Origin of the sequence: Peribacillus muralis (assembly GCF_001439925.1) — a bacterium.
GTDB lineage: Bacteria > Bacillota > Bacilli > Bacillales > DSM-1321 > Peribacillus > Peribacillus muralis.
In genome coordinates, this window is record NZ_LMBV01000022.1 from 1 (window position 1) to 57,671 (window position 57,671).

49 protein-coding genes, 1 other RNA gene, 1 pseudogene, 1 riboswitch and 1 other annotated feature (1 of these 53 running past the window's edge) are annotated in these 57,671 nt (G+C 40.9%); of the genes and pseudogenes, 42 read left to right on the forward strand and 9 right to left on the reverse strand.

The window, feature by feature from the left end; all coding sequences use genetic code 11:
- Positions 1-392: 392 nt before the first annotated feature.
- Both ASU00_RS19425 and recU read right to left on the reverse strand, forming a co-directional pair.
- A complete protein-coding gene (locus ASU00_RS19425) occupies positions 393-3,134 on the reverse strand; it encodes a PBP1A family penicillin-binding protein (protein WP_082630495.1) in 2,742 nt (913 codons plus the stop codon).
- A gap of 28 nt (positions 3,135-3,162) precedes the next feature.
- Positions 3,163-3,774 carry a Holliday junction resolvase RecU gene (gene recU / locus ASU00_RS19430; RefSeq protein ID WP_082630497.1) on the reverse strand — a complete coding sequence of 204 codons (612 nt, stop codon included), beginning with the start codon at positions 3,772-3,774 and terminating at the stop codon, positions 3,163-3,165.
- A 144-nt stretch (positions 3,775-3,918) separates the two neighbouring features.
- Between recU and ASU00_RS19435 the strand changes: the two genes are divergently transcribed.
- The 4 genes from ASU00_RS19435 to ASU00_RS19450 all read left to right on the forward strand — a co-directional run bounded on the left by ASU00_RS19435 (position 3,919) and on the right by ASU00_RS19450 (position 6,720).
- A complete protein-coding gene (locus tag ASU00_RS19435) occupies positions 3,919-4,866 on the forward strand; it encodes a DUF2515 family protein (protein WP_057915129.1) in 948 nt (315 codons plus the stop codon).
- Positions 4,867-5,223: 357 nt separating this feature from the next.
- Positions 5,224-5,496 (forward strand): hypothetical protein, encoded by a 273-nt coding sequence (locus tag ASU00_RS19440; RefSeq protein WP_057915130.1) that lies wholly within the window; start codon positions 5,224-5,226, stop codon positions 5,494-5,496.
- A 70-nt stretch (positions 5,497-5,566) separates the two neighbouring features.
- A complete protein-coding gene (locus tag ASU00_RS19445; RefSeq protein WP_057915131.1) occupies positions 5,567-5,935 on the forward strand; it encodes a YppE family protein in 369 nt (122 codons plus the stop codon).
- An 80-nt stretch (positions 5,936-6,015) separates the two neighbouring features.
- Positions 6,016-6,720 (forward strand): YppG family protein, encoded by a 705-nt coding sequence (locus ASU00_RS19450; RefSeq protein WP_057915132.1) that lies wholly within the window; start codon positions 6,016-6,018, stop codon positions 6,718-6,720.
- A gap of 68 nt (positions 6,721-6,788) precedes the next feature.
- Here the strand turns inward: ASU00_RS19450 and ASU00_RS19455 are convergent, their stop codons facing one another.
- Complete coding sequence (locus tag ASU00_RS19455; protein ID WP_057915133.1) at positions 6,789-7,250, reverse strand: Hsp20/alpha crystallin family protein; 462 nt, start codon at positions 7,248-7,250, stop codon at positions 6,789-6,791.
- 141 nt (positions 7,251-7,391) lie between these two features.
- Here ASU00_RS19455 and ASU00_RS19460 point away from each other — a divergent pair, with 141 nt between their 5' ends.
- From ASU00_RS19460 to ASU00_RS19515, 13 genes are all read left to right on the forward strand, one after another.
- Positions 7,392-8,156 carry an alpha/beta fold hydrolase gene (locus tag ASU00_RS19460; protein WP_057915134.1) on the forward strand — a complete coding sequence of 255 codons (765 nt, stop codon included), beginning with the start codon at positions 7,392-7,394 and terminating at the stop codon, positions 8,154-8,156.
- 124 nt (positions 8,157-8,280) lie between these two features.
- Positions 8,281-10,560, forward strand: a complete 2,280-nt coding sequence (locus ASU00_RS19465; protein WP_057915135.1) for a DEAD/DEAH box helicase — start codon at positions 8,281-8,283, stop codon at positions 10,558-10,560.
- A 32-nt stretch (positions 10,561-10,592) separates the two neighbouring features.
- Positions 10,593-11,891 (forward strand): ribonuclease H-like domain-containing protein, encoded by a 1,299-nt coding sequence (locus ASU00_RS19470; RefSeq protein WP_057915136.1) that lies wholly within the window; start codon positions 10,593-10,595, stop codon positions 11,889-11,891.
- A gap of 410 nt (positions 11,892-12,301) precedes the next feature.
- Positions 12,302-12,814, forward strand: a complete 513-nt coding sequence (locus ASU00_RS26400; RefSeq protein WP_236712782.1) for a CotD family spore coat protein — start codon at positions 12,302-12,304, stop codon at positions 12,812-12,814.
- A gap of 63 nt (positions 12,815-12,877) precedes the next feature.
- The gene (locus ASU00_RS19480) at positions 12,878-13,429 is read left to right on the forward strand and encodes an SLOG family protein (protein ID WP_057915138.1); all 552 of its coding nucleotides are present in this window, start codon (positions 12,878-12,880) and stop codon (positions 13,427-13,429) included.
- A gap of 202 nt (positions 13,430-13,631) precedes the next feature.
- The gene (gpsB, locus tag ASU00_RS19485; RefSeq protein ID WP_057915139.1) at positions 13,632-13,943 is read left to right on the forward strand and encodes a cell division regulator GpsB; all 312 of its coding nucleotides are present in this window, start codon (positions 13,632-13,634) and stop codon (positions 13,941-13,943) included.
- 74 nt (positions 13,944-14,017) lie between these two features.
- An RNA gene (gene rnpB, locus ASU00_RS24740) (RNase P RNA component class B) lies at positions 14,018-14,408 on the forward strand.
- A 614-nt stretch (positions 14,409-15,022) separates the two neighbouring features.
- Complete coding sequence (locus tag ASU00_RS19490) at positions 15,023-16,174, forward strand: THUMP domain-containing class I SAM-dependent RNA methyltransferase (RefSeq protein WP_057915140.1); 1,152 nt, start codon at positions 15,023-15,025, stop codon at positions 16,172-16,174.
- 189 nt (positions 16,175-16,363) lie between these two features.
- On the forward strand, positions 16,364-16,564 hold the full coding sequence (locus ASU00_RS19495) for a cold-shock protein (protein WP_034307871.1): 201 nt from the start codon (positions 16,364-16,366) through the stop codon (positions 16,562-16,564).
- Positions 16,565-16,785: 221 nt separating this feature from the next.
- The gene (locus ASU00_RS19500) at positions 16,786-18,699 is read left to right on the forward strand and encodes an ATP-dependent DNA helicase (protein ID WP_057915141.1); all 1,914 of its coding nucleotides are present in this window, start codon (positions 16,786-16,788) and stop codon (positions 18,697-18,699) included.
- A 113-nt stretch (positions 18,700-18,812) separates the two neighbouring features.
- Positions 18,813-20,330 (forward strand): carboxypeptidase M32, encoded by a 1,518-nt coding sequence (locus tag ASU00_RS19505; protein ID WP_057915142.1) that lies wholly within the window; start codon positions 18,813-18,815, stop codon positions 20,328-20,330.
- A gap of 186 nt (positions 20,331-20,516) precedes the next feature.
- A riboswitch (purine riboswitch) is annotated at positions 20,517-20,618 on the forward strand.
- A gap of 158 nt (positions 20,619-20,776) precedes the next feature.
- Positions 20,777-21,376 carry a xanthine phosphoribosyltransferase gene (locus tag ASU00_RS19510; protein ID WP_057915143.1) on the forward strand — a complete coding sequence of 200 codons (600 nt, stop codon included), beginning with the start codon at positions 20,777-20,779 and terminating at the stop codon, positions 21,374-21,376.
- On the forward strand, positions 21,369-22,682 hold the full coding sequence (locus ASU00_RS19515) for a nucleobase:cation symporter-2 family protein (protein ID WP_057915144.1): 1,314 nt from the start codon (positions 21,369-21,371) through the stop codon (positions 22,680-22,682). The genes ASU00_RS19510 and ASU00_RS19515 overlap by 8 nt, the downstream gene beginning before the upstream one ends.
- Positions 22,683-23,040: 358 nt before the next feature.
- Here the strand turns inward: ASU00_RS19515 and ASU00_RS19520 are convergent, their stop codons facing one another.
- Positions 23,041-23,490, reverse strand: coding sequence for a chemotaxis protein CheX (locus ASU00_RS19520; RefSeq protein ID WP_057915145.1), 450 nt, complete (start codon positions 23,488-23,490; stop codon positions 23,041-23,043).
- Positions 23,491-23,681: 191 nt separating this feature from the next.
- On the opposite strand from ASU00_RS19520, the gene ASU00_RS19525 reads away from it, so the two are divergent.
- The 6 genes from ASU00_RS19525 to ASU00_RS19550 all read left to right on the forward strand — a co-directional run bounded on the left by ASU00_RS19525 (position 23,682) and on the right by ASU00_RS19550 (position 32,383).
- Complete coding sequence (locus tag ASU00_RS19525; protein ID WP_057915146.1) at positions 23,682-24,770, forward strand: type III polyketide synthase; 1,089 nt, start codon at positions 23,682-23,684, stop codon at positions 24,768-24,770.
- Positions 24,770-25,300, forward strand: coding sequence for an isoprenylcysteine carboxyl methyltransferase family protein (locus ASU00_RS19530; RefSeq protein WP_057915147.1), 531 nt, complete (start codon positions 24,770-24,772; stop codon positions 25,298-25,300). The genes ASU00_RS19525 and ASU00_RS19530 overlap by 1 nt, the downstream gene beginning before the upstream one ends.
- Positions 25,301-25,786: 486 nt before the next feature.
- A complete protein-coding gene (locus ASU00_RS19535; RefSeq protein ID WP_057915148.1) occupies positions 25,787-29,494 on the forward strand; it encodes a dynamin family protein in 3,708 nt (1,235 codons plus the stop codon).
- A 290-nt stretch (positions 29,495-29,784) separates the two neighbouring features.
- The gene (locus ASU00_RS19540; RefSeq protein ID WP_057915149.1) at positions 29,785-30,612 is read left to right on the forward strand and encodes a sulfurtransferase; all 828 of its coding nucleotides are present in this window, start codon (positions 29,785-29,787) and stop codon (positions 30,610-30,612) included.
- Between the two features lie 85 nt (positions 30,613-30,697).
- Positions 30,698-31,573, forward strand: coding sequence for a 5'-3' exonuclease (locus ASU00_RS19545; RefSeq protein ID WP_057915150.1), 876 nt, complete (start codon positions 30,698-30,700; stop codon positions 31,571-31,573).
- A gap of 516 nt (positions 31,574-32,089) precedes the next feature.
- Complete coding sequence (locus tag ASU00_RS19550; RefSeq protein ID WP_057915151.1) at positions 32,090-32,383, forward strand: DUF6123 family protein; 294 nt, start codon at positions 32,090-32,092, stop codon at positions 32,381-32,383.
- Between the two features lie 49 nt (positions 32,384-32,432).
- Here ASU00_RS19550 and ASU00_RS19555 read toward each other — a convergent pair whose 3' ends face one another.
- Positions 32,433-33,344: a DMT family transporter gene (locus ASU00_RS19555; RefSeq protein WP_057915152.1), complete on the reverse strand. Its 912-nt coding sequence runs from the start codon at positions 33,342-33,344 to the stop codon at positions 32,433-32,435.
- Positions 33,328-33,741, reverse strand: a complete 414-nt coding sequence (locus ASU00_RS19560) for a reverse transcriptase-like protein (protein ID WP_057915153.1) — start codon at positions 33,739-33,741, stop codon at positions 33,328-33,330. The genes ASU00_RS19555 and ASU00_RS19560 overlap by 17 nt, the downstream gene beginning before the upstream one ends.
- Before the next feature lie 215 nt (positions 33,742-33,956).
- Between ASU00_RS19560 and ASU00_RS19565 the strand changes: the two genes are divergently transcribed.
- The 3 genes from ASU00_RS19565 (at position 33,957) to ASU00_RS19575 (ending at position 35,891) form a co-directional block, all read left to right on the forward strand.
- Complete coding sequence (locus tag ASU00_RS19565) at positions 33,957-34,637, forward strand: reverse transcriptase-like protein (RefSeq protein WP_236712783.1); 681 nt, start codon at positions 33,957-33,959, stop codon at positions 34,635-34,637.
- The gene (locus ASU00_RS19570; protein ID WP_057915154.1) at positions 34,634-34,819 is read left to right on the forward strand and encodes a zinc-finger domain-containing protein; all 186 of its coding nucleotides are present in this window, start codon (positions 34,634-34,636) and stop codon (positions 34,817-34,819) included. The genes ASU00_RS19565 and ASU00_RS19570 overlap by 4 nt, the downstream gene beginning before the upstream one ends.
- An 85-nt stretch (positions 34,820-34,904) precedes the next feature.
- Positions 34,905-35,891 carry an HD-GYP domain-containing protein gene (locus tag ASU00_RS19575; RefSeq protein WP_057915155.1) on the forward strand — a complete coding sequence of 329 codons (987 nt, stop codon included), beginning with the start codon at positions 34,905-34,907 and terminating at the stop codon, positions 35,889-35,891.
- Between the two features lie 16 nt (positions 35,892-35,907).
- On the opposite strand, the gene ASU00_RS19580 is transcribed toward ASU00_RS19575, so the two are convergent.
- Positions 35,908-36,372 carry an RrF2 family transcriptional regulator gene (locus ASU00_RS19580; protein WP_057915181.1) on the reverse strand — a complete coding sequence of 155 codons (465 nt, stop codon included), beginning with the start codon at positions 36,370-36,372 and terminating at the stop codon, positions 35,908-35,910.
- A gap of 170 nt (positions 36,373-36,542) precedes the next feature.
- On the opposite strand from ASU00_RS19580, the gene hmpA reads away from it, so the two are divergent.
- The 4 genes from hmpA to ASU00_RS19600 all read left to right on the forward strand — a co-directional run bounded on the left by hmpA (position 36,543) and on the right by ASU00_RS19600 (position 40,987).
- On the forward strand, positions 36,543-37,751 hold the full coding sequence (hmpA, locus tag ASU00_RS19585; RefSeq protein WP_057915156.1) for an NO-inducible flavohemoprotein: 1,209 nt from the start codon (positions 36,543-36,545) through the stop codon (positions 37,749-37,751).
- Positions 37,752-37,811: 60 nt separating this feature from the next.
- Positions 37,812-38,028, forward strand: a binding site (T-box leader).
- A gap of 57 nt (positions 38,029-38,085) precedes the next feature.
- Positions 38,086-39,174 (forward strand): glutamate 5-kinase, encoded by a 1,089-nt coding sequence (gene proB / locus ASU00_RS19590; protein ID WP_057915157.1) that lies wholly within the window; start codon positions 38,086-38,088, stop codon positions 39,172-39,174.
- A 41-nt stretch (positions 39,175-39,215) separates the two neighbouring features.
- Positions 39,216-40,463: a glutamate-5-semialdehyde dehydrogenase gene (locus tag ASU00_RS19595; RefSeq protein ID WP_057915158.1), complete on the forward strand. Its 1,248-nt coding sequence runs from the start codon at positions 39,216-39,218 to the stop codon at positions 40,461-40,463.
- A gap of 80 nt (positions 40,464-40,543) precedes the next feature.
- Positions 40,544-40,987: a general stress protein gene (locus ASU00_RS19600; RefSeq protein ID WP_057915159.1), complete on the forward strand. Its 444-nt coding sequence runs from the start codon at positions 40,544-40,546 to the stop codon at positions 40,985-40,987.
- 277 nt (positions 40,988-41,264) lie between these two features.
- On the opposite strand, the gene ASU00_RS19605 is transcribed toward ASU00_RS19600, so the two are convergent.
- Positions 41,265-41,714, reverse strand: coding sequence for a DUF5392 family protein (locus ASU00_RS19605; protein WP_057915160.1), 450 nt, complete (start codon positions 41,712-41,714; stop codon positions 41,265-41,267).
- A 489-nt stretch (positions 41,715-42,203) separates the two neighbouring features.
- On the opposite strand from ASU00_RS19605, the gene ASU00_RS19610 reads away from it, so the two are divergent.
- Both ASU00_RS19610 and ASU00_RS19615 read left to right on the forward strand, forming a co-directional pair.
- Entirely contained in the window at positions 42,204-42,584 is a 381-nt protein-coding gene (locus tag ASU00_RS19610; protein WP_236712784.1) for a hypothetical protein, read from the forward strand.
- Positions 42,574-43,044 (forward strand): endolytic transglycosylase MltG, encoded by a 471-nt coding sequence (locus ASU00_RS19615; RefSeq protein ID WP_057915161.1) that lies wholly within the window; start codon positions 42,574-42,576, stop codon positions 43,042-43,044. Before ASU00_RS19610 ends, ASU00_RS19615 begins: the two co-directional genes overlap by 11 nt.
- 312 nt (positions 43,045-43,356) lie before the next feature.
- Here ASU00_RS19615 and ASU00_RS19620 read toward each other — a convergent pair whose 3' ends face one another.
- Positions 43,357-44,289: a MerR family transcriptional regulator gene (locus ASU00_RS19620; RefSeq protein ID WP_057915162.1), complete on the reverse strand. Its 933-nt coding sequence runs from the start codon at positions 44,287-44,289 to the stop codon at positions 43,357-43,359.
- A 353-nt stretch (positions 44,290-44,642) separates the two neighbouring features.
- On the opposite strand from ASU00_RS19620, the gene ASU00_RS19625 reads away from it, so the two are divergent.
- The 10 genes and pseudogenes from ASU00_RS19625 to ASU00_RS19675 form a co-directional block, all read left to right on the forward strand.
- Positions 44,643-46,181: a phytoene desaturase family protein gene (locus ASU00_RS19625; protein WP_057915163.1), complete on the forward strand. Its 1,539-nt coding sequence runs from the start codon at positions 44,643-44,645 to the stop codon at positions 46,179-46,181.
- A gap of 11 nt (positions 46,182-46,192) precedes the next feature.
- Positions 46,193-47,065, forward strand: a complete 873-nt coding sequence (locus ASU00_RS19630) for a phytoene/squalene synthase family protein (protein ID WP_057915164.1) — start codon at positions 46,193-46,195, stop codon at positions 47,063-47,065.
- A 71-nt stretch (positions 47,066-47,136) separates the two neighbouring features.
- Positions 47,137-48,642 carry a phytoene desaturase family protein gene (locus ASU00_RS19635; RefSeq protein WP_057915165.1) on the forward strand — a complete coding sequence of 502 codons (1,506 nt, stop codon included), beginning with the start codon at positions 47,137-47,139 and terminating at the stop codon, positions 48,640-48,642.
- Positions 48,635-50,046 (forward strand): annotated as a pseudogene (locus ASU00_RS19645) (aldehyde dehydrogenase family protein). The gene ASU00_RS19635 and the pseudogene ASU00_RS19645 overlap by 8 nt, the downstream one beginning before the upstream one ends.
- Before the next feature lie 741 nt (positions 50,047-50,787).
- Entirely contained in the window at positions 50,788-52,365 is a 1,578-nt protein-coding gene (locus ASU00_RS19650) for a spore germination protein (protein ID WP_057915183.1), read from the forward strand.
- Between the two features lie 25 nt (positions 52,366-52,390).
- Positions 52,391-53,575 carry a Ger(x)C family spore germination protein gene (locus ASU00_RS19655; protein ID WP_057915168.1) on the forward strand — a complete coding sequence of 395 codons (1,185 nt, stop codon included), beginning with the start codon at positions 52,391-52,393 and terminating at the stop codon, positions 53,573-53,575.
- Positions 53,576-53,581: 6 nt separating this feature from the next.
- The gene (locus tag ASU00_RS19660) at positions 53,582-53,815 is read left to right on the forward strand and encodes a hypothetical protein (RefSeq protein ID WP_057915169.1); all 234 of its coding nucleotides are present in this window, start codon (positions 53,582-53,584) and stop codon (positions 53,813-53,815) included.
- Between the two features lie 17 nt (positions 53,816-53,832).
- On the forward strand, positions 53,833-54,939 hold the full coding sequence (locus tag ASU00_RS19665; RefSeq protein ID WP_057915170.1) for a GerAB/ArcD/ProY family transporter: 1,107 nt from the start codon (positions 53,833-53,835) through the stop codon (positions 54,937-54,939).
- 690 nt (positions 54,940-55,629) lie between these two features.
- Positions 55,630-57,078 carry a sensor histidine kinase gene (locus ASU00_RS19670; RefSeq protein ID WP_057915171.1) on the forward strand — a complete coding sequence of 483 codons (1,449 nt, stop codon included), beginning with the start codon at positions 55,630-55,632 and terminating at the stop codon, positions 57,076-57,078.
- Positions 57,075-57,671 carry the 5' portion of a response regulator transcription factor gene (locus ASU00_RS19675; RefSeq protein WP_057915172.1) on the forward strand. It continues 90 nt past the right edge of the window, so the window shows 597 of its 687 coding nt (coding positions 1-597); it begins with the start codon at positions 57,075-57,077; its stop codon lies beyond the right edge, outside the window. The genes ASU00_RS19670 and ASU00_RS19675 overlap by 4 nt, the downstream gene beginning before the upstream one ends.

Sequence of the window (57,671 nt, forward strand, 5' to 3'; positions counted from 1 at the left end):
CAAAGTCCAGTGTCTTATAGAACTAGTTTTGAGCAAGCTGCTTAGTAAAAAGATGTCCAATTTATTGGGTGCACTTCACTTTTAGCCTGCGGGGTCTCAAGTAGACACGCATTTCCCGCAGGAGTCTCGCACCTTGCGTTACATTCCACTCTTCGTGATAACGTAAGTTGAAACCAAGTTGCCATAGTTTCGGAGGATTTGTACTCAGTCCGTTTCTTCATTTCACAGTGTTGTGGGTTTGTTTCCTTGTTCGTTTCGTCCCGCTTCTTTCCAACTGGTTTAACAAATGGGTGCAGATGCGACGGGTGAGAGAGATGTTTGCGAACCCTATTATTAGTCGATAAACAAACAGAACCGCCTAAGCGAAAGCCTAGACGGTTCTGTTTGTTTAGTTAACCATTGTTACCATTATCCTTGTTTTTATCTTTATCTTTATCTTTTTCCGGATCAGGGTCAGGAACAGGCGTTTCAACGGGTTTATCTTCTTCCACCGTACCAGGGTCGGTACCGGTGTTCCCATCCTCACCATTTTCATCACCTGTATTGCCTTTTCCGTCATCCGGGTTGTTGCCATTTCCATTATCCGTGTTGCCATTACCGTTATTATCGGTGTTTCCATTATCTGTATTTCCATTATCGTCATTATTATTTTGATCTTCGTCCTGCTTATCATCGTCGCCTTCAGCAGGGGTTTCTTGTTCAGGATTTTCACCTTCGTCCGGTTCTTCAAGCTCCTCATCGGTAGCTTCCGGATCTTTTTCCGCTTCTGCAGGAATATCGACAGAGGTGCTGGCCGGATCACTTTGTTGGCCATCCGCTAAGGCTACCACAGAGAACGTATATTTACTTCCTGCGGTTGGATTAGGAATCGCTAAACTAGTATCCTTCGATTTTTTCAGCACACTCGGAGCGCCGCCATCGACCGACATAGTGACCTCGAATTTTGTATCTCCGTCCCCATTAGGGTATGCCCATGAAAGGTTGATTTGATTACCTTCCTGATCGTATGAAGCACTTATGCTAGGTTTGTCGATTTTTTCATATTCTGTCGTCACTTGTGTGGGTTCGTGCCCTTTAACATAGTACTCATAAGTGATTTTACTGCTCGGTGTATAGGCATTGGCTTTTACCGCTGGATTTGAACCTCTTATGACGCCAACCTTCACAACACTGTCTGGCTGTTCAAAGTCCTTCGTTTCTTTTGTTTGCGCCATATGTTCCATCAGATTCTTAAAGATCGATTTAGGGATCCTTTGGGATGAATCACCGAGGTATTCCAATTTTTGGCCTGATGCATTATCGTAACCAGCCCAAACCGCGACTGTATAATTGCTTGTATAACCAGCCATCCAGCTATCTTTAACACCGGAAGATGGGATGTTGTTTGCTGCACGCTGTTCAGGCGTGAAATTGGTTGAACCTGTTTTACCGGCAATAGGCAGACCAGGTATATTCGCTAGTCTTCCTGATCCATAAGGTTCATTCAAGACGCTCTTCAACATATCCGTCACGATGAAAGCAGTGGAATCCTTCATGACTGGTTTCGATTCAGTTTTGTTCTTGATGGTCGTTTTGTCACGTAAAACAATCTTCTTCACGCTATGCGGTTCATTATAGATCCCGTTGTTTCCGAATGAACTGTATGCTCCTGCAAGTTCAAGCGTGGATACGTCCTTACCGCCGCCAATTGCAGCGGATTCGGTGATTTCCTTATCAAAAGGAATGCCAAGGTCAACGGCAAAATCACGTGCCCGGTCCAATCCGACTTCCTGAAGTGTTTTTAAGGCTGGGATATTCAATGACCGTGCTAACGCTTCACGAATGGTTACCGTGCCATAATGGCTGCCTGTAGCATTCTTAAGCGGTGTCCCATCGCTATATGAATAGTTCTCATCTTTAATCTGTTGGTAGGTGGACCAATTCAAATACTCAACAGCTGGACCGTAATCAATGATAGGTTTAATCGTCGAACCTGGTGAGCGCTTGGCATCGGTGGCATAATTCCAGCCGCGTTTGACCGTCGTGTTCCTGCCGCCGCCGACTGCTTTGATTTCACCGGATGCCGTATCAAGTAAGGTGATCCCAGCTTGAAGATCCTTACTTGGATAACTGATGATTTCATCACTGTTCAACATTTTATAGACGTATTCCTGGGCATCTTTATCAATCGTCGTTTGGATTTCCAAACCATCGGTGAAGACGTTATAGTCACCCATATCACCGACTTCTTCAATTACCAAGTCGATGAACGCATCATAAGCGGTGGTATCGATTTGGCTTTTATCTATTTCCTGAAGTCCTTCTGCTATATCGACGCTTTGTGCGTCTTTCATTTGCTTTTCGGTGATATATCCATGTTTATTCATTAAGTGAAGGACGATATCACGGCGTTCCTTCGCGCGTTCCGGATATTTATATGGATCATAACGGCTTGGACTTTGCGGTAACCCGACAAGCATGGCCGCTTCGTTTAATTTCAATTCGTTTAGTTCTTTTCCATAATAAGTGCGGGATGCGGTTAGAATCCCATTTGCACGGTTTGCAAAGAAAATCTTATTCACATACATTTCAAAGATTTCTTCTTTTGTATATTTCCTTTCAAGCTGGATGGATAGCCACATTTCCTGGACTTTCCTTTTAATCGTCTTATCAGGGGTTAAATATGAACGCTTGATGACTTGCTGGGTCAATGTACTAGCACCCTCCGAGCCAAATCCGTTTTTGACGTTAGCTATGACGGCACTGCCCAGTCGTAGGAAATCGACCCCGTGATGCTTGTAAAAACGTGAATCCTCCGTTGCCAGGAAGGCGTGTTCGACAAGATCGGGTATATCTTCATAATTGACGAAATCCCGGTTTTCCGTACCGACTTCAGCTAGCAATTTACCGTTCTCATCAAGTATTTTCGATGTGACAGGATCTTTCAATAACTTTTCGTCGAGCTTTGGAGCATCGCTTATAAAATAAGCCAATGCTGCGCCTCCTGTAACCAATCCGACAATCCCGATTGTAACGAGTATAAGGAAAATGCGCTTAAGCATGTTGGTTGATTGTTTCGGCCCCTTTTTCGTGCCCTTTTTTTGGGATTGGCCCTGTTTTCGGCGTTCTTCCCTAGTATTATATTTTTCAGCCATAACAGCTAACCTGCCTTTCTAAAAAAAACTAAAAATTTTCTGCAATAAGCGAATCTACTACTTTAATATAGTCAATTCTCGGTTGAAAGCCAAGAGTAATCTTCTTTGAACTGTTTTCAACCTCTTGTAGAGTAATGGATTTGCGTCCGCCGTCCTTCATTCTCTGCCAATAAAAACTCAATTGCTCAGAACTCATTAAGTATATATCATCCATGGCGGAGAAGCGGATGATCACAAAGGCAATTCCGTTATGTTGAACGATATGTTTCATATGTTCAATTTGATGATCATGAAAGTTCTTGAGGGGGAAGGAGCTACTGTTTTTCGTTTCCTTTGCCTCAAAATCAATGTACCTTCCTTTATAAACTCCATTGTAATCAGTGGTCGATGCTTGTTTGAAGTAGGCTTCCTTAATGACTGCAGCACTTCGCTTCGGGTAGTGGACATCGACAATTTGAATGGGTGTCGGTTTTTTATGAATGACGGCAATGTTGTGTGCCAAATAATACAGGTTGGTTTCATTCAAATCGTCCTCCAATGTTTTTCCCCGGTTTCCGTAACTGATTTTTTCAAGTGGACTTTTCTTTTCTTCCATAGCCTGCGGTACAAATCTTCGTCCGTTGGGATAATGAAATGCCACTTTTACCCCTCCTTTTTTTCACTTATCTATATTAGCAAAAAAAGAATCCAAAATGTGAATAAAAAGAATTGTTTCTTAGAACGATAGGGTTTAAGTACAATGATATGTCACAATTCATGATACAGGAAGGCAGGTCCCAATGATATGCATATGTCAAAGACGGAGAAGCGATTGCTTCACTCCATAAAAGTCCAAACAGCAAAAGCGAATAGAGATAATATATCAAGAACGAAGGCATATGAACATTTTTTTCGAAAACATCCTGAAATACAATGGTCTTTCTTGGCAGGTATGGTCTCAAGGAATGCAGGGTGGAATATGTGTGATCTTGAAGGGATATGGTTTTCACAGATGCTGGGTCTTGAGTACAGGCGACACTTATTCCTGACATATGAAGAAGCAAATTGGAGGATATTTCAAGACGCATATCCACAGTTACTTCTTTACCATCATTCGAAGAGGTGTCGTCGCCCTTTGTTTTACTTAGGTCGTTTTTTTTTCATTACTCAATTCATGACAAACGCATGGAATGCCTTTTGGAAGCACGGAAATCGTGAGCAATTAGTTACGGCACTTATAATAAATGAACAAAATATCATTGAAAAACCGGTTATAAAAAGGCTACCCTTCGTTTTTCATTCTATATTGTTTTTCCTGCAGGATTGGATGCATTTTAGCACGGTGCTATTCCCTACCTGCCATGGAAAGCTGTATGGCTCATCCGTTTCTCATTTTAGAAACATCGATGAAAGGATTAAATTGGGGAAAAGGTTGGCTGGACTCCTATTTTCCGAAAAGTTATTTCCGGTTTTTTATGAGTTTTCCTGCAGGACCGAGGCGACCGGGGCAAGGTATGATTATGAACAATATCGGAAAAAACCAAGGTATCATGAAACTCCAATGCTGCGGAAGGTTTATCCTGTGATTACTCATCAAATTTCTGAGACTGAACAGTGGGATATGAATAGAAGGGTAAAAAAAGATTGGTTAGTGGAGCCGAATTGGGAAGAAGACCCGCAATTGACCGAATGGTATGACCATAAGCAGAAACAGCTTCACACAGCTGTAATGGTTAAAAACTTGCTTTTTTAAAATGAAAACAGGGAAGGAGTCGTAAAATCCTTCCCTGCTCAGGGTGCAAGCATTCAAGTATTACGTAGAGGGGTGGTTTTTCCCACTAAGCTTCGGGTTGCCGGTTCCTGCTTTTTTAGAGGGCGGCTTTTGTCGTTTTTCGTATTGTTGTTCTTTGCTGTCATTCGACTGCATGAAATCACCTCCTATCTGTATTTTTGTTTAAAATGTCAATCTTCATTCTGCCATTGTTGTCGAAGGGCATAATAAATTAAGTGAATTCCACTTTCTTTGCCGATTCCCTTCTAGTTTTGTCAAGCGTGAAGGGCTTTATGATAAAAAAAAGAATAGTACAGGTAATGAATGGGAGGGGTCAGCATGGTCAATAAAAATGTAGCAACAGAGGATATATTGAAGATGATAGCTGAGATCAGTACCAGCCTGGATCGTTTGGAACTTTCTTATGGGGAAACAGTTAATACCGTACGGTGCAAACTATGGGCAGAGCAATATATTTTGGTGAATGAAGCCCAGGAGGCCATTGAGAAAGCCGAGGATTATTGGGTGAATACTGTGGATGGCCACTCCTTTTCCTTCATTACGGAAAAATCGGTAAGTAAGCCCAAGTTTTTGACTGAAGTGCAAATATAAGTCACAGGATTTCAATTTTTATAGCATCTGGATTATACTTAGGGGAAACAAATGTACGGAGGAGCCTATTGTGCAAAAAGAAAAACTGCAACGATTAACAGACCAATTAATAAAATATACATCCGAAGCTGATGATACCTATGAGGGTGTTCGCGAGGCAGGAAAAGAAAAAGATTTCTTTTCCGAAGTTAAGCCATTCGCAGATCAGGTAAAGGAAGCTTGCGTGCAATGGGAATCGGGAATGAAGGAGTGGATGAAGGAAACCGAATTCAAGCATTTATTCCCCGAGCAAATTGAACAAACTGCCCATAATTTATCCGATGTGGCTGTTCAGGCGTTTTTCCCTAAGACGAGCTATAAGCGATTCAAAAGTCATGTTCAATCCGTCGAATTCATTTTGCATCATGTGAAAGCGGAAATCGTTCGGATCTTATCGTAAAAAAACACCTACACTTTATTCCCTCTTTTTTCATATATTATCAGAACCATGTAATGAAAAAAGAGGAGGGCTCATTGAACATGATGAGATCCGGTTTTAACCAAGTATCGCCAAATCAAGGGCAATATCCTATATCACTGCCGGAATATGGAGGTGGATACCAGCCGCAAATGCAGTATCCTTTGCAACATGCACAGAATCATGAAGCCTATTATCCCTCATATCCCCAAAATTCGGAGGGGTATATGATTCCCTATCATGATCCTTATCAGCAGGGGTCCTATCATCCATTTCAGCAAAGTCAGCCGCAGGCTATGCCTGTGAGTTCGCACCAACCAGGCAACAGTGTCATGCAGCCAATGTCCCCCATGCCGCAGATGCAGCCGACGCCGCAAATGCAGTCGATGCCGCAAATGCAGCCGACGCCGCAAATGCAGCAGATGCCACAAATACAGTCGATGCCACAAATGCAGCAGATGCCGCAAATGCAGTCCAATCCGTACAATCACTATCCGAAGCAGCAAGCGTTCAGCATGTTCGACAACCCGCTATTGCCGGCTAAAAGGCCACCACAAGGACAACAGCAGGCCCATAATCCATATCCGAAGCAGCAGTTCATGCAAAAGCCCCAGCCATCAGGCATCAAATCGGTGATGAACCAATTTAAAACCCAAGATGGCTCTATGGATATAACGAAGATGATGAATACAGCTGGACAAATGATGAACACAGTTTCTCAAGTATCTACCATGGTCAAAGGAGTGGGGGGCTTCTTTAAAGTTTAATGATAAATAAAGAAAAGGCAGACTTACAAGTGTCCCAGCCACTTTTTTAAGTCTGCTTTTATATGTGCCTAATTGATTTCAATTCGATTCCCTCTAATCTTGGGCAGGTGCAGTGTGAGGATGCCATCGCGATGTCGTGCGGTAACATGTGCCTCATCAATTGGTTTTTGAAATGTTATGGTACGTGACATGTTCCCAGTAGAAGCTTTCCTTTGAAACATTCCTTGAGCGTTAAGGTTTTTATGCTGCTTTACTGCCTTCCGCGCCGATATGGTTACAGCCTGCGTCAGCACATCAATCGATATTTGGCTGCGTGCAATGCCAGGGAGGGTAGCTGTCAGGGTATATTCCGAATTCGATTCTTGAACATCAACCGGAAAGCTGCGTTCTTTAGTGGAACCAAAGAATTCATCCAAAGATTGCAGCATGCCTTTTGGAGGCCTTTCGGAAAAAAGTCGATCCATCTTATTGATGAAAGTGGTAAACGGTTCGATTCGAGTTCTGTTATTATCTTTTTCAGAAGAGGTCATCACGGTGCTCCTTCCTAAAAATTCCTTTGCCTATAGGCTATGTGGGGGTTTTAAGATGTGTGAATGCGCGGATGGGTTTTAGATGGGGAAGTATGGGGAATAACGGTATGGAATGAATATAAACGGAAATGAGGAATCAATATGACAGAAAATAGCAAGCTTTCATACATAGAAACAGGGAAGGGAAATAAAACGCTGCTATTTATCCATGGATTTTGTGGAAGCCATAAATATTGGAATGATATCGTCTCTAAATTGAAAGATGATTTTCGCATTGTAGCTGTAGACTTACGGGGACATGGAGAAAGTGAGCCGATCGGTGCATCCTTTTCAATTGAAGATATGGCAAATGATATCGCATCGGTGTTGGAAGAGCGAGAACTAGATCAAGTTTATATGTTTGGACATTCCCTCGGCGGCTATATCACATTGGCGTTTGCAGAAAGGTTTCCTGGGAAATTGTCAGGTTTTTCATTGGTGCATTCCACTGCTTTACCTGATGATGAGGCAGGTAAAGAGGGGCGGTTAAAATCGATTGAAACAATCGAAGCGAAGGGGATACCTGCTTTCATCGATGGGCTAGTGCCGAAGCTCTTCGCCGATTCCGCTGATTCCCACATTGAGCAAACCAAGGAAATTGGATACAAAACAAGTGAAAGCGGTGCGATTGGCTCATTACATGCCATGAGAACCAGAATCGACAGAAATCATGTATTAAAAGAAACGAAGCTGCCGGTCCTTTTGGTTGCGGGCGAACAAGATAAAGTCATCTCTGCAGAAAAGACTTTTTCTGTTAAAGGCAGTCATATTCAGGAAGTTACCCTTGAGGGAAGCGGGCATATGGGGATGCTAGAATCTCCAAGCCGCTTGGCCGAAGAAATCAAACGGTTTGTCGATTCGAATTAATACTCCAAAAGACTGAGCAAGGAAACGGGATAGTACCGTTTCCTGCTTTTTTTTTTGGAAAAGGAAATAGTTTCCCTTTTGCATAGAACGTTCATTCGGTAGAATAGGAATATGAGGTGGGTATATGAAACTGCGAAAAAATTTACAAGAGGTCATCACTGATTTAAAAACACATGAGGATTTTAATGAAAATATAGTACATTGGCAAGTAATTGAAGCAAAAGAGGCAAAGCATGTTCCTTTTCCTGATCGGATGGACGATAAAATTAAACAGGCACTGAATAAAAGAGGAATCAATGGGCTATATACCCACCAGGCAACGGCATTTGAGACTGCTGTAAGCGGCAATAGCCTTGTGGCGGTCACGCCAACGGCTTCCGGTAAAACACTATGCTATAACTTGCCGGTGCTACAAAAAATACTGGAAGATGAAAAAGCGAGGGCGCTTTATATTTTTCCGACTAAAGCGCTTAGTTACGATCAAAAAAGCGAATTGAATGAAATGATCCACGAAATGGAAGCAGAAATTAATAGTTATACGTACGATGGGGACACCCCTTCTAATATTAGGCAGAAAATCCGTCAAGCTGGGCATATCGTAATCACGAATCCTGATATGCTTCATTCAGGAATCCTGCCGCACCATACGAAATGGGTCTCCCTTTTTGAAAACCTGAAGTATGTAATCATCGATGAACTTCATATTTACCGGGGAGTTTTCGGGAGTCATACCGCAAATGTCATCAGAAGGTTAAAAAGGATTTGCAGGTTTTATGGAAGCAACCCCGTATTCGTGTGCACGTCCGCTACCATCAACAATCCAAAAGAGTTAGCCACGGAGCTTACGGAAACACCAATGATCCTTGTCGATAATAACGGGGCGCCGAGCGGGAAGAAACACTTTGTTTTTTACAATCCGCCAATCGTCAATAAGCCGCTGAATATTCGGAGAAGTGCGGTTTTGGAGGTCAGGAAGCTTGCGAATGAGTTTTTGAAGAACAAAATTCAAACGATCGTTTTTGCCAGGAGCAGGGTTCGTGTAGAGATCTTATTAACGTACTTGCAGGAATTGGTATCAAAGCAGCTGGGTCCGAAGTCAATTAGGGGCTACCGTGGCGGCTACCTTCCCACTCAGCGTAGGGAAATAGAACAAGGCTTGAGGGACGGCTCGATTTATGGAGTGATATCAACAAATGCCCTGGAGCTGGGAGTCGATATCGGCCAGCTTCAAGTTTGTATCATGACTGGTTACCCTGGTTCGATATCAAGTGCCTGGCAACAGGCCGGCCGCGCAGGAAGAAGGCATGGGGAAGCGTTAATCATCATGGTCGGCAGCTCCAGTGCCCTTGATCAGTATATCGTACAGCATCCCGATTATTTCTTTAACAGAAATCCAGAAACGGCAAGAATCAATCCTGATAATCTTTTGATCTTGGTTGATCATGTCAAGTGTGCGGCTTATGAGCTCCCGTTTAAAAAAGGTGATACGTTTGGAAGAACAGAGATTGCGGATGTGCTTGAATTCCTAACCGAAGAAAGGGTCTTGCATCTGAATGGCGACAAATGGCATTGGATGAATGATGCATTTCCTGCAAGTAATATCAGCCTTCGTTCCGCAGCCCAGGAAAACGTCGTAATCATCGATCAAACCAATGCCCCGGGGAATAAGGTCATAGGAGAAATGGATACGTTCAGTGCGATGACCCTTCTTCATGACGAAGCCATCTATTTGCATCAGGGCACCCAATTCCAAGTGGAAAAACTGGATTGGGAAGAAAAGAAAGCTTTTGTTCGTGAAGTCAACGTGGATTATTATACGGATGCTAACTTAGCTGTGCAGCTGTCTGTATTGGAAGTGGATAAACAGCGAACTTTCGCCTCTACCTCTGCTGCCTTCGGTGATGTAGCCATCCGCGCAATGCCGACGATTTTCAAAAAAATCAAATTCGAAACGCATGAGAATATTGGTTCAGGACCAATCTCTCTCCCGGAAATGGAACTACATACAAATGCTGCGATGCTTTCAATGAGACCGGATATATTTGAATGGGACGAAAATCGAATCGAGCAAGGAATGATAGGTGCCTCACATGCACTTAATTGCATGATTCCGCTTTATGTTATGTGCGATCCGCATGATATCCATGTGTATCCCCAGGTTAAGGCGGCTCATAATGAACAACCGACGATTTTTATCTATGATAGTTATCCAGGGGGAATCGGGTTAAGTGATAAAGTATATGAAAATTCCGAGCTCATTCTAAGGGAAACGATATCAATGATTGAAAATTGCTCGTGTGAAAGCGGCTGTCCTTCCTGTATTGGAACGGAATCCGCAACAAAAACCGCGAAAAATGATGCCAAAAGGCTATTGGGACAATTTTGTAAGGAAAAACAATCATAGAGTATTTTGATTGGTGAAAAGAGGTATTGTTCATGTCTTTAAAAAATAAATTGAACCGGATGAAAAAACATATGAACCTGGAGCCGGTTAAGCATTCTTCTCCCATTGCTGAAAATGCCGAAATCGTAAAGGACATTCCTTATCTTGAAAAGTGGCTGGAGAACGATACCGTTTCCTATCATTTCGATGATGACTATTGTTTCATTAGGGAGGTCCGTTACCCTTTGAATCATGAACACGGTTTATATGCCTTTTCCGAACTGAAAACAATCGTAAAGGAATGGAATCAAGCCCCATTGGAGCATCCGCTTTCCACTAAGGGAAGGAAAAGTGAAGAGCTCTTTTTCTTTGATACCGAAACGACCGGTCTTGGCGGTGGGGCGGGGAATACCATTTTTTTGCTCGGTTATGCCTATATTGAAGGCGAAGAGGTGGTCGTGAAGCAACATATCCTGCGAGAGCCAGGCAGTGAAATACCGCTTTACCAAAGCTTTCTAGAAAACATCAATTACGAAACGCTCGTTACGTATAATGGGAAGTCATTTGACTGGCCTCAATTAAAAACGAGGCATACGTTAATAAAGGAACATGTTCCGAAACTCCCGGAATTCGGACATTTCGATTTATATCATGCTTCAAGAAGGCTATGGAAAAATAAATTGGAACGCGTGAAGCTATCGGCAGTCGAAACGGATATTCTAGGTGTACATCGAAAGGATGACATTCCTGGTTATTTGGCACCGATGATTTATTTTGATTTTGTTGAGAGAAAGAATCCGGAAATTTTATTCGGGATCATGAAGCACAATGAAATGGATGTTCTATCACTGATCACTTTATATATCCATTTGTCCCGGAAAATTCTCCAGTTGGATGGATATACCGAAGAATCCATGCAAATTGCACGATGGCTCGATTATCTAGGAAAGAAACAGGAATCGGTGGACGCCTATGAGAAAATAGTCGCAGCAGGAAATGAAGAGGACCGCATTATTGCCGGTCATGCCCTAGCCTTTCAGAAAAAGAAACAGAAACAATACAATGAAGCGCTTGAAATTTGGAGGGGGGTAGCTTTGAAAGGACATGCTCAATTAAAGATAGCGGCAAGTATCGAATGTGCAAAATTATATGAGCATCAATTCAAGGATGTATCTGCCGCTCTGGAATGCTCAATGGATGCACATCACGAAATGATGAGGAAAGAAAATGGCGCCGTCGACGAAAAAAAACAAATTGATTTGGAAAAGCGGATTAGCCGGCTCGAACAGAAACAAATATCCAAGGGTATTGCTAGTGGTGCAAGAAAATCCGCTGTGCCAATTAGTGAATAAAAAAAAGAATACAAATATTGTAGCCTTCAACTATTATGTGTAAAATGGAAAGAGTTGAGGGTAATCTTTCGAGACAATGATTTCAAATCCTTGACATCATTTAAATTTGAAAGCGGAGCGGAGAAATGCATAAAACGACTTTATTTCTATTTTTTGTTGTCCTTTGTTTAACGATTGTTTTGTTTACATCACTAAAAGGAAGTTTCTACTCCTTTTTATAAGAAAAATCATCACCTTAATGGAAATTATTAAGGATTAGCCATAGTTTAAGATATGTACGTGTGTCTGTCACAAAGAGTTTTATGCCTATTCCGTATAAATAGGTCATTTCCTCAGTACACGTCTCCCCTTTTTTTCATAGTCTGTAATGGTAAGACTAAACTTATCAGACGAAAGGGGACGTATTTTAAATGAATTTTCGTAATTGTGGAGGAAATAACGCCAATGTAATGGGAGCATACGGGAACGCACCAGGAGTGATGGGCGTATCCAGCAACAATAACGCCAATGTAATGGGCGTATCGAACAACAACAACTCCAATGTAATGGGTGCTTCAAATAATAACGTTATGGGTGCATATAATAACAACAACTCCAATGTTATGGGCGTATCCAACAATAATAACTCCAATGTAATGGGTGCCTATTCCCAACCGATGCAAACTGGCCCAACGCAATCACTTCCATCTCAAGTGGCCCCAGCTCAAGTCAATCCAACTAAGCAATATGTTAATACGAATGTTTCGAACACGGTCATTCCTGTCGTTCATCCATCACATACTACAACGGTCAACAAACATGTGAACACGTATAAGCATTACTTCCCGCATACACAATCCGTGGTGAATGAGTGCTATACACAAAACTTGATTTGTGGAAGGCCACACAACCCGTGCTGTCCACCTAGGCATTTCGGGTACTAATAAATAAGGGCTATTAAGCCCTTATTTTCATACATAATCACTAAAAGGGAGATTGGCTAAGCAATGAAGGTTTTATATTTGACTGGCTACAAGGCGTTTGAATTCGGGATATTCAAAAATGACCACGAAGCCGTAAAATATATTAAGAAAGCGATAAAACAGCGTCTTATACCATTGGTGGAAGACGGGCTGGAATGGGTAATAATATCCGGGCAGTTAGGTACCGAGCTTTGGGGAGCAGAAGTGGTATTCGATTTGAAGGAACAATATGAACAGCTTAAATTAGGCGTGCTTACACCCTTCCTGAAACAGGAGGAATCATGGAACGAGACCAATCAAGAGTATTATCGGTCGATATTGGCCCGTGCCGATTTTGTGGAATCGATTTTCAATAAACCATATGAAGGACCACAACAACTGAGAACCAAAAATAGGTACATGGTCCATAAAAGTGATGCGCTGCTGATCATTTTTGAAGCCGAAAAGGATGGATCAGCCAAATACCCCTTTTATGAAGCATTGAAAAAAGCGGAACATCAAGCATACCCCATCTATCAAGTAAACTTCGATGACCTGCAAATGGCTGCGGAAGAGGGCAGCTGGTCCGAAGAATGACTGAGTGAAAATATTTATGGATTAAAAGTTGTTTCTGAAAGCCATTCATATTATGATGAAATTTAGATAGAGATTCATGGTAGTACATAGTGTACGCTTAAACAGTGTTCATTTATTAAGGTGTTCCGTTGACAAACCGGGACAGATTTGAAAAAATAATAAAAAGTCGATTGTATTGGCGAAAGTATTGAGGTGAAGTCTTATGCTATCCGATAAGATAAAATTAACGGCTAAAGATATTCTTGAGAAAGATTTTAAAACAGCCATGCGAGGTTATAAACCTGAAGATGTGGATCAATTTCTGGATTTGATCATTAAAGATTATGAAGTGTTTCATCAGGAAATTGAAGATCTTAAGCAAGAAAATCTCAAATTAAAAAAACATGCCGAAGAAAGCACAAAACGTCCGAATCAACCTGCTCCCAGTGCAACGCCGGGAACCACTAACTTTGACATCCTGAAACGGCTATCCAACTTGGAAAAGCATGTTTTTGGAAACAAGCTTTTTGATTAATCTTTTTTAAAGGGAAAATGATTTTGGTATTGTGTTTTAATGAGTAATGAAGTATACTCAATAATGTTATGTTAACGTTTGGGTAATTGCTGCTGCATTCTTTGCAGTAGAGGAAAGTCCATGCTCGCACGGACTGCGATGTCCGTAGTGTTCGTGCCTGGCGAAAAAATAAGCTTGGGCAGCAGTCTTGGATTGCTGACGGCTGGGAAAATGCCTAAGTCCTTTTGGATATGGCATGACTACCTATAAAAGTGCCACAGTGACGGAGCCTTTACAGAAATGTAAAGGGTGGAACGAGGTAAACCCCACGAGCGAGAAACCCAAATTAATGGTAGGGGCGCTTTCATCCTTGGAATTGAACGAGGAGAAGGACAGAAGCGCATGCTTCTGTAGATAGATGATTACCGCCGAAGTACGAGACGTGAGTCGCTTGCAGTACTGAGGAACAAAACATGGCTTACAGAACGTTATCATATTATACCAAAAGCACAACTCTCCTTTTTTAAGGAGAGTTTTTGTTTATGAATCAGCCCTCTATAAAAAGTGGATGGATACTATTATTTTTCGATATCCAAAACCCCGCTGTGTTACACTAAGTACTTGGCGGACGAGGTAAGAGCAAAAGGACGATGAATTATTTACATCTCATCAACCCCTGTATGCCTTAAAAAAGTCTTGAGAATGTGAAGCTATTCCATCATTCGGGGTATGCTCTATATAGTAAGGTCCAAATGCTCACGATTTCTTCCTTAAGTATTGGATGGGAATGCACGAGGAGGAGCACCTTATAATGAGATACACATCGTTAGTTGCGAATAAATGTTTTTTGCTGCATGAGGATCAGGAATTCATCTATAAACGATTGCAGTGTATACGAATCGATACATAGAAAGAAGTATAGCTTCTATTTGAATGTCTATTGATGAATTTAGGTAAATTCATTGACGAACGCTAAGCAAACAAAAATGCAAAGTGAACTTTTTGGCGAAAGCTTACTTGCTTAAATCGATGTTTCATTCTGTTAAGAGGTAGAGTGATACGGCATTGATTTTGGATTAATGGAAAGAAGGTGCAAAACGATGAAACAATTCGATATTATCGCGACATCAGCAATGGGATTGGAATCCATAGTTGCAAAGGAAGTTAGGGATTTAGGCTACGAGTGTCAAGTCGAAAATGGAAAGATCATGTACAAAGGAGATCAATCTGCCATTGCCCGCTCCAATTTATGGCTTCGGAGTGCAGATAGAGTAAAAATTAAAGTCGGTGAATTTAAAGCATATTCCTTTGATGAATTGTTTGAAAAAACGAAGGCCTTGAATTGGGAAGATTATTTGTCTGCCGACGTCGAGTTCCCTGTTAGCGGTAAATCCGTTAAATCACAGCTTTACAGCGTGCCTGATTGCCAGGCTATTGTCAAAAAGGCGATCGTTGACAGATTGAAAAGCAAATATAAACAAGTATCCTGGTTTGCGGAGACTGGTCCTTTGTTTAAAATTGAAGTATCCATCTTGAAGGATGTAGTAACGCTGACGATGGACACTTCGGGTGCAGGCTTGCATAAACGAGGATATCGGACCGGGCAAGGGGAAGCTCCGCTTAAAGAAACGTTGGCGGCAGCCTTGATCATGCTGACCAATTGGAAACCGGATAAACCTTTTATAGACCCATTCTGTGGTTCAGGAACGATTCCGATTGAGGCAGCCTTGATCGGGCAAAATATTGCGCCTGGATTCAATCGGGAATTTGTTGCGGAATCGTGGTCGTGGATGGACGCAAAGGTCTGGGATGAAGCGAGGAATGAAGCGGAGGACCTAGCGGATTACGATCAGTATTTGGATATATCCGGTTGTGATATAGACCATCGAATGGTTGATATAGCCAAAGCTAATAGTTTTGAAGCTGGTTTAGGTGATTTGATTGAATTCAAGCAGATGCAGGTTCGGGATATATCGACTAGGAAAGAGTATGGTGTCATTGTCGGAAACCCTCCATACGGAGAACGACTTGGGGAGAAAAAAGCGGTCGAACAGATGTATCGGGAAATGGGCCAAGCCTTCAAGAAGCTTGATACCTGGTCCGTATATATGATTACCTCCAACCCCGACTTTGAACAGCATTACGGTAAGCCAGCGACTAAAAAAAGGAAGTTGTTCAACGGTTTCATCCGCGCCGATCTTTATCAGTATTGGGGAAAACGCCCGCCGAGACAGCCTCGAATCGATGAGTAGGTCAGATATAACAGAATGTTTTGAATGATCAGGACGTTTTATTCATAATAGGTTCCAGTCTTGCTTATCATTTCCTTTTCTGTTATTCTAATAGTGAATTATTTTTGTTCAAATTTAAGGAAAACCTTAATGTGCAATGAGCAAGGATAGTAATATAATGTGTGGAGAACACACTAGGAGGCAACAAAAATGGAACAAGGTAAAGTAAAATGGTTTAACGCAGAAAAAGGTTTTGGCTTCATCGAACGTGAAGGCGGAGACGATGTATTCGTACATTTCTCAGCTATTCAAGGCGAAGGTTTCAAAACTCTTGAAGAAGGCCAAGATGTTACATTTGATGTAGAACAAGGTCAACGTGGACCACAAGCATCAAACGTAAACAAAGCTTAATTCAACCCTATATTATTTACAGACAGGCTCTTAACCTAAGAGCCTGTCTTTTATTTTTTAATATGAATTGAAAATGGGTCAGCATATACTTGAATTTCATAGTTGGTATATGGGTAATTACCTTGACTATTGATGATTAATAAAGGATAATAAACTTTTGCTTAAGATTGTTTTTTGTTACGAATTCGATTTACTTATGATAGATAAAAGGGGAGACCAGAATGCTTAAAACACTGCCTTTTTCGGTAACAAAGGAAGATTCTTTTTACGATAAGCTTTCAGAATGGATCGGTGATGTTTTTTACGATATTCTTCCCGAAAAAGGATTTGAGCTGCGTGATGAACAAATCTTCATGGCTTTTCAGTTGGAAAAAGCCTTTAAAGAAAAGAATGTAAGTTTTGCGGAAGCTGGTGTAGGGACCGGTAAGACCTTGGTCTATTTACTATATGCGATCTGTTATGCAAGATATACGAATCAACCGGCCATTATTTCGTGTGCAGATGAAACGTTGATTGAACAGCTTGTTAAAGAAGAAGGCGACATTGAAAAAATTAAAAATGCTTTAGGTATTGAAGTGGATGTCCGTCTTGCCAAATACCACGATCAATATGTTTGTCTTAAGAAATTGGAGCATGCGGTGAATCATGAAGATTCTGAAGGAATTGATCAGCTTTATGATGAACTTCCAAAGTTTGTTCATGATAACTCATCGATGAACGCCTATACAGCATATGGAGATCGTAAACAATATCCTTATTTAAATGATGAAGATTGGTCAAAAGTCGGCTGGGATCAGCTTCAAAACTGTTTTACTTGTGATAAGCGCCATCGCTGTGGTCAAACCTTATCAAGGGATCACTATCGAAAATCAAGTGACTTGATCATTTGTTCACATGATTTCTTCATGGAGCATGTGTGGACTAAAGAAAAACGCAAGCGCGAAGGGCAATTACCGTTATTGCCTGAACATAGCTGCGTTGTCTTTGATGAAGGTCATCTTTTGGAATTTGCTGCTCAAAAGGCATTAACCTATAAAGTGGGCGAACAAACTCTTGCTTCTGTTTTGGAATTGCTTACAGCCAATCAGGTTCGTGAAGAAACGCTATACATCATTGAGGATTTAATTGATATCAATGAAGAGTTTTTTGATTTGCTCGATGAAAAAGCGATCCATGTCACCGGATCAAACCGTTATGAAATTCCTATGTCCAAGCAAATAACGAGCTTTGCCCAAAAGCTTCATAAAAAGGTTGAAGAATTGGAAGAGAATCTTGTATTTGAAGCGGAAATGTACACGATCAATGATTATGACTTAAAAGTGACGGAAGAATATTTAGAGCAGCTTGGTTATTCGCTTTCTCTATTCGTCAAGGATCAACAGGCCGTTTCCTGGTTTGAAGAAAATGAAATGACGAAGACCTTGGTCATTATGCCAAGGCTGGTACAGGATATTTTGTCTGAACAAGTATTTTCTAAAAAAATCCCGTACATTTTTTCTTCGGCTACCTTATCGGATAATAAATCTTTCCAGTACATTGCTGATAGTTTAGGGATAGAAAAGTATGATAGCTTCTCTGTGGAATCTCCATTCGACTATGATGAAGTCATGAAGATGAACATGCCTGTCTTTGAAACGGAAGACCAATTGGCGAAACTTCAGTATACATTGAAAACCATTGATGAAAATGAAGGCAGAACGTTGGTATTGTTCCAATCCAAAGAAGAATTGCATTGGTTTAAGGATCATTGTCCGGAATCGGCTTATCCTTTCTATTTTGAAGGGGAAGCGGAAATCAGTGAGCTTGTTAAGAAGTTTCAAGAAGATGAGCAATCCTCTCTTTTCTCCTATCATTTATGGGAAGGTCTGGATGTTCCGGGATCATCACTGCAAAACGTCGTGATACACTCTCTGCCATTCCCGCCGCGCGACCCTGTGTTTGAAGCTAAGCGAAATTCGGTCACCGATGCATTCGAGGAAGTGGATCTTCCATACATGCTCCTTCGCCTGCGTCAAGGAATTGGCCGTTTGATCAGGACGAGCAACGACTCTGGGACCGTACAGATATTGACGGAAAAGAATCTTACGGAACAGGTGAAAGATAAGATTGTCTCCGTTCTTCCTGTAACGCTATAAACTCTTCTAGAGCTTAAGGGGCATGCTCCCTTGGCTCTTTTTTTTTGCGGATAGTTCTGAGGTGAAGGATTTTAGTATAATATGGTAAACTGTAGGTGGAAGGAGCGGTGAATATGAATAAAAAAGATAACGAACTGATAGAAAAAGAATTTAAAGCTTATGTTAAGAAAATCGCAGCCTATAAGGAGGCACTGGCGCTGATTTTTTGGGATCTGCGCACAGGTGCACCGAAAAAGGGAGTGGAGCAGCGATCAGAAGTTATTGGGGTATTGTCATCAGAGGTTTTTAATATGAGCACAAGTAAAGAAATGGAGTCCTTCATTACGGAACTCGCAATGGAAGAAGCTCGCTTAAGCGAGACGACCAATAAAATGGTACAAGAATGTAAAAAAGAGTTTGACAGAAATAAGAAAATTCCCGCAAATGAATTCAAGGAGTTCGTGATTCTGCAATCCCGCTCCGAAAGTGCTTGGGAAGAGGCAAGGGAAAAAGCGGATTTTTCATTATTTCAACCTTATTTAGAGCAAATTGTTGCGTATACACGTAAGTTCGTTGAGTATTGGGGCTATGAGGGGCAGAAATACAATACCCTTTTGGATATGTATGAGCCAGGTGTAACCGTAGATATACTTGACAAGGTTTTCGGTGAACTTCGTGCGAGTATAGTACCTCTTGTAAAGCAAATCGCAGCCAGTGAAGATCAACCTGAAACGGCATTCCTTTATAAAAAATTCCCAAAAGAAAAGCAGCATCAACTGAACCTGGCCGTTTTAGAGCAGCTGGGATACGATTTTAAGGCTGGCAGGCTGGATGAAACCGTTCATCCTTTTGCGACTGGAATTAATCGGGGCGATGTCCGGGTTACGACCCGCTACGATGAAAATGATTTCAGGGGGGCCATTTTTGGAACGATCCATGAATGCGGACATGCCATTTATGAACAGAATATCGCTGAGGAGTTAACCGGAACGCTGCTTGATGAAGGGACATCAATGGGGATCCATGAATCACAATCATTGTTTTTCGAGAATTTCATTGGGCGTAACTATAGCTTCTGGAAGAATAAGTTTCCGCTTCTGAAAGAATTCGCGCCCGAACAATTCAATGATGTGACGCTGGATGACTTTTACCGTGGCATTAACGAATCAAAAGCTTCGTTTATCCGCATCGAGGCAGATGAGCTTACATATCCATTACACATCATGATTCGGTATGAGCTGGAAAAAGCCCTGTTTAACGGAGAGCTAGAAGTGAAGGATTTACCGAAGGTCTGGAATGAAAAATATAAGGAATATTTAGGGGTAGTGCCTGAGAATGATGCCATGGGTGTATTGCAGGATGTACATTGGTCAGACGGCAGCTTTGGCTACTTTCCATCGTATGCTTTGGGATATATGTATGCAGCTCAAATCAAGCAGTCCATGCTAAAAGACTTGCCTCATTTTGATGACTTACTGGAATCCGGCAACATCGACCCAATCAGCAAATGGCTAAATGAGAAGATACATAAATTCGGAAAAACAAAAAAACCGCTAGAGATTTTGGAAGAAACGACAGGAGAAGGCCTGAATGTTCAATATTTAATTGATTATCTTGAGAGCAAATACAAAGACGTATACAAAATTCAATAATTATGGCGAAGGCCTTGGCGGAATAGTCAAGGTCTTCAAAGTGTTATTAAAAAGAGATGCGTATTCTTATAAAAGTTCATAATTTTGGAAAAAAACGAATGATCATTAAGTATTGTAATGGAAAGTTCGGTTTTTTATAAAAAATCCCTTTTCAAATTGAGGTAACGTTGTTATAATTCATATATTAATAAAATATAAAGTTTCACTCGTATAATAGCAGGGATATGGCCTGCAAGTTTCTACCGAATTACCGCAAATAATTCGACTATGGGTGAGTAATAGATCTTGTTGCGTAATGAAGGCTTTTGCTGATTCATTTTTCATTCATGCCCAAGAAATATTGCTTCACTCCAAAAAAGTGCCGCAATGTTTCTTGGGCTTTTTTATTTGGCTGGAAACACGGCATGGCTTAGGGTCAATAAACACCAAGACTGGGAGGAACCTTCATGCAACTTTTAAAGCAAAAAATCTTGTCAGAGGGTCAAGCTTTATCTGAAGACATATTAAAAGTAGATTCATTCTTAAATCATCAAATGGATCCTATGCTAATGAAAGAAATTGGTAAGGAATTCGTTAAACGTTTCGATCAAAAGGAAATAACGAAAGTGTTGACCATTGAATCTTCAGGCATTGGACCTGGATTGATGGCTGCGCTGGAATTGGAAGTTCCGCTAATTTTTGCACGTAAACGTAAATCACTCACTTTGACAGATGATTTAGTGACGGCGTCCGTTCACTCTTTTACAAAACAAGAAACCAATACCATTACGGTTTCCAATAAATATATTGAAGCTGGCGATAAGGTTTTGATCATCGATGACTTCCTTGCGGTCGGTCAAGCAGCTAGAGGCTTGGTGGATATTTGTAATCAGGTTGGAGCAGAAGTGGTCGGAATCGGCATCGTCATCGAAAAGGCCTTCCAAAGTGGCGGGAAGGACCTGAGGGAGCAAGGGTTTCAAGTGGAGTCACTTGCGCGAATCGAAAAGTTGAAATTCGGTGAGATAACATTCGTTGAAGAAAAGGAAGGGGTTCCTATCAATGTCTAATCAATCTCCTTTAAAAGTTGCGTCCTTAGGATTGCAACATGTTCTTGCCATGTATGCCGGAGCGATCGTCATTCCATTGATTGTCGGTGGGGCGCTGGGATTGACTGCAGCGCAGTTAACTTATTTAGTGTCGATAGATATTTTAATGTGCGGGATAGCAACCTTATTGCAAGTGTGGAAAAATAAATTTTTTGGAATTGGGCTTCCGGTCGTCCTAGGCTGCACATTTACAGCAGTAAGTCCGATGATTGCAATTGGTACGCAATATGGAATCAATTCCATTTATGGATCCATATTGGTGTCTGGATTGATTGTCGTTTTGATCAGCAAATTCTTTGGGAAGCTGGCAAGGTTCTTCCCGCCGATTGTCACTGGTTCGGTTGTATTGATCATCGGCATCACGCTCATTCCTGTCGCCATCAACAATCTTGGCGGAGGTCAAGGGGCTAAGGATTTCGGAGACTTGACTAATGTAGCTCTTGGGTTTGGTACTCTATTATTCATCATATTCATGTATAAATTCTCAACCGGATTCGTCCGTTCCATTTCCATTTTATTAGGGTTATTAGTCGGGACAGTTGTTGCATTTTTCCTTGGGAAAGTTGATTTTAGTTCAGTGGTCAGTGCCACTTGGCTGCATATGCCACATTTCTTCTACTTCGGCCTTCCGACATTCAACATCACACCGATCATTACCATGACCTTGGTGGCGGTCGTCAGCTTGGTGGAGTCGACTGGCGTATATTATGCACTTGGAGAAATTACCGACAAAGAGATTTCAGAAGATGATCTAGCTCGTGGGTATCGTTCCGAAGGGCTAGCCATCATGATTGGCGGTTTGTTCAATGCGTTTCCATATACCGCATTTTCACAAAATGTCGGATTGATTCAATTGTCAGGCGTTAAAACGAGAAATGTCATTTATACAACGGCAGGTATCCTTATTTTCATTGGTTTCGTTCCGAAAATTGGCGCATTCACGACCATTATTCCTTCATCCGTGCTTGGCGGCGCAATGGTGGCGATGTTCGGTATGGTCGTTGCTGCTGGAATAAAGATGTTGAGCAAAGTGGATTTTGCTTCTCAAGAGAATTTATTGATCATCGCTTGTTCAGTAGGTATGGGCCTCGGGGTAACAGTCGTTCCTGAACTGTTTTCTCAAATTCCGGAAAGCTTTCAAATCTTGACGGAAAACGGGATTGTTGCAGGCAGCTTGACTGCGATTTTCTTGAATATCGTCTTCAACATCATTCCGACAAAGGGTAAAGTGAAGCAATCGCATTTGGAAGGCCAGAAGGCAGCCTAAGTTTTAATAGAAACAGCCAATTCATGCCCCGAATTCTCAATATCCGAGAATTCGGGGCATTTTCTTGCAAAGAAAATGCAGTACTGCTAAAGATGATTGATGGTTTTGTCAGATAAAAGGAAACTATCTTCCGTTTTTGAATATATTGATAGTATATGTTCAGGAAAGTAGTGATAGAGATGGAGAAAAAGTATTGCATTCATTGTCGGACCATTTTAAGTCAGGAGTTCAAGTGCAGTGTTTGTGGCAAAGAGGAGTTTCAAAACATCATTATTCAAGTACAAAATCAATCTTCCGTAAAAGAAGAGGATTGAAATCAGCCCCTTACTTCACCGGTAAGGGGCTTTAACGGGTATGCCTACCTTTCAATCATGAAGATGAAATGAATCGTCCCTGAACCCTCCAAAGAGATGGGTAAATTGATGGCTTCATTAAAGCCATATAATTTCGTATTGCCCACAATGACGGTGGGAGGCGTAATATCCATGGTTGTATCGGCTGCCAAGGAGGCTGCCATATTTCCCGCGAGCATATTGCCAAGTTCTGCTGCAAAAGATTCAAGCATTTCGCCATTCAGCGGCATGCCAAACATGCTTTCACCAATCTTACTCAAGCAATCGGTTGTGCCCTCAATGATCAAGCTTCCACGAATATCACCCGTCATGCCAATAAGGACGCCAATGGATTCCTGTTCCAAAGGCTGTCTAAGGAGAGACGGCTTGTGTATGACTAAAGAGGAAGGAAGGATCGACTTGGCGGCAAAAATAGTTGCATTTAAGACTTTTTTGGTTACAACGTTGCTTTCCATATAGCGTATTCCTCCATTAGTATGAGTTTTTTCTCTATCTTACCAAATAAATAGTGTTTTTTACCTATTTATTTTATTTGTGTAAGAAATAATGTGAGTAATCATGAATGGCTATAGTTATTTAGTAAGGGAGCATAAAAGTCACTGTTGTGGGTATATTAACCATATCATGAATAATAAGGGGTGGGCTCATGCCATATTTGCTATCTGCATCACATATAAAACTGCCATATTTACTATCACAGGAAAAGATAATGGAATTTTCACGTGAAATCTTCGGACCTTCCTTCAAAAATATTGAACGGTTATTAAAGGCCTTTAAAAATGGACAAGTAGAAAATCGGTATTTTTCCAATGATCTTGATTGGTTTAAAGAGGAGCATACCTTTGCCGAGCGGAATGATTTATACATTAAGCAGGCAATCGAGTTTGGGGTTGAGGCGATAGAAAAATGCTTAGCCAACACAGAGTTTTTAAAAAGGGAGCTTCCGGCAAGCGAATTAGATGCTTTCTTTTTCATTTCAAGCACGGGTATGGCTACTCCGACGATCGATGCCAGGATCATGAATGAACTTCCATTTAACCCGCATGTTAAAAGGATCCCGATTTGGGGGCTTGGCTGTGCAGGTGGGGCGAGCGGACTATCGCGAGCTTTCGAATATTGTATGGCATACCCGAAGGCGAAGGTCATTGTCTTAAGCGTGGAATTATGCAGTTTGACATTCCAAAGGAATGATATTTCCAAAAGTAATTTAATTGGAACATCCTTATTCTCTGATGGTGTAAGCTGTGTATTGGTGTGTGGGGATGAAGTGCCGCATGAACAGTTTTCAAAACAAGAACGGCATTTGAGCTTCTTGGATTCGCAATCCACGCTTATGCCGGATTCTTTGGATGTAATGGGGTGGGATGTTAAGAATCAGGGACTATACGTCGTTTTTTCCAAGGATATCCCAACCATCATCAAGGACTGGCTAAAACCAAATGTACAAGCCTTTTTAGTGGAAAATGAATTAAAGCTCGATGATATTACGGATTTCATTGCTCATCCAGGCGGGAAGAAGGTGATTGACGCCTATCACGAAGCTTTAGGATTCGATGAAAGCATGACAAAAGAATCAATGAGTGTGTTGAGGGAGTTTGGTAACATGTCGTCAGCGACGATTTTGTATGTCTTGGAGAGATTCATGCAGCGTGGCGGAAATGAAGGTGACTTAGGCTTGGCTGCGGCATTGGGGCCAGGATTCTCATCTGAACTTTTGTTAATGAGGTGGACATGATGATTTTCACCATTTTCATCATTCTGATTGCGATTCAGCGCCTCGTAGAATTATATATTGCCAAACAAAATGAAAAGCAGCTGAAAGTGGCTGGAGCAGTTGAATACGGTGAGTCCCATTACAGATGGATGGTCCTGATGCATGTTAGCTTTTTTATCGTCCTCATTTTTGAAGTGACCATGTTTGGAAGGAATGTCTCTGCACTTTGGCCGATATGGCTGACACTTTTTCTGATGGCTCAGTCAGGAAGAATTTGGGTGATCAGTTCATTAGGGAAGCATTGGAATACAAAAATCATCGTCGTTCCTAATGCCGAAGTGGTCATTAAAGGTCCTTATAAATTTTTCAAACATCCCAATTATATCATCGTGGCTACGGAAATCATTGTCATTTCCTTGTTATTCAATGCATATTTAACGGCGATCATCTTTACGATTTTGAACATTTGGATGATGGCGGTAAGAATTCCTCTCGAAGAGAAAGCATTAAAGGAAAATACGGAATACTCTACGGTTTTTAGAGGAAAATAAAAAACATTTCATTTTCTTATTGAAAATGATTATCGTTCGTGATAAGATTCTAAATGAAGATGAAAATTATTCTCAATCAAATAGCAATTCATTTCTTAAAAAACTAAAAGCAGCTAACTATAAAAGAGGATGGTGTATGTAATGGTCTGGGTATTCATTTTATTGACAATCGCTACATATGGTTTTGTGATGAAATATGTACTGAGTAATATTCAAAAACCGGCAAAGGCAATAAAGCCTTATGATGCGTCAACAAAGGAAAACCGAGCGTCATTCAACCCCACTCCTACAACCAGGTGAATAGCCTGGTTTTTTTTGATTCAAATTTTATAATTATCTAAACTTCGTAACCACCAATCGGTGGTTTTTTTTAACATGGCCTGTAATGAATCATATAGTAAAACTATAAGCTGACGGTATGAATAACAATCGAAATCGTTTACAATAAGAGTATTAAAATGATGATAGATTAAGGGGTATGGATTCATGATTCAAGAAACAGTTAAACAACAGTCCAAATTGGGGATTTTGACTGCCATGTATGAGAAATTTCAATCGGCAGGTGATACAGGGAACGCTGATAAGCTGAAGCAGTTAATCATGAAAGTGAATGATGAGGAGTTCATCATCGCTTTTTGCGGGCATTTTTCAGCGGGTAAATCAAGTATGATCAATTTCCTGCTTGATGAACAAGTTTTGCCTTCTTCACCGATTCCAACGAGTGCCAATACGGTTAAAGTCCAAAAAGGGGAAGACTATGCCAAAGTCTTTTATCATAACCAGCCGCCCGTTTTATTTCCTGCACCATATGATTTTAAAGAGGTCAAGAAATTTGCTAAAGATGGAGATTCCGTTTCGGCGATAACGATAAGTTCCAAACATTTTTCCCTGCCGGATTCATGTGCCATCATGGATACGCCAGGAATCGATTCGACTGACGATGCACATAGGGTGTCCACGGAATCAGCTCTGCATCTTGCTGATGTCGTTTTCTATGTTATGGACTATAATCACGTACAGTCAGAAGTGAATTTTTTGTTCACGAAAGAATTGCTGGAGGCTGAAAAACCGACATATTTAATTATCAATATGATCGATAAGCATGATGAGGGTGAGCTTAGCTTTCAAGACTTCAAGCTATCCGTTTCAGAAGCATTTGCAAATTGGAATGTGTATCCTGATGGGATTTTTTATACATCCGTTAGAGATTTGAATAATAAAGATAATGAAATAGAAGATGTTCGCAAGTTTATATATGAAATGGCAAACAGGGGCCAAAGTGATGGAAAGGATGCCATCATGCAATCGGCCAATGCATTAATCGAGAGGCATCTTGGCTGGCTGAAGGAACAGTATGAAGAGGAACACGCGAATGAATTTGAAGTGCTGTCTGAGCTTCCCTATGAAGAACGAACGCATCTGACGCATCAAGTGGACAGCCTAATGAAGGAGAGGCATTCATTAACTGGCCGGATCGAAGCAATCAAGGTCCAATATTCGGAGGCTCTGGAAACGATCCTGAAGAGTGCATACATCATGCCCGCTTCCACACGCGACTTAGGAAAATCCTTCTTGGAGTCGGCACAACCTGATTTTAAAATGGGACTTTTATTTGCCAAGAAAAAAACGGAGGCGGAGCGTGAGGAACGCATTCGGACTTTTTTGGCTGACCTGCAAGAAAAAGTCAAAACCCAGCTCGAATGGCATCTTAAGGAGTTGGCGGTCAAGACGTTGACGAAAGCAGAAGTGCATGATTCAGCACTTGAAAGCAAGGCCCAGACCATGTCAATCGAGGTAACGGAAGCTTACATAAAAGACTCCCTGAAGCCTCAAGTCGATATTACAGGCGAATATGTCTTGAACTATACCAATGACTTGGCCACTTCCATTAAAAAGAAGGCTCGTGATGTATCGGAAGGCTTCTTGAATCAAATCGCTTCCGTCATGCAAGGAATCGTGGAAGAGCAGTCGCAATCCATCGATCAGGAACTTGCAGGTTTTGCCGAATTCGCCGAAGCCCTTAAAGTAACTTCAGTGATCAACGCTGAAATCGAGGCGCAATCGGCAAGGTTGGAGGCGATATACGACCAACCGGCAGCTTGGGCACCGGAGCACGATGTCGAAAATCTTCTAAGTCAGTGGAATGAAGAGGAAAAAAACGTTACCGTCAAAATCATGAAACCTGCTGAAGACAGTATTCGAAAGCAGGTCAAAGAACCAGCCGTGGCAGAGCAAGCTTTGCAGGATGTTTTACCTTCCAAATCGAACCCAATGCCTGATGCTACGAATTTACGGGGTAAAGAAAAGCTAATGGAAACTGCAACGAATTTACAGCAGGCCGCACAGTTGATTGCACCTTTGAGAGGTTTTCAATCACTTTATAAGGAATTGTCCGATAAGGCAAATCGTTTGGAAAAGCAGACCTTCACTGTTGCCCTCTTTGGAGCCTTCAGTGCCGGGAAATCTTCCTTTGCCAATGCGTTAATGGGAGAAAGCGTCCTGCCTGTTTCGCCTAATCCGACAACCGCGGCCATCAACAAAATCATGGCCTCTGACGCTGACCATCCACATGGAACAGCAACCGTCAAATTAAAAACGGAAGCGATGCTATTAGAAGATGTAAGCCTGGCTTTAGCTGCCTTTGATCAATCGGCTAAGACACTTGATGAAGCCCTTCAACTGGCAGGTGAAATCATTGCAAAAGCTGGTGAGGTGGATAAAGGGAAAACGCATTTATCCTTCCTTCGCGCTTTTCACCAAGGGATGCCCGAGCATAAAGACGATTTAGGAAATGTGGTTACGGTCGATCTGGAAGGGTTTAAACGTTTTGCGGCGGAAGAGTCCAAGTCATGTCTAGTAGATTTGATTGAATTGCGGTATGACTGCGAAATGACAAAGCAAGGAATGGTGCTTGTCGACACTCCAGGGGCGGATTCGATAAATGCCCGGCATACAGGAGCTGCTTTCGAATATATAAAGAACTCCGATGCCATTCTTTTTGTAACTTATTACAATCACCCGTTTTCCCGGGCAGATAGGGAGTTCCTGATTCAGCTTGGGCGTGTGAAAGATTCGTTCGCCATGGATAAGATGTTCTTTATCGTCAATGCCGTCGATCTTGCCCAAACGACCGATGAATTGGAAGAAGTGATGGATTATGTCACAGATCAATTGAATGGATTCGGCATCCGTTTTCCGAAGCTGTTTCCACTTTCAAGTAAAGGGGCATTATCGGAAAAACAAGTGCCTGGTTCCTTTAAACACTCGTTCCTTCCGAATAGCGGAATTTTCGAGTTCCAGAAGCAGTTCGATTTCTTTATCGAAAATGATCTAACCGGACTTGCCATTGAATCCGCACAAGCAGCCGTAAAAAGAACGGAGGAGCTGCTCCGTGATGTAATTGCGGCATCCAGGCAGGATGAAAAAACGAAACGAAAAGCTATAGAAACCCTTTCAAGTGAGGCTCAGGATATTTCTGAAATTCTCTCTGTCATGAAAGGCGATGCAGAAAAGCAACGGTTGAAAAAAGAAATTGATGAATTGACTTTTTATAGTAAACAACGGGTCTTTTTCCGGTTTAATGATTTCTTCAAGGAGTCCTTCAATCCAGCTGTATTGAAGGATGATGGCGGAGATCTGAAAATGGTCCTTAAGCAAGCACTGACCAATTTACTGGATGCCTTAGGCTTTGACCTCGCCCAGGAAATGCGGGCAACGGCTTTACGATCGGAAATGTTCGTTAATAAATTGTTGAACGAGAAACAAAACGGTTTGGTGCAGCAAATGCAGAAAGTAAGAAAAACCATCTCGGTTCAGCCATATGAACCAAGTGAGCGGGATTCCCCAGAATTTGCGGGAGCTTTCGTCCATTTGGATACAGCGGATTTCAAGAGGGAATTGGCTTTATTTAAAAACCCTAAGTCTTTCTTTGAAAAAAATGAAAAAGTGAAAATGAGCGAGGGTATGCAAAAGCGTTTGGATGAACCTGCCCTTATTTATGTAAAAGAGCAGGGTGAGCGGCTATATGGCCTGTATAATGAAGCGCTAGATCAAGAGTTGCAAGCGATTCAAAACAAGTTTAAGACCGAGGTGGCCGATATCTTTGCAGGGTTACGTGCAGCTTTAGAAGAAAAAGTTGATGTACCATACTATGAAAAAGCCGTAACGGAATTGGAAAAAATGCATTCGAAATGAGATCAGTGAATAACCTTCATTTCCACGATTAGTATATACACCAAAAGAATGGCTGCTGTCGGCAGCCATTCTTTTGGTTCATGAAAGGATTTCCAGTGTCACTTAGATGTATATCCAACTAGAAGTATCACGGTAAAACATCATTAAAACGAAAAAGGCGAGAATAATTTTCATCAATTGAAGGGAAATGAGCTTCGATAAAGAATGAAAGTATTGAAGCCTTCAGCAAGCAAGCGGATGGGAATGTATTCTATCAAATCTGGACCGTTTTTAAATAGGAGGAGATGTAGATGAGTTATATAATGGGTAAAGAAGAGTTGTTGCCGTTACTGACTTCCAATGATATAAGGATTTGTGACTGTCGCTTTCGGCTAGGCACTCCTGACGCAGGGAAAAGTGAATATGACCAAGACCATATTCCCGGCGCCGTTTATTTCGATCTTGAAAAAGACTTATCAGGAATTGTTGGGGAACATGGTGGCAGGCATCCGCTTCCGGACTTAACAACGTTTAAAGGTAAACTGGAAGCGTACGGAATAACGAATGATACGGTGCTCGTGGCTTATGACGGCGGAGAGGGTTCTTATGCGTCCAGGTTTGTCTGGCTGCTGAGCTATCTTGGTCATCGGAATGTCCAAGTGCTTGACGGGGGATATGCGGCCTGGAAGGATGCAGGTTACCCGATTGATACGGCAGGTGCGGATTATCCAGCAACAGATTATCATATTGAATTAAATGAATCCGTATTTGCCTCTTATGAAAAAGTGAAGGAATATACATTAAAAAATCCAGATGATATCGTTTTGGTGGATTCAAGGGAATCCAAACGGTATCAGGGGATCGAGGAGCCAATCGATAAAAAAGCCGGACATATTCCTGGTGCAGTCAACAAGCTATGGACGAAGGTACTCGATAATGGCCATTTCAAAAAGAAGGAAGAGCTTCAAGAGAATTTCAGCGATATCGACAGAGATAAGGAAATCATTGTCTACTGTGGTTCAGGTGTAACGGCTTCTCCCAATTATATTGCATTGAAAGAAGCTGGTTTTAAACATGTTTTGATCTATATTGGCAGCTATAGTGACTGGATTTCCTATGATGATAATCCAATTGAATAAATTAGTTTCCAAATAAACGCTCCTAAAACTAGTGGTCAAGTATGATAAAATGGATGTACATCATGATAGAGGTGATAATGTGTTAATGAAAGAAAGTGAGCAGCAACATTCCTTTATGCTTGTTGACGGAATGGCGCTATTATTTAGAGCGTTTTATGCAACGGCGGTTACGGGTCAATTCATGATCAATTCAAAAGGAATACCGACAAATGCCGTTCAAGGCTTTTTGAAGCATATGCTGACGGCGGTGAATCATTTTTCACCAAGTCATGTGGCGGTATGCTGGGACATGGGCAGCAAGACGTTCCGTAATGAATTATTCGATGGATACAAGGCCAATCGTTCTGAAGCTCCCATTGAAATGATCCCTCAATTCGACCTAGCGAAACAAGCGGTCGAGGCGTTTGATATTCCGAATATCGGGCTCTCAGGTTATGAGGCGGATGACTGCATCGGGACGATTGCGAAAGCATCAGCCCAACATAGCCGAGTAAGTATATTGACTGGCGATCAGGATATGCTCCAATTAATAGAAGAAAACATATCCGTTCTTTTGTTAAAGAAAGGCTACGGTAATTATGAAGTTCATAATCCCGATAGCTTCTATGAGTGGAAAGGGATCACTCCAAGGCAAATGATCGATTTAAAAGCTCTAATGGGTGATACAGCCGATAACTATCCGGGAGTGAAAGGGATTGGCGAGAAAACAGCGTTAAAATTATTAATTCAATATCAAAACATTGAAGGCATTCTTGAAAATGTCGCTTCCTTAACGAACGGGCAGCGAGCTAAGATTGAATCTGCCGTCGACATGCTCCATTTATCCAGGCAACTTGCTGAAATAAAATGTGACGTGCCGATTTCATGTTCCTTGGATGATGCAGTCTACCGCTATGATCGTGAGAAAGTGCAAAATCTGGCTAGGGATCATGAATTCAGGGCCCTACTGAGGATGATTTAAACACGAAACCAGGGGAGCTTCCTAATACGGAAGCTCCCCTTTCAATTATCAGCTAAGATTAAGAGACTGGCTTTGCAAGTCTACTATTTTAGGCGATCATGAGATTCGCATTAATCTAAACTGGCCTGCAGGGATGGTCAAAGGACATATTCTCCAAATCGGTGGGGATTGGGATCCCATCTTCGTCTTCAGGCAAGAGGTTTATAACGAAAGGCGTGAGACAACAGCCGCAAGGTCGAGGCGGCTCCCCAACTGCCTCTGGATAAGGGAGCGCCTGCAGTGTAAAGGAACGGTTCAATGTCCAGACCCTCCAAAACTCCGTGCAATACGAATTTCATCTATAAATTCACACAGAGTGGATTGTAAATCAACGTTCAAATGGGTATTCCATTTTTAATCAGGTTTTGTCTACAGTATGAGCGCTTTTAATGGAAGCACCTTTAATTTGGACGTTGAATTTTTTGTCGAAAAATGGATAGTCAAAATCTTTTATTTACGGTAAGATGAAATTAAGGCATGAATTATGGAGTGGATGCAGAAGTGGCGAAATCGACTGAGGAATATGTTCGTTTTTTGGAAGGAAAGGGATTCACTTTTGGAAATGATGCCATTGGCTTTATTTATTTTGGCAAGCGATATACGGACGCCAGTGATATTTTAGTCAATGCCGCTATAGAGTTGACTTTAAAGGTCCAAAAGAATTTTGATGGCAGCTTTTATATTTCCTTTTTGGAAAACTTGAAACAAAATGGCATTGAAACCCGTAACGGGGCGATATCGTTCGCAATGGAACAAGGACTTCTTAAATAAATCGGACTTCCTTAATTCAGGAGTCCGATTTAGCATTTTATGTGGATCGTCAGGAAACTTCCTGTGTTATCTTCGTTTTCTTCCGCCTTGATGGCAGCTCAGCAAGTATCATCCCCAAGAAAATGAGTGCACATCCAATGAGGGAAGCGGAAGTCAATTTCTCCCCTATCAATATGTATGAGGAAAACGCTGCAAAAACCGGTTCCATTGAAAAGATCAATGCGACCCTCGTCGGTGTCGTATAAGCTTGGAAGAAAGTTTGCGCAAAAAAAGCGAATGCAGTGGCAAGCGCTGCCGTGACCAATAATGCAGTCCATACGTCTTTCTGCAGCATGACAGACGGCCTGAAGATGACGGATTGATCTTCAGTGAAAATGAAGGCTGACGCAAAGGATAACAATGATACGGTAGAAAGCTGGATCAGTGTCAACGGTAACGCTGGCATGCTTTTGGCATACTTCGCTGTAGTGATGATTTGCATGGCAAAGCTAATTGCGCATAAAAACACGAGAAAATCCCCGATATTCATGGTGGATCGATCAGCGAAGGTCATTAAGTAAAGCCCGGCGGTGGCCGCACCGACACCTATGACGGTGGGACGGGATAGCCTATGCTTTAACAGGAGCAGTGAAAAAACAGGAACCATGACGACGCTTAACCCTGTTATGAAGCCTGTCTTCGCAGGAGTCGTATAGTTCAAACCGATCGTTTGAAAACCATACCCTAGAAAAAGCCAAACCCCGATATGAATTCCTGCTAATAACAGACCTTTATTGCTTGTTTTTGGCTTTTTGTGTACGGTCAGTAAATAAGGGATGAGCAAGAAGACGAATGCCATGAAAAAACGGACGGCATTAAATGTGAAGGGTTCAAGGAACGACAGGGCGTTTTGAACCATGACAAACGTGACTCCCCAGATGAATACAACGAATAATAATGAAGCATCAGCAGTCTTGTTCATGAGCTTCCTCATTCTGGTTTAAGCGAATGGCCCGTCTAGCCAACACATCTGCCGACTTATTTTCAAGACTTGGAATCCATTTCATGAAAAATAACTCGAGCTTGGCCGACAGCTTAAGTGCCTGTTCAAGCAATATGGCATATTTTTTTTTGGCGTAGCCTTTTTCAATGGCTTGATTGATGGCTTGGGAGTCCGTCCGAAAGGAAACGACTTGATAGTTATTGGCTACACAAATTTCCAATGCCTTAATCAAAGCATGATATTCCGCTTCGTGGTTTTCCATTATTCCGAGTGGAATCGAATGCCGTTCGATGACACCGTTATTATTTATGAAAATACCAGCGCCGCTTGGCCCTGGATTGCCTGCGCTGGCACCATCGATATAGACTTCAATCATGTTGTACTCCTCCCTCTAGTTTAAGCTATTACTATTTAATTTAAAGAAAGTTGAAAAAAATAAAATGGAAACAGCGAATTTGAAGTCGATATGGAGACTATAGTATAAAGAATGTTTTAATTCATTTACATATAGTATAAATGGTATTGCGAAAAATAGGTATGAAATTGTCCGACTGTACTGAGAATATTGAGAGGATAAGGAGCTGGAGATCTTTGAAGGTAATTATGCAATGGACCTATCATGCTTCAAAAAAGCCATCTGCCGTTTTCGTATCGGATTGGCTTGAAGCCGGAACTGCGCTCGTCATAACAGAAGACCTCGAAAAGGCAGGAAGGCTGAAGGAAGTCGAATTCAAGGATGAATTCGATACAATATGGACGAAGAAGGAGTTAAAGAAACTCTTGAAGGAAGTGGAGGAAGAACCGCAGGATGTTACGGTTTACTTTGATGGCGGATATCAAAAAGAAAAAGGGATGGCAGGGATCGGAGTTGCCATTTACTATCGCCAAGGCAAAAAGTTCTGGAGATTACGGACCAATTTAAACCTGGAGCAATTCGACTCCAATAATGAAGCTGAATATGCTGCCTTTCATGAAGCTGTTAAACAAATCGAAGATCTTGGGGTCCATCACCAAAGCTGTGTATTCAAAGGGGATTCGCTTGTTGTCTTAAATCAACTTTCAGGTGAATGGCCATGTATGGAAGAAAATCTAAATAAATGGCTCGATAGGATAGAAGCGAAGCTCGATAAGTTAAAGATCATTCCAGATTACCAGCCAATTACGCGAAAGGAGAATCAGGAAGCCGATCGTCTGGCAACGCTCGCCCTTGAGGGAAAAGCCATTTTCAGCAAATTCGAAATTGCAGGATCAAAGGAGCCATTTCAACAATGAATAGGAAAAAAATTTATGAAGAAGTGGAAGTTGTTCTCACTTCATTTTGCCAAGATTGCTTTTTGCGAAAACATTTCCGAAAAGAGAGGGGGCGTTCTTACGCCCATCAGTTTTGTATTTCAGAATGTACCGTTGGTGAAAAATTAAAGCTTTTAGGCAAAGAACTTAAAGATCGTTCGTAGGTTTTTAGGAAAGTAATTCGTAATATCAATGAAATCATCAATTATATGGTATTATAGGTAAAAAATATAGGGAAGCGTGAGGGCTTTGAAAAATAGAATAGGGAAGCTGATTTACAAGCCATTTTCGCCTCTTACCATTCCGAAAATTGACATCATCATGACACAATTGAAAAAAGTCGAAGATGGTCAGTTGAATTCGACCGAACAAAGAGCACTGTCTAAAGGGGCAATCAATAAAAGCATCAATGAAGCCTCCGTTCAAATGAAACGCCTCTTTGAAGATATTCGCAACAATGGCAATCTGCAGCTTGAAACGATTCAGGAAATTCAAACCGATATTGCACCTGTTCTTATGGAAGCTGCTGGAAATCCGGATGTTCATTACCTTTTCGAACAGATGCAAGCAAGCGATGCGTACACCTACAACCATAATATCGGGGTCGGAATCATTGCCACCTACATAGGGAGGAAGCTAGGGTTTTCCAAAGAAAATCTGTCAACCTTGACGTTGGCCGCAACCTTGCATGATGTCGGCAAAACAAGAATTCCCGAGAGTGTATTGGGAAAACGGGGGAAACTGACTGCATCAGAGTATGAGGAAATGAAGCGCCATACGATCTACGGATATGAATTACTTAAAGATATACCTGGTTTGCCGCCATCGGTTGCCTTATCTGCCCTCCAGCATCATGAACGGGAAGATGGGAATGGCTATCCATTAGGACTGACGGGAATTGATATTCATCATCATTCGAAAATCGTGGCAATAGCCGATGTGTTCCACGCCATGTCATCTCACCGTGTCTATCATCGGGCGATGCCATTTTATCAGGTGATTGAGCAAATGAACCGTGATATGTTCGGTAAATTTAACCCGGAAATTCTGCTTCTATTTGTCACTCAATTAATGTCCACCTTGGTATGTAAAGAGGTCATGCTGACCAACCAGCAAAAAGGAACAATCATCATGATCGATCCTTACGATCCGCTTAAAGCTTTATTGAATACGTCAACCGGCATCGTAGACTTGAGAATGGAAGCGGATTGTAGAATCGAACGGATTATAGGTTGATGAAAAAAAAGACCGATTATAATGAATCGGTCTCTTCGTCATGCTGTTTTGCAGAGTCAAAATAGGCTTTGAGCATCACCTTATTTTCACTGAAGTCTGCAATCGTATATTGATCCAGGACCTGAAGAAAAGCATCCAAAGCATTATTAAGGACAAATTTCAATGAACATACAGGAGAAATGATGCAATTATCGTGATCCTTGAAACATTCCACTAAATAAAAATCCTCTTCGGTTCTCCGGATAATTTCCCCGACGTTTATTTCAGCAGGTGGTTTTGCCAGACGGAAACCGCCATTCCTTCCGCGTATCGTCTCGATATAACCGAGTTTACCTAGATTATGAACGATCTTCATCAAGTGATTTTTGGATAGTTGATAAACTTCTGAAATTTCTTTTATATTGGATAACTTGTTATGGTCGTGGGAAGCCAGGTAAATCAATACTCTAAGTGAGTAATCGGAATAACTTGTCAACCTCATGTCTTTCGCCTCACATTCTATTTCCATTTGACTATATCATAAATGTGAACAATTTTTAAACACCTAACCTTATCGACTGAAAAGATGTATAAAAGATATTGCTTTTCAGGACGTTCCGTTCTAATATAAACATGTATTAAAAATACTTGTTTATGAAAAGGGGTTTATTTATGCTATCCCAAAAAACGATTGATATTATTAAATCCACCGTGCCGGTATTAGAGGTGCATGGTACAACCATCACAACCGTATTCTACAAAAATCTTTTTGCAGCACATCCGGAATTATTGAATATTTTTAATCATGCCAATCAGAAAAAAGGCCGCCAGCAAAACGCACTTGCCAACACCGTTTTGGCAGCTGCCAAAAATATTGATCAACTTGAAACGATATTGCCAGTGGTCAAGCAAATAGCACAGAAACACAGAAGCCTCGCCGTTAAGCCTGAACATTATCCCATCGTCGGGGAATATTTATTGGCTGCAATCAAGGAAGTATTACAAGAAGCGGCTACAGACGAAATTCTCCAAGCCTGGGGGGAGGCTTATGGCGTCATTGCCGCAGTATTCACTGGCATTGAAAAGGAAATGTATGACCAAGCTTCGAAACAGAACGGTGGCTGGGCAGACTTCAAATCTTTTACAGTCGTCCAAAAGGTGCAGGAAAGTGAAGTGATCACATCCTTTTATTTAAAGCCGGCAAATGGTGAAAAAATCCCATCCTTTCTTCCGGGACAATATGTTACCGTCCGTATCGAAATACCGGGTGAACGCTATCTATTCAATCGTCAATATAGTTTGTCAGATGTTGCAGGAAAAGAGTACTTCCGGATCTCGGTTAAAAAAGAGCGGCAAGGAAGCTCTCCTGATGGTGCGGTCTCGAACTACTTGCATGATTCCATCCAGGTGGGGGACAGTCTTGACTTAACCGCTCCTGCGGGCGATTTCACCATCGATCTGGAAAAAACAGCACCTGTCGTTTTCCTGGGCGGCGGCATCGGAATCACCCCTTTTATAAGCATGGTGCATGCTGTTGCTGATCAAACACCAAAGCGTCATGTTCAATTCATCCATGCTTCCGATAATGGCAAAGTTCAGCCGTTTAGAAGAGAACTGACAGACTTAGCGCAGAAACTCACGAACTATCAAATATCGTTCGTTTATAAAAATCCAGATGAGGAAGATAAGCAGCTGGAAAATTTCGTGAAGGAGGGGTATATCGATAAGGAATTATTGAGCCTCCATGTAATGCATGACGCTGACTATTATATATGTGGTCCTGTTCCTTTCATGAAAGCGATCATTACTAGCCTGAAGGAGTTAGGAGTCGACGCGGATAACATACACTATGAATTCTTCGGTCCTGCCATGGCAATATAAGGCGTTGTTGCAAGGAATGTTGTTGACATCAAGATGATAATTTTGCATACTATATTAAAACCATGAACGTTGAGAGAAGATTAGTATGCGAGATTTGACTGTGACAGAGAGCGGCGTCAATTGCTGGAAGACCCGCGACAGGATACTGCAGAACCTGCTTCTTGAGTCCTATGCAAAACATAGGCGCAAATCCTGGCGTTATCAGGCAAAGTGGAATGCATGAAACTTGCATTCAATGAAGGTGGTACCACGGAGAGCAGCCCTTTTCGTCCTTATTTCGAGGATGAAAAGGGCTTTTTTTCATGGCTAACATATTTACTGGAGGAAGTCATTGATGGAAAAGAAACGTATCGTCGTCAAGATAGGAAGCAGTTCTTTAACAAACTCACAAGGTGAAATCGATCAAAACAAATTTTCCGATCATATCCAGGCAGTAGCAGCTTTAAGGAAAGCGGGACATGAAGTGGTCCTTGTTTCATCAGGTGCGGTAGCGACTGGATTTCGTAAGCTCGGATATCCGACAAGACCTGTCACGCTTAAAGGAAAGCAAGCGGCTGCAGCTGTAGGGCAAAGCTTGCTGATTCAGTCATATATGGAACAGTTGGGGCAGTTTGGCGTCGTCCCGGCCCAGATATTGTTGACACGGAAGGATTTCTCGAAAAAAGATAGATACAAGAATGCCTATGCTACATTAATGGAATTGCTTGAACGCGGCATTCTGCCGATCATCAATGAAAATGATACAGTATCCGTCGAAGAACTGACTTTCGGTGACAATGATATGCTGTCAGCCCTGGTGAGCGGCTTGGTTCACGCTAACCACTTGATCATTTTAACGGATATTAACGGGCTTTACGATTCCAATCCCCAAACAAATCCAAGTGCGACACGATTTGATAAGCTTTCCGAAGTGACGGCAGATTTCTTGGACATGGCAGAAGGTGCCGGTTCCAATGTTGGTACAGGCGGGATGAAATCCAAGCTGATTGCAGCTCAAACAGCACTGTCTCTTGGCGTGAAAGTATTTATCGGGTCGGGTGCAGGGAGTGAAAAGCTTCTTACGATCCTCGAGGGGAAAGGGGACGGCACATATATCGGCAATGATGTCTTGACGACGGTAACGAAAAACAAACAGTGGATCTCCCTTCATTCACAAGTTTCCGGGAAAATTTTCGTTGATGAAGGTGCTGAAAAGGCCTTAGTTTCGAATGGCAGCAGTCTATTGCCTGCTGGGGTTTATGATATTACAGGTGTTTTTAACAAGGGTGATGTCGTCGAGGTTTATGGAGCAAATGGATTGTTAGGGCGTGGGGAGGTTCTTTATTCCGATGAAGAATTGAAACAGGCCATGGGCAAGCGGACAACCGAGCTCATCATTACATCGATTGAAGTCATCCACCGTGATAAATGGGTGAAAGCATAGGGAAGGTCTATTTATAGCGAAGGAAAAGGGGGCATTTGAAAATGAATGAAGTGGTGGCGAAAGGAAAGGCAGCGAAAGCAGCCAGTTATCAGCTAATCGGTTTGACCACGGAAAAGAAGAATAAAGCACTCGAGCAAATAGCTAAGCAACTTGTTAACGATAAAGAAACACTGTTAAAGGAAAACGAAAAAGATTTAGTAGAAGGCCGCAAAAAAGGCTTAAATGGGTCAATATTAGATCGAATTATGTTAAATGATGCACGTATTGCTGACATGGCAGCTGCGATAAGGCTTTTAATGGAGTTGAAAGATCCAATCGGGGAAATATTGGAAACGATCGAAAAAGAAAACGGCTTATTGATTAAAAAACTACGGGTGCCAATCGGTGTTATCGGCATGATTTATGAAGCAAGGCCAAATGTGACCATTGATGCCGCTACGTTGTCCTTAAAGACGGGGAATGCCGTAATATTAAGGGGCAGCTCATCAGCGAGACACTCCAATATGGCATTGGTATCTTCCATTCATAAAGCTTTGGAGAAAACGGGAATTCCTGTAGAAGCGGTTCAGCTGATCGAGGATACGAGCCGTGAAACCGCTAAGGAACTATTCCATCTTAATGAGTATTTAGATGTTTTAATTCCACGAGGCGGGAAGAATTTAATTGAAACGGTCATTAAGGAATCCACCGTTCCCGTCCTTGAAACAGGAGCAGGCAATTGTCATATCTTCATCGATGAAACGGCAGATATCGCCATGGTCGAGAGGATTGTTCTTAACGGTAAAACACAGCGTCCTTCCGTATGCAATGCAATTGAGAGCCTGCTGATTCATGAAAGCTGGTTTCAAGAAAATGGCGCGCGCTTGCTGTCGCTTCTCGATGAAGCGGACATTGAAATATTTGGAGATGAAGAGGTATGCCTTACTTTTCCGAAAGCCCAAGCTGCTACGGAGGATGATTGGTCAAACGAATACTTAGCATTGAAAATCAGCGTGAAGGCCGTTCATGATGTAACCGAAGCCATTGAGCACATTAACCGATACGGTACGAAACATTCCGAAGCGATTCTCACGGAAAATGGGCAAAATGCTTCCCTGTTTTTGAATAAAGTGGATGCGGCAGCCGTCTATCACAATGCTTCCACCCGCTTTACTGATGGCTTTGAATTCGGGTATGGCGCAGAAATCGGCATTTCCACACAAAAGCTTCATGCGCGTGGACCGATGGGCTTGCCTGCGATGACATCAAGCAAGTACTTCATTTATGGACAGGGCCAAATTCGCGAGTGACATTCATTTTTTCTTTGGAAGGTTAGTTATGCTCATTTACGGGTATTGTATAGTACATTACTTTTAAAGGAGCAGATACCATGGACAAGAGGTTTATAGCAATATATGAAAATGAAAAAGAAGCGACTGAAGCAGTCGAGCATTTAAAGCAACAAGGATATACAACCGATCAAATATCAATCATAGCAAAGAACATTGACAAACTGCCTAACGAAGCGGAAGAAGTCAGTCCCACAAGGACGGATGGCTTTGTCGCTGGTGCAGCAGCCGGCGGAGCCGTCGGATTGACGGGACTATTGATTGGACTGAGTGCATTAGCCGTACCAGGAATCGGCCCAATCTTGGCAGCTGGGCCGATTTTCGCAACCTTTGGCGGAGCGGCAGCCGGAGCAGCCTCAGGAGCAGGCGGATTGAGGAAACCGCTATTGGATATGGGATTAGAAGAAGAAGAAGTCGATCAATACGTGGAAGATATCAAGGCAGGAAAAATCCTCGTCATCGCCGACCCCGTCCTAAGTGAATAAATGTAAGTCCACAGGTAAAAGCCCCCTTGTCCGTTATGAGGGGGCTTACGTTTGTCGTTTTGTTTTACAGTAAGTGAAAAATTCATCTTGAGAAATAATCAACTTCCACTGTTTTCATTAGCTTGATTTAACAAAAAAGGCCGTTACGATCCATAACAGGCCCTGCAAGGCGTTACACCGTGGGTGGGCCCGCCTGTGGATAAGCGAGTACCTGCAGTGGTAAGTAACGGACTACGTATCAGGATTTCAACTTATGGAAGTTAATGGTCAAATTCCTTTATGACTCATTATGGAAGGACTGGTCTTTCCGTTGCTGTTCTTCTGCCAGAAATTCAAAAAAAACATTCATGGCATAAAGCGGCTGATCATTCACCTTTCCATAATAATTGCTTTTTCGCGCATCCGATATATAGCGGCTTTTCTTCATCCGCTCCAACATATAAATCCTGCTCATTTTCGCAATTTCTTTTTGGTTATGTTTATTCTCTTTCAATAGAGCAAGTCCAATAGCCCCAATCAATGCATAAATTCCAAGTGCTATATTCGAGATCGATAATGACTCATTATTAAATAATAGGAAAAAAAGATTGATGACGGAAAACCCGATCATCGCAGTCGATAACAAGCTGTATTTCATATTTTTCTTCAACATAGGAGATATCTTTGCTTGAAGCTGTTCAAGTTCTGCCTGCATGAAATGCGGTATATTCGTTAGTTTAATATTCATAATTTCCTCCTTATAATCTTGCATGCATCCAAAAAGCAACGTAAAAAATGCACCTGTTTATTGAAACAGGAAAAGGAATCATATAATAGATATTTTATCGTTTAAAGCCACAATTGTCATGTTATTCTACTCATTGAAGGAATATAGGATAGGAGGAAGGCCAAAATCATAAAGAAGTTCTAAACAGACTTAGTGGACAAGAAATAATTTGTAAATAATAAACAATAAAGTTATAGGTTGTAAGTAGTTCCGTATTTTTTCCTTGCTCTCTATTAAAAAAGATTCATTTGTGGTAATATAGTCCTTAATTGGGAGGTTGAACGCCAATTAGAGGATTAGGAATCAGGAGTGATGGACATAATGCTCCTTTTTTTTGTCAGTAATATGTGACTATTGTGGTATTTTGTTCTTTTAAATCGAGTTTTGCTACAAATCAATATATAATTAGAAAGCGAGACAATAGATACAAAGATTAGGGAGGGACATAGAATGATGGAATGGGCTCTTGTCATTTTATTTGGTGCAGCAGTTGTACTGTTCATTTTATCGTTTAGTAAAAAGGATTCGATAAAAATGGATCAACAATTGGAACAGCTTGCAAGCAATTTGGGAAATGAAATGAATGTATTACAAGAAAAAATCAGGAATATCGAGATAGATGCTGAAATTACCGTACACGAGGCAGGTGTATTAGCCATGTCTTCAGAAGAACGGATCTTGTTGCGTGAAGTACTTGACCTACATAAGCGTGGTTATTCTTTTGAAAGTATCGCATTGAAAACTAAGCAGCCTGAAAATGAAATAGAACGGTTGCTTTCTCCTTACATTAAGAACAAGAACGAAAGGAGAAATGTTGCCAATGACATCTAAATCAATGCGCAGCTTTGCAGGTGGTCTCATTGTGGCCGCAAGTCTATGCGGTGCGGTATACTTCTTTGAACCAGCGGAAGCGACGGTCACCTCAGAACAACCTTCTGATGATGAGATGAAAGAGTCGCTCACTTCTAAAGGGTATGTTATACATTCAGAAAAAGAGTGGGAAGATCAAATTGCTGAAGCACAATCCGTTAAAGAACAGATGGATGCGGCAAGAGAAACTGAAAAAGAACCAACGGAAAAAATCGTATACCGCACAGTTCTGACTGTGTCTAAAGGCTCGACAAGCATCGATGTGGGAAAAAACCTCCAAAAGGCAAAAGTCATTAAAAATGCAAATGCGTTTTCTGACGAGGTTGAAAAGAAAGGCAAGGCTAACGGTTTACGCCCTGGTACATATGAGGTGGATAGTGAAATGACGACGGAAAAAATTATATCCATCATATTTAAATAACGATAGATAACGACTACTAATAGATGATCGTTTTAGAGTCTAGACAAAAAGGTTTCGGAAGATTTTATTCCGAAACCTTTTTTTGTTTTTTAGTGGACTTGTAGCAGTTAAAGAGGATGTTTAAAAGTAAATTGTAGTTTAAAAAAAGAGTGGAATGGAACAAAGGGTGCGAGACTCCTGCGGAAATGCGGTTAAGGGGAAACCCCACAGGCAAGCGCCGAGGAGGCTCCCCAACCGCCCGCGGAAAGGGAGCGCCTGCAGTGAAATGAAACGGACTGAGTCCAAATTCACGAGCTGTATGACAGTCTTTCGTTATATTGGTAAATTTCCAGAATCCTTCTGATCGATTAGCAGGATTTCTTCAATGCTGTTAGTAATATATATGTTATTGATCGTTTTATCTTTAGTGTATTGGATGGCACCAGCTCCTCCTAAATAAAACTCGATTCTTTTATTCTCAGCTGCGAAAGAATCAAGGCTACTGAGTAACTCCGGATCCTTTTCGAAGGGAAGTGTCGTCGAAGCAGATAGTAGGACTTTTCTGGGCTTTAACCGTGTAACTAAAGACTGAATCGATCCAGGAGCTGGTGATGCGCCTATCAGTGTCGTTTTCCACCCTCTTAACATGAACCGCAACAATAAATAGTGTACGGGTATCTCATGGTATTCATGTGGAAGACATGCGCCTAAAACTAAAGACGCGTTATCGGAGTATTGAAAGTTACGGCGAATTTGGACAAGAAAATCCTTCACTACCATACTTGAAACAGACTCCTGATATTCATCCCATTCGCCGCTTTCCCACCTATCTCCGACTTCTTTTAAAAAAGGAGAAACGACGGATGTTAAGAACTTTTCCAATCCGTAAAAGTGATAAGCATGTTTTAAAACAACAAGTAATTCTAACTCGTTACACGTGTACCCTATTTCAATCAATTGAATCACATAGGAATTAAGCTCTGAATGAAGAACAACTTTGGTTTGCACCGCATCTTTATCCACCGAAACGAGCCTCTCTTTTGCTTCAGTAGCTGCTTGTTTGATAGAGAATCCTTTTTTTTGAAGCGATTTAATAGTTAAAAGAATGTTGATATCTCTCTCGCTGTAAAGTCGGTATCCATTCTCATGGCGGACAGGTTGTATTATGTCATATCTTTCTTCCCATTTTCGAATCACTTGTTTGGAAAGTCCTGTAACAGCAGAAACTTCTTTTATATAATACTTACCACCATGAGTATGATTCATTGCGTTCATCCCTTATATCGAAATATTTTAAGTATAATCTGCCGTTTCAAACATATAATGAAAACCCTATAACATTGTACAGGCCATTGATAGGAATGTACATAGGAAAAAGCGTACTTGAACTTTTAGCTATGACAGGTTGGTTTCAACTTTTGTATAACGTTTACCTAAAAACATTATACAAAACAGTTGACAACTAAACAACTTGCTAGCAATAATTAAAGCAATACTTTTAGTATTGCTCAAAATTAAAATAATTCACCACTATTTAATTTTAATCTTATTTGTCAATAAAACTGGCAAACTAGTTGAATTTACACAAACTGAACATGAATAAGACATTGGGGGAAACCATGGGTAATAAAAAGAAAGTAATTGTTGTTGGAGCGGGTGTAGCTGGGTTAGCAAGTGCAATCCGATTGCAGCATGCAGGGTATCAAGTAGAAATCTTTGAAAAAGAATCAATACCCGGCGGTAAAATGCACAGAATTGAAAAAGATGGATACAAATTCGACTTAGGACCAAGTATCGTCATGATGCCGGAGTTATACCAGGAAATTTTTGAACTGGCGGGCCGTAATCCGGATGACTATATTCCAATGGAGAAATTAGATCCGATGTATTCCGTTTTCTTTGGAAGTGAACCGGAAGATGCATATGAAATTTCTTCAGACTTGGTGGATTTAATGAAGACCTTGGAGAAAATTAGCGACGAAGATGCAGAAGGTTTCTTGAAGTATCTTCAAAAAATCTATGAACGGTTTGTTGTTGCAAAAAATCATTTTATTCAACGTCCGTTCCGACACGCGTCCGATTTCTATAACCCATTCATGATTCGTCAAGCATTGAAATTGAAGACATTCGATAATGCCGATCATTTTATTGGGAAATATGTGAAGAATGAACGCCTTAAGCAGATGATTAGTTTTCAAACATTATACATAGGTGTATCTCCATATAATGGACCTTCCTTATATACCATTATCCCGATGATCGAATTACTCTATGGCGTTTGGTTCATCAAAGGTGGAATGTATACGATGGCCCAGTCAATGGAACGACTGTTTCTAGAGTTAGGCGGCAATGTGCACTATAACACGAGTGTTCAAGAAATTCTAATTGAAAATCAGAAAGCCCTTGGCATTAAAGTGGATGATAAAGATATGTATTCCGATTACGTACTGTGTAATGCAGATTTTCCATATGCGATGAAAAATCTTGTCAAAGACACGAAATCAAAAGGCAAGTATACCGATAAAAAAATTGACAGCATGAAGTATTCCTGTTCGTGTTTTATTATGTATTTGGGAATGGATCGAAAATACGAATCGCTAAAAACGATCCATAATTTCGTATTCAGCGAAGGGTTAGAGAAGAACTTAACAGACATTTTTGATGGACGGATTTTAGATGACCCTTCCTTCTATGTTTATCTCGGCTCAAAGCTTGATCCTTCATTGGCTCCAGAAGGAAAAGATGGGATTTACATTCTAGTGCCTGTATCTGATTTATCGACCTCTGAATACGAATGGAATGATGAAACGATAAGCTATTACCGTTCAAAAGTGTTCGAAGCTCTTAAAAAAGTAGAAGGCCTTGAAAATATTGAAAATGAAATTGTTTCGGAATCCTATATGACACCGCCTGATTTTGAATCAAAATTCAATGCCTATAACGGTGCCTGCTTCGGCTTACGTCCTAACTTAGCACAAAGTAATCATCTTCGCCCACAGAGTAAAGCTAAAAAATGTGAAAATCTGTATTTTACTGGAAGTAGCACTCACCCTGGTGCCGGAGTGCCCATCGTATTACTTTCAGCTAAAATTGCTACAGAAGAACTGATTTTGGATGATCGTGGCAGTAAGCAGGCAGTACATGCAGGGAATAATTAGGAGGTCGACCGATGAGATTGACTGATCAAACCCAATTGGACAAAGATTATCGGTATTGTGAGGACATCATCAAGCAGAATTCTAAAAGTTTCTATTTTGCTTTTTTAGGCTTACCGAAGGAGAAAGCAAACGCCGTTTATGCCATCTATGCTTTTTGCAGGATTGCAGATGATAGTGTGGATATGGGAGGGGCAAGGGCAGATAAAATCAACGCGTTAAACCGTATAAATCAGGAGTTAAGCCTGTTCCAGGAGAAAAAGGAATTGGAACATCCGCTTTGGAGAGCTTTAAGAGATGTGTTCACCCGTTATAAAATGGATATTCAACCTTTCTTTGATCAGCTGAAAGGTCAGAGAAGGGATATTGATTTCACAATTCCTCAAACAATGGGACAGGTAGAGGAATATAGCTTTTATGTAGCGGGAACGGTTGGTTTAATGCTTTTGCCCATCATTGCTTCCGAATCGGAACAAGATCTTACCCAACAAGCGATATCTCTTGGAGTCGCTATGCAGATTACTAATATATTAAGAGATGTTGGGGAGGACTATAGAAAAAATAATCGAATTTACTTGCCGTTATCCGAGATGGAAACCGAGTCTTACACCGAGTCGGATATCAAAAACGCCAGAATCAATGTCGGCTTTATCAGAATCTGGGAAAAGATGGCCCGTCGTGCCGAAGAGTTGTTTGATGAATTTCAAGAAGGGGTCCAATACTTTGATAAAGACAGCCAATTCCAGGTTTTACTATCGGCACGTCTTTATCGTGGAATCTTAAACGCGGTAAGGGATAATAAGTATGACTGCTTTTTGAAGCGGAATTATATTTCTCCAGTCGAGATGGAGCAAATTCAACAGGAAACCAAGGTTTTAACTGTGTAATGCCATTAGGCTTCGATTTAGAAAAGGTCGGCGATCGTTAATTACTTGGAAAAATAAGGAGAGTGAACGTTATGACCGAAACCGCTAAAACAGTTGTCATAATTGGTGGTGGGCTGGGAGGACTTTCAGCCGCAATATCCATGGCACAAAGTGGATATAAGGTTTCACTTTATGAAAAAAACGACCATCTTGGTGGTAAACTGAATCGACTGGAACAGGATGGTTTTGGTTTCGACCTTGGTCCGTCGATTTTGACCATGCCTCAAATATTTGAAGAATTGTTTGTAAAAAGCGGCCGCGATATGGCTGATTATATCCCTACCATTCGCTTAAAACATGAATGGCGTTCTTTCTTTCCAGACAATTCGGTCATAGATCTCTTTGGAGACTTGAATTTGATGTTGCAGGAGAATACCTGCTTGGACGAAAAGGATATCGAAGAATATAAACAATTTTTGGAATATGCACGCCGGATATATGAGGTGACCGAAGAAGGATACTTTGCCAAGGGCTTAGATTCGACGATGGAAATCTTTAAACAACATGGATTGATAGAATCGTTTAAAGGGTTTGACCTTTTTTCAACGATGTATGATGCCATCAAGAAACGGATCAGCAATCCAAAGCTTAGGAATATGCTCGCTTATTTTATTAAATATGTAGGTTCCTCTCCCTATGATGCTCCTGCCGTTCTTAATATGATGATCTATATGCAGCATGCTCAAGGTGTTTGGTATGTCCCTGGTGGGATGCATCGAATTGCTCAAGGCATGGTTAAACTTGCAATTGAATTAGGTGTGGAATTACATACTGGAAGTGCGGTCAAAAAACTCATTACAAAAGAATCTTCAAGGGAAATTAGAGCAGCCGAGCTGGACGATGGAACGAGGAAAACAGCAGATTATTTTATCTCCAATATGGAAGTCATACCTGCCTATGAAAAGTTATTGGACGAAGAACCGAAATTCATCAAGAAGCTAGAAAAACGTTTTGAGCCATCCAGTTCTGGACTAATCCTGCACTTAGGTGTTCGCAAAACATACCCTCAGCTGGCACATCATAACTTTTTCTTTTCTAATAATCTACAAGAACAAATGAATAAGGTATTCCGTAACCATGAACTGCCCGATGACCCAACCATATATGTAGTCAATGTAAACAAAACAGATCCATCTCAAGCACTTCCCGGGCATGAAAATATTAAAATACTTCCACATATCCCGTATATTCAAGATAAGCCATTCACTCAGGATGATTACATAAAGCTTCGTGAACGTGTATTGATGAAATTGGAGAATATGGGCTTGACTGATTTGCGTCAACATATTGTAACGGAAGACATGTGGACGCCGCATGATATCGAAAGAATGTACGGATCACATCGCGGATCCATTTATGGCACAGTCTCCCACCGTACGAAAAACCGCGGATTCAAACACGGAAAGCAAAGTGAGTTATACGATAATCTCTATTTCGTGGGTGGTACCGTTAACCCTGGCGGGGGAATGCCAATGGTTACGCTAAGCGGCCAGCAAGTACGCGATAAAATCGTACAGAAGGATTTCGTTCATGGCTAATTCTACTGTAAGACTATCTCAAAAAGAGCAATGGAGAACAATTCTAGAAGGTCAAAAAGTTCATGCAAAGAAGGAATACTCGGTGAACTTGAAGCGGAGGCGTAAACTACTATCCCAATTAAAAAGCATGCTAATGAACCATGAAGAAGCATGGCTAGAAGCCTTGAGGGCGGATTTGGGTAAACCAAGCGTCGAGGCTTATGCTTCAGAACTGGCTGTTTTGTATAATGAAATAGATTATGTAGACAAGCATTTAGCAAAATGGATGCGGACAAAGCGGTTAACCCGACTTTTGCCAGGCGGGTTGGAGAAAGTGAAAATCGAACGGCAAGGATATGGAACAGTATTGATTATCAGTCCTTGGAACTATCCTTTAAACCTGTCATTAATGCCGATGATCGGTGCATTTCAGCTGGTAATAGTTGTTTCCTCAAGCCGTCGGAGCTTGCACCAACTACAGCGCAATTATTGGAAGAGTTAATTTCTGAATATTTTACACCGGAAGAAGTTACAGTCGTCGAAGGCGATGCTTCTGTCGCGGAAAACTTGCTTGAATTGCCTTGGGATATGATCTTTTTTACTGGGAGTAAACGGGTAGGTACCATCGTACACCAAGCAGCAGCGAGACATCAAATTCCAATTATTCTCGAACTGGGCGGAAAAAATCCATGCATTGTTGATGCTACTGGAGTCTCTCCGACCACTGGCCGCCGGATTGTTTGGGGAAAGTTTCTTAACGCGGGTCAAACCTGTATCGCTCCTGATACGATATATGTGCATCAATCGATGTATCAACCTTTTTTAACGATGTTACGCGAGCAAATTAAGCTATTCTACGGAATGAATCCGGCAGAAAGCAGTGATTACGGCCGAATCGCCCATCCCGATCACTATAACAAGCTGATCGGTTACCTTCAGGAGGGGACAATTTGGCATGGAGGTCGGGTAGACGCGAGCCAAAATTATATCGAGCCTACGTTGTTGACAGACATCCCATTGGATAGTGAACTGAGACAAGCAGAGATTTTTGGGCCCATTCTCCCGGTTATTCCTTATTCGGATCTGAACGCCCTTATGCACCAGCTCGAAGAAGGACCGGACCCACTCGTAACTTATATGTTCAGTGAAGATCGAACATCCATTCAGCAATTGAAAAAAACGCAACGTACGGGGACAATAAGTGTAAATCAAGTTATTCGTCATGCAGCCAATCCCCGTATCCCATTTGGAGGAGTAGGCACGAGTGGATTTGGACGTTATCATGGTCGAGCCAGCATAGAGGCGTTCAGCTATGAAAAGGTGTATTACAAAGAACACACTTTTTTTGAAATGAAAAATCAGTATCCACCGTATCGACCCCATGTTCTTCCCATCCTTCGCAAACTAAGAAGATGGCTTTTTTAAGAAGTATCCCCTGCTTACAATTTATAGCAGGTAAATTTGCTTCTATGGAGGCATGGGCTTAATCAGTTCTCTAATGTATCCAGAAGGCTGGACGAAAAGTTTTGTAACGGCATACAGCAGTGTGGGATGGTATTTTACCCGACCACACTGGGTAAGAACGCCGAAAACTTTGGATATTTGCAGGATGTCAGAAACATGATAGGAAATGAAGGCAGGCTATCTATTTTTGCTAAATGTTAAACAATATTCTTGAAATGTCTAATAGGAAATAAGAAATCCCACGAAAACACTTCCCCTTTACATACCTCTAATACTATCTTCCCTATTACAAAGAAGCGACGAAAGCACACTGGTTGCAACAGAAAACTTTATTATGAATTCAAAAAAACTGAATGATCAATTGTGGTGAGGCATTTCTGAAACTATCAGGCATTACTGTTCTCCTTTTTTGTTACTTCCCCCCTATGCGTTTGGCTATTTCGTGACATATCCTCGACTACTGCTCTGTTTCATGATCCCAGCTCATATATCAAGGTATGAAAAAACTATTTATTTAGATGGATATATTTGCATCTAAGGTGAAAACATAAGATTAACATGCTTTTGGTTATGAGGGGGTTAGCATTGAAATCACGAGTTCCTATACCATTAAGGAAGTTAATAAAAGATAAACAGTCGATTAAAGCTGAAAAACAACGTGCGGACTTAAATCAGAGCGGAAGTCCATCTTCTAGCGAAACGCTGACGAATGATCAAAGCCAAAATTCAAGTCAATCCCAAAAACGTCATCAAGCCTCACCTAATGATCGAACTAAACTGATTTTTTCTGATCTTCATCTAAATATAGATCATATTAAGAAAACGTTAGGAAACAGTTCAGACATAGTCACAAGGGATTTTTGTGCCGGTAAAAATGGCGAAATAAAAATGGCCATCATATATACAGAGGGATTAACTGATTCAGCTTCAATCCAAGATTTTATCCTCGACACGTTGATGGTTGAAATGAGAAATTCTGCTTTTGACGGAAAGGTCCTTAATAGCTTTGAGTGGTTTCAACTAATAAAATCACGTACTCTTCCTGTTGGCGCAATAATGGAAATAACTGATTTTCAAAAACTTTTTCATCATTTGTTATCGGGAGACACGATGTTATTAATGGATGGCTCCCCAACAGCCATTGCCCTCAGCTCAAGGGATTGGGCCGATCGCGGGGTTCAAGAGCCTTCTTCGCAAACAGTTGTACGAGGACCAAAGGATGGATTTACCGAAACGCTGCGAACAAATACAGCTTTAATACGACGTAGAATAAAAAATCCTAACCTATGGCTTGAAACAAAACAAATCGGAGAAAAAACTCAAACAGATGTGGCGATCATGTACTTAAAAGGCGTTGCCAATGATAAAACGATTACTGAATTACAAAGCCGGTTGAATCGTATCAACGTGGATGCAATCCTTGAAAGTGGTTACATCGAAGAGTTTATTCAAGATGAAGTGTACACTCCATTTCCAACCGTATATAATACCGAACGTCCCGATGCTGTAGCTGCTGCAATATTAGAAGGAAGGATAGCGATTCTTGTTGACGGAACGCCGTTTATCCTTGTCGTTCCAGCATTGATGGTACATTTTCTCCAATCCAGTGAAGATTATTATCAACGGGCAGATATTGCAACATTAATTCGGCTATTACGGTATTTATCATTCTTCCTGGCTTTGTTTACACCATCACTTTATGTAGCTGTCTCAACCTTTCATCAAGAAATGCTTCCCACTCCTTTGCTCATAAGTTTGGCTTCACAACGAGAGGGTGTCCCGTTTCCAGCATTTGTAGAGGCCGTGCTGATGGAGTTAGTGTTTGAAATCTTGCGTGAGGCAGGTGTGAGAATGCCTCGGGCAATTGGTTCATCCATTTCCATCGTAGGTGCGTTAGTTATTGGACAGGCTGCTGTTGAAGCAGGGTTCGTTTCAGCAACAATGGTTATTATCGTCTCTTTAACGGCCATCTGTAGTTTTGTGTTTCCATCCAATAGTATGGCAATAGCTTTCCGGATGCTTCGATTCTTGTTCATGATTCTTGCTGCTACGTTTGGTTTATACGGAATTATATTAGGGCTGATTGTGATGGTCCTTCATTTAAATAGCTTACGATCTTTTGGATTGCCCTATTTAGCTCCAAATGCACCGTTTATTTTACAAGACCAAAAAGATAATATCATTAGAATGCCGCATTGGGCTTTATTGAAGCGGCCGCGTTTAATCAATAAAAAAGATACAGTCAGAGGAGATGCCAGTTCTCCAAAACCACCTGAATAAAATGGTGAGATTATGAGGGTTCACGATGAAAATGTTAAAGATATTTTTGATGTTACCTTTAATTTGTCTATCCGGCTGTTGGAGCAGCATTGAGTTGAATGACCTTGCCATTGTTACTGCATTAGGTATTGATAAAACGGAAGATGGATATCTTGTAACCATCCAAGTTCTAAATTCAAGTGAATTAGCAGGAGATGCCAGGTCTGGTCGAACAGAAGTCGTAACCTTTACAAAAAAGGGCGAAACCATTTATGAAGCGGTACGAAGCCTATCAACAGATATACCAAAAAGGATTTACGTATCGCATCTTCGTGAGGTTATTTTTGGTGAGGAGATGGCGCGAGCAGGAATTGGAAAAACCCTTGACGTCCTTTCCAGGCAAAAAGAGTTAAGATCGGATTTCTATATGACCGTTGCAAAGGGATCAACGGCTTACGATACACTAAATGTCCAAACGGCTCTTGAAAAAATACCGGCTAATAAGATTTTTGACGCCTTGGAAAATTCAGAGAAAAGATGGGCTGCGACTAGGACCGTCACTTTAGATGAGTTTGTCAACAGTATTGTCAGTAAAGGAAGAGAACCAATTCTTACGGGTATATACGTATATGGTGATATTGAATCAGGAGGTGAGGTCTTGAATGCTCAGAATATCTCCCCGAAATCTGGTTTGCGGTTGGACTATCTTGGTGTATTCAAAAAGGATAAACTAGTTGGTTGGTTAAACAAGAACGACAGTAAAGGTGTTAGTTATATTACAGATCATGTGAAGTCGACGGCGGTAACCATTCCATGTGAAGGTGAGAAAATTACAATCAATACGGTTGGAACAAAAACAAAAATAAAAGGGATAATGAAAAAAGGAGAACCGAAAATTAAAATAAATGTCAATTCAGAAGGTAGCATAGGTGAAGTCGAGTGCAAATTCGATTTATCTAAACCGGAAAATATAGAAGAATTGAACAAAAGATATGCAAAAGATATTAAAGATAAAATTACAGGAGCGGTAAAAAAGCTACAGAACGAGTATCAAAGTGATATCTTTGGTTTTGGTGAAGAAATTCATAGGACTGATCCTAAAGCTTGGAAACGTTTAGAAGAAAATTGGGATCAAGAATTTGAAGATTTGGAAGTGGATGTAACTGTGGACGCGAGGATTCGCAATTCAGGCACCATGTTAGAATCCTTTCAAAAAGAAATCGAGGAGTAAAGATCAATGTGGGCTATCATTGGAACAGTATGTACTGGAGCTATTATTTCATATTTCGAAATACCGCCTTTAGTTAAAACAAAATGCTGGAGGGAAACAATCGTTTTTAGTTTATTGCTAGTAGTTGGGGTGACGTTGAGTATTTTAATCATCCTCAATATTACCATTCCGACTCCTATGGATTGGATAACGAAACTATTTAGTCCATTTTCTTCTTTCATGGATTCTATTTTATCTTAGGGAGGTGTTTAACGGATATGCTCGAAAAAGGAAGAATAAGCTCCGGTGATTTTCTTATATTAGTCATTATATTCACTATAGGGGGTGCGATACTTACTTTACCCTCTGCACTTGTCACATATGCCAAACAAGATGGCTGGATTGCTTATATCATAGCTACCGTCATAGGTTTATGTTTCATTTTTTTATATAATCAACTTGCCTCACTGTATCCATCTATGAATTATATAGAAGTTAATGAAAAAATATTTGGAAGAGTAATCGGTAAAATCTCGGGACTTCTTTTTCTTTTTTATATTTATTACCTTTCTTCAGCATTATTAAGTGAAATCGGCAATTTTTTCACAACGCAAGTTTTGCTTGATACACCGATACAAGTGATTATGATATTGTTTTTATTAACAAGTTTATTTGGTGTAAGGCTAGGATTGGAAGTCATCTGCCGAACTGCGTTAATCTTTTTTCCTTGGATTATCGTGCTGCTGTTCATATTATTCTTATTTCTCATCCCAGATATCAAAATCGAAAATTTACAACCTATGCTTGAAGAAGGCATGAAACCGATATTGAAGGGATCCTATCACTCTATAGCACACCCCTATATACAGCTTATTTTCTTTTTAATGATCACGCCGTATGTAAACGAAAAAGCAGAAATGAAAAAAAACTTCTATAGAGGGACTATATTGGGGGGCTTCGTTCTATTCTTAGTGATTATTTTCAGTATCCTCGTATTAGGTGTCGATAATACGACAAGACTCACTTATCCTTCTTATAAATTAGGGATGAGGATAAGCGTTGGTAATTTTATTGAGCGGGTCGAGGTGATTGTGGCCTTCATCTGGATTTTTACAGAGTATTTTAAGTTAACCATTTGTTATTATGGACTTGCCCTAGGACTCGCCCAATTGTTAGGATTGAAAGATTATAAAATCCTTCTTTTTCCATTAGCTTTTTTAATTCTCACCTTTGCCATCTATTCGCATCCAGATATCATACATTATCAAAATTTTGTTGCTACAACTTGGACGCCCTTTTCGTTAACCATTGGTGTTTTGCTGCCGTTATTATTGTTAGTGGTTGATAAAATAAGAAAAAAACTATCTGCTTCCAAACGGTTATGAAATTCCTTGTCATCATACCCCTCTTTTGTTTCAGTGTTTGTGCTTGTGTGCTGGTTTTTATTTTCGTCCGCCAATTTGTCTCTCAGCAATGGCTTTGGCAACCATGAACAGGTCTGGACGAAGGAAAAACAATAAAACCGAACCAGCAAGAGGGCACTCCAGCGAAACTACCTAATCTATCTTGAGCGATTCGTGCTCCGACCGTTACCCTCACTGCAAGTCCAGCTCCCCCAAAAATTGTGAAATAACAACAATCATTAACAACCTAAGAGGTAATAACGTACCTTTTCATGACATGTTGTACTCCCCATTTAACATAAATAGATTTTTATATAGTAATGTCCTGAAACAAAACTAAGAAAATGGTGATTTTTTGGATTGATTTAAGTCCTTTGAATTATTATCAGCATCAGTGTAGATATATCAAAAAAATCTTCTGTGATTAAACTAAAAGAGAGCATAATGGTTTATATTATATCCTTGCATGACGGTCTAATAAGACATGCAAGAATCGGTATTTAGGTATTTTTCATACTTATTTTAGAAAGTTTTAAGATTTGTGTGATATTGTACTTTTAATGTCTTTTTAATGGTAAATCCGCATGTTAAGAACTAATGCAATTTTTAGTATAAAAAACATCGATATCGTATTAAAGAAGCCGTGTGAAAAGTTAATCCGGAGTTGATTATATGTCAATTAAAACGAGGTTTTTGTTATCCTACGTAGGAGTGGTCATTATCTCCATCATTTTACTGCTGGTTGCTGGGTTTTTAATTATTTTTTCGATTACGGGCGATCCAAACTCGATCGAAAATTTTTACAAAAAATCTTATGTTCAAAAACCATTAACTACAGTGGAAGAAAGTGCATTTCTAGATTTAAAGCTATTGGCTAAACATACCCCTGAACAGCTTCTGAATGAACAGCAGTTGAAGAAAATTAAACAGAAAGATATTGAAATTGTCGTTAGAAAAGATAAGGAAATTGAGTATGCTACTCCTTCTTTTGATAATCAGGTATTGGTAAGGTCTCTTCCCGGGTTTGAGGAAACAAACATCAATACAAGGGATACGATTAAAATCGATGACTTTTTTTATACGTACGTAAAGTTTGATTTTTATTTTTCGGATGAAAGCCAAGGAAGTATTTTTGTGTTGAGAAAGGCGAGTTCTTCTGCCGAGCTGGCTCGGGAGTTATTCCCCATTTTATTCGGGCTGTTATTATTTCTATTCATTATGATTATCGGGCTGTTAAACTATTTAGTTTCAAGAAGCATCATCAAACCGATTTCGCTTCTTAAGGAAGGGGCGAATCGGATTAAATCAGGAGATTTAAACTTCGAAACAAAAGCTGCCTCCAATGATGAAATTGGACAGTTAAATCGGACATTCGATGAAATGAGGATAAAATTAAAAGAGTCCGTTAAGATTCAGCTGCAATATGAAGAAAACCGGAAAGAACTTTTATCCAATATTTCGCATGACCTAAAAACACCGATTACTTCGATTATCGGATATGTTGAAGGAATTCAAGATGGTGTAGCCAATACTCCGCAAAAAATGGAAAAGTACTTATCGACCATCCATTTAAAGGCGAAAGACTTGGATTCTTTAATCGATGAATTATTCCTATTTTCCAAGCTGGATTTAAATAAAGAACCATTCACTTTTGAATCGGTCGACTTGAATCAATTTATCAGAGATTACGTGGAAGAATTTCATTTGGATTTCCTTCAACAAGGGACCCAAATTGAATGGAATAGAATGGATAAACCGATATTCGTAACAGCGGATAGGGAAAAATTAAGACGAGTTCTAGCTAATTTAATCAGTAATTGCGTGAAGTATGCAGAGAGGGATAAAGTGAACATTTCCATTAGTTTGCATGAGGGACTAGAGGATGTAGTTGTACAAGTTACGGATAATGGGCAAGGAATAGAACCTTCTGCCCTCCCTTTCATTTTTAATCGCTTTTACCGGGCTGAACAATCCAGGAATTCTCAGACTGGTGGAAGCGGCTTAGGGCTAGCGATTGCCAAACAAATCATACGAGAGCATCAAGGGGATATTTGGGCTACAAGCGAGAAAGGAAAAGGCACAAGTGTCTTCTTTACCTTAAAAAAAGGGGAGCAGAAATGAAAAAAATATTACTTATTGAAGATGATGTCAGCATTGCTGAACTGCAGCGGGATTATCTAGAGATTGAAGATTTTAAAGTGAACATTCAACATACTGGTGATGCAGGACTTAAGCAAGCCCTTCATAAAAACTTCGATTTAATTATTCTCGATATCATGCTTCCAGGCGTGAACGGGTTTGAGATATGCAAACAAATACGAGCTGCCAAGGATATACCGATATTGATCGTGTCCTCCAAAAAGGAAGATATCGATAAAATTCGCGGGCTTGGTTTAGGGGCTGATGATTATATCACAAAACCTTTTAGTCCAAGTGAACTGGTTGCTAGAGTGAAAGCGCATTTAGCCCGCTATGATCGTTTGGCAGGGAATCATTCCAAAATGAATACGGTTTTCGTTCACGGTATTTCGATAGATAAGTCATCGCGTAAAGTTCACATCAATGGCGGGGAAGTGCCCTTCACGACAAAGGAATTCGATTTGTTGCTATTTCTTGTGATGCACCCGAACCAAGTATTGAGCAAAGAGCAACTATATGAGAATAATTGGGGAATGGAGACCGCTGCAGATGTCTCAACTGTGACCGTTCATATT

What these genes read in the sequence shown, in the direction of transcription:
- ASU00_RS19425 (WP_082630495.1), bottom strand. Translation starts at nt 3,134, where the DNA reads ATGGCTGAAAAATATAATACTAGGGAAGAACGCCGAAAACAGGGCCAA.
- ASU00_RS19435 (WP_057915129.1), top strand. Translation starts at nt 3,919, where the DNA reads ATGCATATGTCAAAGACGGAGAAGCGATTGCTTCACTCCATAAAAGTC.
- ASU00_RS19440 (WP_057915130.1), top strand. Translation starts at nt 5,224, where the DNA reads ATGGTCAATAAAAATGTAGCAACAGAGGATATATTGAAGATGATAGCT.
- ASU00_RS19450 (WP_057915132.1), top strand. Translation starts at nt 6,016, where the DNA reads ATGATGAGATCCGGTTTTAACCAAGTATCGCCAAATCAAGGGCAATAT.
- ASU00_RS19455 (WP_057915133.1), bottom strand. Translation starts at nt 7,250, where the DNA reads ATGACCTCTTCTGAAAAAGATAATAACAGAACTCGAATCGAACCGTTT.
- ASU00_RS19460 (WP_057915134.1), top strand. Translation starts at nt 7,392, where the DNA reads ATGACAGAAAATAGCAAGCTTTCATACATAGAAACAGGGAAGGGAAAT.
- ASU00_RS19465 (WP_057915135.1), top strand. Translation starts at nt 8,281, where the DNA reads ATGAAACTGCGAAAAAATTTACAAGAGGTCATCACTGATTTAAAAACA.
- ASU00_RS19470 (WP_057915136.1), top strand. Translation starts at nt 10,593, where the DNA reads ATGTCTTTAAAAAATAAATTGAACCGGATGAAAAAACATATGAACCTG.
- ASU00_RS26400 (WP_236712782.1), top strand. Translation starts at nt 12,302, where the DNA reads ATGAATTTTCGTAATTGTGGAGGAAATAACGCCAATGTAATGGGAGCA.
- ASU00_RS19480 (WP_057915138.1), top strand. Translation starts at nt 12,878, where the DNA reads ATGAAGGTTTTATATTTGACTGGCTACAAGGCGTTTGAATTCGGGATA.
- gpsB (WP_057915139.1), top strand. Translation starts at nt 13,632, where the DNA reads ATGCTATCCGATAAGATAAAATTAACGGCTAAAGATATTCTTGAGAAA.
- ASU00_RS19490 (WP_057915140.1), top strand. Translation starts at nt 15,023, where the DNA reads ATGAAACAATTCGATATTATCGCGACATCAGCAATGGGATTGGAATCC.
- ASU00_RS19495 (WP_034307871.1), top strand. Translation starts at nt 16,364, where the DNA reads ATGGAACAAGGTAAAGTAAAATGGTTTAACGCAGAAAAAGGTTTTGGC.
- ASU00_RS19500 (WP_057915141.1), top strand. Translation starts at nt 16,786, where the DNA reads ATGCTTAAAACACTGCCTTTTTCGGTAACAAAGGAAGATTCTTTTTAC.
- ASU00_RS19505 (WP_057915142.1), top strand. Translation starts at nt 18,813, where the DNA reads ATGAATAAAAAAGATAACGAACTGATAGAAAAAGAATTTAAAGCTTAT.
- ASU00_RS19510 (WP_057915143.1), top strand. Translation starts at nt 20,777, where the DNA reads ATGCAACTTTTAAAGCAAAAAATCTTGTCAGAGGGTCAAGCTTTATCT.
- ASU00_RS19515 (WP_057915144.1), top strand. Translation starts at nt 21,369, where the DNA reads ATGTCTAATCAATCTCCTTTAAAAGTTGCGTCCTTAGGATTGCAACAT.
- ASU00_RS19520 (WP_057915145.1), bottom strand. Translation starts at nt 23,490, where the DNA reads ATGGAAAGCAACGTTGTAACCAAAAAAGTCTTAAATGCAACTATTTTT.
- ASU00_RS19525 (WP_057915146.1), top strand. Translation starts at nt 23,682, where the DNA reads ATGCCATATTTGCTATCTGCATCACATATAAAACTGCCATATTTACTA.
- ASU00_RS19530 (WP_057915147.1), top strand. Translation starts at nt 24,770, where the DNA reads ATGATTTTCACCATTTTCATCATTCTGATTGCGATTCAGCGCCTCGTA.
- ASU00_RS19535 (WP_057915148.1), top strand. Translation starts at nt 25,787, where the DNA reads ATGATTCAAGAAACAGTTAAACAACAGTCCAAATTGGGGATTTTGACT.
- ASU00_RS19540 (WP_057915149.1), top strand. Translation starts at nt 29,785, where the DNA reads ATGAGTTATATAATGGGTAAAGAAGAGTTGTTGCCGTTACTGACTTCC.
- ASU00_RS19545 (WP_057915150.1), top strand. Translation starts at nt 30,698, where the DNA reads ATGAAAGAAAGTGAGCAGCAACATTCCTTTATGCTTGTTGACGGAATG.
- ASU00_RS19550 (WP_057915151.1), top strand. Translation starts at nt 32,090, where the DNA reads ATGAATTATGGAGTGGATGCAGAAGTGGCGAAATCGACTGAGGAATAT.
- ASU00_RS19555 (WP_057915152.1), bottom strand. Translation starts at nt 33,344, where the DNA reads ATGAACAAGACTGCTGATGCTTCATTATTATTCGTTGTATTCATCTGG.
- ASU00_RS19560 (WP_057915153.1), bottom strand. Translation starts at nt 33,741, where the DNA reads ATGATTGAAGTCTATATCGATGGTGCCAGCGCAGGCAATCCAGGGCCA.
- ASU00_RS19570 (WP_057915154.1), top strand. Translation starts at nt 34,634, where the DNA reads ATGAATAGGAAAAAAATTTATGAAGAAGTGGAAGTTGTTCTCACTTCA.
- ASU00_RS19580 (WP_057915181.1), bottom strand. Translation starts at nt 36,372, where the DNA reads ATGAGGTTGACAAGTTATTCCGATTACTCACTTAGAGTATTGATTTAC.
- hmpA (WP_057915156.1), top strand. Translation starts at nt 36,543, where the DNA reads ATGCTATCCCAAAAAACGATTGATATTATTAAATCCACCGTGCCGGTA.
- proB (WP_057915157.1), top strand. Translation starts at nt 38,086, where the DNA reads ATGGAAAAGAAACGTATCGTCGTCAAGATAGGAAGCAGTTCTTTAACA.
- ASU00_RS19595 (WP_057915158.1), top strand. Translation starts at nt 39,216, where the DNA reads ATGAATGAAGTGGTGGCGAAAGGAAAGGCAGCGAAAGCAGCCAGTTAT.
- ASU00_RS19600 (WP_057915159.1), top strand. Translation starts at nt 40,544, where the DNA reads ATGGACAAGAGGTTTATAGCAATATATGAAAATGAAAAAGAAGCGACT.
- ASU00_RS19605 (WP_057915160.1), bottom strand. Translation starts at nt 41,714, where the DNA reads ATGAATATTAAACTAACGAATATACCGCATTTCATGCAGGCAGAACTT.
- ASU00_RS19610 (WP_236712784.1), top strand. Translation starts at nt 42,204, where the DNA reads ATGATGGAATGGGCTCTTGTCATTTTATTTGGTGCAGCAGTTGTACTG.
- ASU00_RS19615 (WP_057915161.1), top strand. Translation starts at nt 42,574, where the DNA reads ATGACATCTAAATCAATGCGCAGCTTTGCAGGTGGTCTCATTGTGGCC.
- ASU00_RS19620 (WP_057915162.1), bottom strand. Translation starts at nt 44,289, where the DNA reads ATGAATCATACTCATGGTGGTAAGTATTATATAAAAGAAGTTTCTGCT.
- ASU00_RS19625 (WP_057915163.1), top strand. Translation starts at nt 44,643, where the DNA reads ATGGGTAATAAAAAGAAAGTAATTGTTGTTGGAGCGGGTGTAGCTGGG.
- ASU00_RS19630 (WP_057915164.1), top strand. Translation starts at nt 46,193, where the DNA reads ATGAGATTGACTGATCAAACCCAATTGGACAAAGATTATCGGTATTGT.
- ASU00_RS19635 (WP_057915165.1), top strand. Translation starts at nt 47,137, where the DNA reads ATGACCGAAACCGCTAAAACAGTTGTCATAATTGGTGGTGGGCTGGGA.
- ASU00_RS19655 (WP_057915168.1), top strand. Translation starts at nt 52,391, where the DNA reads ATGAAAATGTTAAAGATATTTTTGATGTTACCTTTAATTTGTCTATCC.
- ASU00_RS19660 (WP_057915169.1), top strand. Translation starts at nt 53,582, where the DNA reads ATGTGGGCTATCATTGGAACAGTATGTACTGGAGCTATTATTTCATAT.
- ASU00_RS19665 (WP_057915170.1), top strand. Translation starts at nt 53,833, where the DNA reads ATGCTCGAAAAAGGAAGAATAAGCTCCGGTGATTTTCTTATATTAGTC.
- ASU00_RS19670 (WP_057915171.1), top strand. Translation starts at nt 55,630, where the DNA reads ATGTCAATTAAAACGAGGTTTTTGTTATCCTACGTAGGAGTGGTCATT.